This window comes from Massilia frigida (assembly GCF_011682175.1).
Classification (GTDB): domain Bacteria; phylum Pseudomonadota; class Gammaproteobacteria; order Burkholderiales; family Burkholderiaceae_D; genus Telluria_A; species Telluria_A frigida.
Map to the genome: position 1 here is coordinate 1 of NZ_WHJG01000055.1, position 40,776 is coordinate 40,776.

The 40,776-nt window shown below is 61.9% G+C and carries 35 protein-coding genes and 1 pseudogene; 27 read left to right on the plus strand and 9 right to left on the minus strand.

Annotated features, from left to right (window positions below; translation table 11 throughout):
• Window positions 1-126 precede the first annotated feature (126 nt).
• The 14 genes and pseudogenes from F2P44_RS30845 to F2P44_RS30910 form a co-directional block, all read left to right on the plus strand.
• Window positions 127-714 (plus strand): annotated as a pseudogene (locus tag F2P44_RS30845) (bacteriophage T4 gp5 trimerization domain-containing protein); the annotation flags it as partial.
• A gap of 137 nt (window positions 715-851) precedes the next feature.
• Window positions 852-1,379 carry a DUF6484 domain-containing protein gene (locus tag F2P44_RS30850; protein ID WP_167093306.1) on the plus strand — a complete coding sequence of 176 codons (528 nt, stop codon included), beginning with the start codon at window positions 852-854 and terminating at the stop codon, window positions 1,377-1,379.
• A 13-nt stretch (window positions 1,380-1,392) separates the two neighbouring features.
• Window positions 1,393-2,484, plus strand: coding sequence for a DUF2169 family type VI secretion system accessory protein (locus F2P44_RS30855; protein ID WP_167093308.1), 1,092 nt, complete (start codon window positions 1,393-1,395; stop codon window positions 2,482-2,484).
• Between the two features lie 39 nt (window positions 2,485-2,523).
• On the plus strand, window positions 2,524-3,555 hold the full coding sequence (locus F2P44_RS30860) for a hypothetical protein (protein WP_167093310.1): 1,032 nt from the start codon (window positions 2,524-2,526) through the stop codon (window positions 3,553-3,555).
• Between the two features lie 20 nt (window positions 3,556-3,575).
• The gene (locus F2P44_RS30865; RefSeq protein WP_167093312.1) at window positions 3,576-3,965 is read left to right on the plus strand and encodes a DUF4150 domain-containing protein; all 390 of its coding nucleotides are present in this window, start codon (window positions 3,576-3,578) and stop codon (window positions 3,963-3,965) included.
• Window positions 3,966-3,973: 8 nt separating this feature from the next.
• Window positions 3,974-5,353: an HNH/endonuclease VII fold toxin-2 domain-containing protein gene (locus F2P44_RS30870; protein WP_167093314.1), complete on the plus strand. Its 1,380-nt coding sequence runs from the start codon at window positions 3,974-3,976 to the stop codon at window positions 5,351-5,353.
• A gap of 10 nt (window positions 5,354-5,363) precedes the next feature.
• Window positions 5,364-6,341, plus strand: coding sequence for a hypothetical protein (locus F2P44_RS30875; RefSeq protein WP_167093316.1), 978 nt, complete (start codon window positions 5,364-5,366; stop codon window positions 6,339-6,341).
• Between the two features lie 302 nt (window positions 6,342-6,643).
• Window positions 6,644-7,561, plus strand: coding sequence for a Kelch repeat-containing protein (locus tag F2P44_RS30880; RefSeq protein WP_167093318.1), 918 nt, complete (start codon window positions 6,644-6,646; stop codon window positions 7,559-7,561).
• Window positions 7,562-7,628: 67 nt separating this feature from the next.
• Window positions 7,629-8,978, plus strand: a complete 1,350-nt coding sequence (locus F2P44_RS30885; protein WP_167093320.1) for a hypothetical protein — start codon at window positions 7,629-7,631, stop codon at window positions 8,976-8,978.
• Window positions 8,975-9,379 carry a thioredoxin family protein gene (locus F2P44_RS30890; RefSeq protein WP_167093322.1) on the plus strand — a complete coding sequence of 135 codons (405 nt, stop codon included), beginning with the start codon at window positions 8,975-8,977 and terminating at the stop codon, window positions 9,377-9,379. Before F2P44_RS30885 ends, F2P44_RS30890 begins: the two co-directional genes overlap by 4 nt.
• 68 nt (window positions 9,380-9,447) lie before the next feature.
• On the plus strand, window positions 9,448-9,795 hold the full coding sequence (locus F2P44_RS30895; protein WP_167093325.1) for a helix-turn-helix transcriptional regulator: 348 nt from the start codon (window positions 9,448-9,450) through the stop codon (window positions 9,793-9,795).
• A gap of 62 nt (window positions 9,796-9,857) precedes the next feature.
• Window positions 9,858-10,472 carry a glutathione S-transferase family protein gene (locus F2P44_RS30900; protein ID WP_167093327.1) on the plus strand — a complete coding sequence of 205 codons (615 nt, stop codon included), beginning with the start codon at window positions 9,858-9,860 and terminating at the stop codon, window positions 10,470-10,472.
• 203 nt (window positions 10,473-10,675) lie between these two features.
• A complete protein-coding gene (locus F2P44_RS30905; protein ID WP_229423852.1) occupies window positions 10,676-12,034 on the plus strand; it encodes an MFS transporter in 1,359 nt (452 codons plus the stop codon).
• Window positions 12,035-12,054: 20 nt separating this feature from the next.
• The gene (locus tag F2P44_RS30910) at window positions 12,055-14,406 is read left to right on the plus strand and encodes a GH36-type glycosyl hydrolase domain-containing protein (protein ID WP_167093329.1); all 2,352 of its coding nucleotides are present in this window, start codon (window positions 12,055-12,057) and stop codon (window positions 14,404-14,406) included.
• A 132-nt stretch (window positions 14,407-14,538) separates the two neighbouring features.
• Here F2P44_RS30910 and gntR read toward each other — a convergent pair whose 3' ends face one another.
• The 4 genes from gntR to F2P44_RS30930 all read right to left on the minus strand — a co-directional run bounded on the left by gntR (window position 14,539) and on the right by F2P44_RS30930 (window position 17,552).
• A complete protein-coding gene (gntR, locus tag F2P44_RS30915; protein WP_167093331.1) occupies window positions 14,539-15,567 on the minus strand; it encodes an HTH-type transcriptional regulator GntR in 1,029 nt (342 codons plus the stop codon).
• Between the two features lie 289 nt (window positions 15,568-15,856).
• Complete coding sequence (locus F2P44_RS30920; protein ID WP_167093333.1) at window positions 15,857-16,690, minus strand: HDOD domain-containing protein; 834 nt, start codon at window positions 16,688-16,690, stop codon at window positions 15,857-15,859.
• 116 nt (window positions 16,691-16,806) lie between these two features.
• Window positions 16,807-17,088 (minus strand): hypothetical protein, encoded by a 282-nt coding sequence (locus F2P44_RS30925; protein ID WP_167093335.1) that lies wholly within the window; start codon window positions 17,086-17,088, stop codon window positions 16,807-16,809.
• A complete protein-coding gene (locus F2P44_RS30930; RefSeq protein ID WP_167093337.1) occupies window positions 17,085-17,552 on the minus strand; it encodes a MarR family winged helix-turn-helix transcriptional regulator in 468 nt (155 codons plus the stop codon). Before F2P44_RS30930 ends, F2P44_RS30925 begins: the two co-directional genes overlap by 4 nt.
• 350 nt (window positions 17,553-17,902) lie before the next feature.
• On the opposite strand from F2P44_RS30930, the gene F2P44_RS30935 reads away from it, so the two are divergent.
• From F2P44_RS30935 to F2P44_RS30975, 9 genes are all read left to right on the plus strand, one after another.
• Window positions 17,903-18,853, plus strand: coding sequence for a GlxA family transcriptional regulator (locus F2P44_RS30935; protein ID WP_167093339.1), 951 nt, complete (start codon window positions 17,903-17,905; stop codon window positions 18,851-18,853).
• 392 nt (window positions 18,854-19,245) lie between these two features.
• The gene (astC, locus tag F2P44_RS30940; protein WP_167093341.1) at window positions 19,246-20,499 is read left to right on the plus strand and encodes an acetylornithine/succinylornithine family transaminase; all 1,254 of its coding nucleotides are present in this window, start codon (window positions 19,246-19,248) and stop codon (window positions 20,497-20,499) included.
• 72 nt (window positions 20,500-20,571) lie between these two features.
• Window positions 20,572-21,603 (plus strand): arginine N-succinyltransferase, encoded by a 1,032-nt coding sequence (locus F2P44_RS30945; protein ID WP_167093343.1) that lies wholly within the window; start codon window positions 20,572-20,574, stop codon window positions 21,601-21,603.
• Between the two features lie 11 nt (window positions 21,604-21,614).
• Window positions 21,615-22,649: an arginine N-succinyltransferase gene (astA, locus tag F2P44_RS30950; RefSeq protein ID WP_167093345.1), complete on the plus strand. Its 1,035-nt coding sequence runs from the start codon at window positions 21,615-21,617 to the stop codon at window positions 22,647-22,649.
• On the plus strand, window positions 22,642-24,123 hold the full coding sequence (gene astD / locus F2P44_RS30955; RefSeq protein ID WP_167093347.1) for a succinylglutamate-semialdehyde dehydrogenase: 1,482 nt from the start codon (window positions 22,642-22,644) through the stop codon (window positions 24,121-24,123). The genes astA and astD overlap by 8 nt, the downstream gene beginning before the upstream one ends.
• 8 nt (window positions 24,124-24,131) lie before the next feature.
• A complete protein-coding gene (gene astB / locus F2P44_RS30960) occupies window positions 24,132-25,475 on the plus strand; it encodes an N-succinylarginine dihydrolase (RefSeq protein WP_167093349.1) in 1,344 nt (447 codons plus the stop codon).
• A 127-nt stretch (window positions 25,476-25,602) separates the two neighbouring features.
• Window positions 25,603-30,300, plus strand: a complete 4,698-nt coding sequence (locus F2P44_RS30965; protein ID WP_167093351.1) for an NAD-glutamate dehydrogenase domain-containing protein — start codon at window positions 25,603-25,605, stop codon at window positions 30,298-30,300.
• Window positions 30,301-31,323 (plus strand): succinylglutamate desuccinylase, encoded by a 1,023-nt coding sequence (locus tag F2P44_RS30970; RefSeq protein ID WP_167093353.1) that lies wholly within the window; start codon window positions 30,301-30,303, stop codon window positions 31,321-31,323. It begins immediately after the preceding gene.
• A gap of 50 nt (window positions 31,324-31,373) precedes the next feature.
• A complete protein-coding gene (locus F2P44_RS30975; protein WP_167093355.1) occupies window positions 31,374-32,486 on the plus strand; it encodes an NADH:flavin oxidoreductase/NADH oxidase in 1,113 nt (370 codons plus the stop codon).
• Window positions 32,487-32,518: 32 nt separating this feature from the next.
• On the opposite strand, the gene F2P44_RS30980 is transcribed toward F2P44_RS30975, so the two are convergent.
• The 5 genes from F2P44_RS30980 to F2P44_RS31000 form a co-directional block, all read right to left on the minus strand.
• Window positions 32,519-33,316, minus strand: a complete 798-nt coding sequence (locus F2P44_RS30980) for a PEP-CTERM sorting domain-containing protein (protein ID WP_167093357.1) — start codon at window positions 33,314-33,316, stop codon at window positions 32,519-32,521.
• A 171-nt stretch (window positions 33,317-33,487) separates the two neighbouring features.
• Entirely contained in the window at window positions 33,488-34,000 is a 513-nt protein-coding gene (locus F2P44_RS30985) for a hypothetical protein (RefSeq protein WP_167093359.1), read from the minus strand.
• Window positions 34,001-34,027: 27 nt separating this feature from the next.
• On the minus strand, window positions 34,028-34,819 hold the full coding sequence (locus F2P44_RS30990; RefSeq protein WP_229423853.1) for a PEP-CTERM sorting domain-containing protein: 792 nt from the start codon (window positions 34,817-34,819) through the stop codon (window positions 34,028-34,030).
• 229 nt (window positions 34,820-35,048) lie between these two features.
• Window positions 35,049-36,245, minus strand: coding sequence for a globin domain-containing protein (locus tag F2P44_RS30995; protein ID WP_167093361.1), 1,197 nt, complete (start codon window positions 36,243-36,245; stop codon window positions 35,049-35,051).
• 87 nt (window positions 36,246-36,332) lie between these two features.
• Window positions 36,333-36,797 carry an RrF2 family transcriptional regulator gene (locus tag F2P44_RS31000; protein WP_167093363.1) on the minus strand — a complete coding sequence of 155 codons (465 nt, stop codon included), beginning with the start codon at window positions 36,795-36,797 and terminating at the stop codon, window positions 36,333-36,335.
• Window positions 36,798-36,950: 153 nt separating this feature from the next.
• Here F2P44_RS31000 and F2P44_RS31005 point away from each other — a divergent pair, with 153 nt between their 5' ends.
• From F2P44_RS31005 to F2P44_RS31020, 4 genes are all read left to right on the plus strand, one after another.
• Complete coding sequence (locus F2P44_RS31005; protein ID WP_167093365.1) at window positions 36,951-37,856, plus strand: DUF2167 domain-containing protein; 906 nt, start codon at window positions 36,951-36,953, stop codon at window positions 37,854-37,856.
• Window positions 37,857-38,006: 150 nt separating this feature from the next.
• Window positions 38,007-39,479: an APC family permease gene (locus tag F2P44_RS31010; protein WP_167093367.1), complete on the plus strand. Its 1,473-nt coding sequence runs from the start codon at window positions 38,007-38,009 to the stop codon at window positions 39,477-39,479.
• A 21-nt stretch (window positions 39,480-39,500) separates the two neighbouring features.
• On the plus strand, window positions 39,501-40,028 hold the full coding sequence (locus F2P44_RS31015; RefSeq protein ID WP_167093369.1) for a hypothetical protein: 528 nt from the start codon (window positions 39,501-39,503) through the stop codon (window positions 40,026-40,028).
• Between the two features lie 85 nt (window positions 40,029-40,113).
• Window positions 40,114-40,629: a hypothetical protein gene (locus tag F2P44_RS31020; RefSeq protein ID WP_167093371.1), complete on the plus strand. Its 516-nt coding sequence runs from the start codon at window positions 40,114-40,116 to the stop codon at window positions 40,627-40,629.
• Window positions 40,630-40,776 lie beyond the last annotated feature (147 nt).

Below are 40,776 nucleotides of genomic sequence, written 5' to 3' on the forward strand. Positions count from 1 at the left end.
TAACTTCTGCACCATCCGCTCCTGCCTCGACACCCTACGCAAACAAGGGCACAGCATGCTGGAAGTGCTGCGCCGTGCATTTGCTGGCGATCCGATCAGGCCAACTGCGTAGCGGCTGAATAGTTACAAAAAGGCGAAGAGCAGTTATGGATTCACGCCGAAAAAGATCAGCTGACTGAAGTTGAGCATGACGAGGACAAGTGGGTCGGCAATGACCGGCGCAAAACCATCGACCGCGACGAAACGACTTTGGTCAAGCGCGACCGGACCGAGACGGTGAACCGCGACGAGACGATCACGATTCATCGGAATCGCACCGAGGTGGTGGATAAGGACGAGACGATTACGATTCACAATAACCGCGCCGAGCGGGTCGACCACGACGAGAAAATCAGCATTGGGGACAACCGCACCGAGGATGTCGGCAAGAACGAGACAATCGATATCGGGGGCAATCGTACCAAGTCGGTGGCCAAGAACGAGAAAGATTCGATTGGCAAGAGCTGGTCGATCAATGTGACCAAGTTCAAGACCGAAACCATTGGCATGGCCTATATGCAGAACGTGGGCATGGGACGTATGGAAAACGTCGGGATGGCTTATAGCCTGAACGTGGGCATGGTGATGACGACGGTGGTCGGGACTAACCAATCGACCCAGGTAGGCAAAAAAATCTCGATTTCCGCGGGCGACGAGCTGACGATCACCGTCGGGAAGTCCAGTATGATCATGAAGAAAGACGGCACCATCGAATTCCACGGTCACACCTTCCTGGTCGGGACCACCGACACGCAGGAGTTCCGGGCCGATGGCGACATGACTTTGACAGCCAAACAAATCCTGGAGAATTGATGAAGCCCACCCCTCAAGCCGTATCGGCAGCGCATGCCGAGCCTGTTGAAAAACAGCTCAGCGATGCAGAACAGCTACTGCAAGAAGTGCTCATCCAGACGTTGCCGCGCAACGCGCGTGCGGAGGGCATTGCAATCGGCCACGTCGAAGCGTTTTCACCCGACGGTCATGTCTTGGTCGGCATTCCGTCGTTTGGTCTAACTGGCGTACCGGCCCGGGTGCTGGCGCAGCCTGTGGAAATTGGCCAGGCTGTCGCGCTTGGCTTTGAAGCGTGCGATCCCATGCGGCCGATTATCCTGGGTGCGCTATTGCCCGGCCAGCAGGCAAGCCTGCCGCGCGATACGACCGATGTATTGCTTGATGGCGAAAAGGTCACCATGACGGCGGCCCGTGAGATCGAATTACGTTGCGGCGAGGCTGCGCTGATTCTCAGCGCGGACGGTCGCATCGAACTTCGTGGAACCTACATAACAAGTCATGCCAGCGCCACGCAGCGCATTCTCGGCGGCTCGGTCAACATCAATTAACGCAGGCACTATTTTGGAAATCATCGTCGGATCGAAATATCTCGCTGTCGAAATAAATTGCGCACTTGATGTCAAAGGCCGCGAGCATCTGGTGGTTATCGCAAAATCGACGTGGCAAATTCCGGGAACCGGCCAGCGGCCAAAGCCCCTTCCACCGCAGCCAATTGAACAGTCGGATATCTTTGCTGGCGATCCCGAAAACAGTCCCATGCTGTACGGTTCGGACATGGCGCGTTTCAAGCCGCGCTGCGATGTCATCTTTAACGCCTCGGCCCACTCGCCGGATGGCCTGCCGGCGCGGGAAATCGATGTGGCGTGGCAGGTCGGGCCGCTGCGCAAGGGACTCAAGGCACATGGGCCGCGTCACTGGAAAAAGCGGCTGGGAATGGTGTCGCTGTCGAGCGCCGAACCAGTCACTTCCACGCCACTGCATTTTGGTTTTGCGCTGGGAGGAAGCCGTCAATACAAGAAGGCTTTTAGCCGAGCCGACGCGATGCTGACCGAATCGCACCCCGCCAATCCGGCGGGCATCGGTTGGTATGGCTCCCGCGCAACGGACGAGATTGACGGTGCGCCGGCTCCCAGTCTGGAAGCGCTTGACGATCCGGTGCGCAAGCCGCACGGCAATCAGGCGCCGATCGCCTTTTCCGCCATTGCACGGCATTGGTTGCCACGTCCACGTTACGGCGGTACCTACGATGAGCACTGGGAGGAAGAGGTTTTTCCGTTCCTGCCGGACGACTTCGATGAACAATTCCATCAGTGCGCGCCGGTCGACCAGCAGATGCCGTATCCCGTCGGCGGCGAAGCCATCGTTCTGCGCAACATGATGGCGGGCCGCCCGGATGTGCGCTTCAAGCTCCCCAAGCTGGACGCGGTCAAGGTACAGATTCTGCGCCACGACTACAGCGCCGATACGCCGGAAGCGGTGGCGGACACACTCTACTTCGAGCCCGATCAGATGCGATTTAGCGTGGTGTGGAGGACTTGCGTGCCGATCAACCGCCGCGTTCAGGAATTCAAGACAATCGCTGTCGGGCCGGTCAACACGGAATGGTGGCACCAGAAGACATCGGGTAATGGCGGCTGTGGCAATTGCGGCTAACTCGATTCATATGTGGAACGAAAATAAGAAAGAAAACAAGTGAGTGATCATCTGGGATGGGCGCCTCTGGTCGTCAAATCGTCGGGCTTATGTTGCGCGGTTGGCTTTTCGCTGGCGGCCGCATCGTGCGCCCTGCGTGCGCGTATCGATCATTTTAAAGAAAGCATGTTTGTTGATGGGAGCGGGAAGCCTCTGCTGGTAGCGCAATTGCCGCTCGATGATCAATGGGGGCCGGAACGCCTGGCCGAACTGATCCAGTATGCGATCGCAGACTGCAACGACGCACAGGATCCGATCGATGCCGACCATACCGCCTTGCTTTTGCTCGCCCCCGAACGCGGCCGTCCGCACAGTGGAACCGAGCAATACAACAGCCTTTATCGCAAGGTCGAGGAGCAGTTTGGTGCATCGTTCCAGGCAGGTTCCGCGGTCTTTCCGCAAGGCCGCGCCGCGATTGGAGATGCGTTGATTCATGCGCAGAACCTGCTGCGTGCCGGTGGAGTTAAACATGTTCTGGTGGTCGGGGCCGACTGCTTGCTCGATGTGCACACCATCCGCTATTTCCTGAATCAGGATCGTATCTTGTGTCCGGCCAATTCCGACGGTTTTATTCCCGGCGAAGCGGCGGCAGCCTTGCTGCTCAGCCTGGGCGATGGCGACTCGACCGGCTTGCACATCACCGGCGCCGGAGCAGAAACCGAAGAAGCCTTGATCGACGGCGTCATTCCGAACCGGGCTGTTGGGCTGACCAAGGCAATCAGGACGGCGCTCGGGAGTGCCGGCGTGAAACCATCGGCCCTTGCATTTCGGATGAGCGACCAGAATGGTGAACAGTTTTATGTCAAGGAAGCGGCGAATGCCTTCGCCCGCATCATGCTGAAAGATGGCGTTGGGGTGCCGGTCCTGCATATTGCGGATTCGATCGGCGAGACCGGTGCGGCGGCCGCTACGGCAACCTTGGCTTACCTTGGTTCGCTGGCGGGCATGCGGGATGAACCGGGCGATTGCGGCCTTGTACATTTTGCCTCTGACAATGGTAGGCGGTCGGCCATCGTGGTTGACTATCGCTAAAATAAAGAACAGGAAAAATCATGACTACCGGTGTTTATGCTAACGACAATGAGATTTGCTGCCAGGCGGCTGACGGAAAATCGACCCTGATGCCCAGTGACGTCTGCATGAGTCCGCCCGGACCGCCTGCCGGTCCGCTACCGATTCCGTATCCGAATACTTCTTTTGCCAGCGATCTCGACAACGGGTCGACCACGGTATTTATTAAAAATTCGCCGATTGCATTGAAGGATGTTTCCTATTTTTCCACTAGCACGGGAAATGAGCCGGCGACTCAGGCGTTTCAAAAGGGTATTGCCACGGGCGTGATCAAGGGCAAGGCAGTCTTTATCGATTGGTCGGTCAACGTCAAAGTTCAAAGCCTGAACGTTTGCCGCCACTTCGATCCGATGACTCATAATCACAAGTAAAGGCGCGCATGAATTGGGTCCGGAAGAGCAGAACAGGGAAAAGTTCGCAAGATAAAAGCGATGCAGGACAACCTGCGTCCAAACCTCAAGACGGCAAACCAGCAAAACGATATCGCGACAAAGGCAAGGCTGGCAATACTAACACCGGTCCAATGTTCTACTTCAGCAATCGGACGGTAAGGCACTACTGTCTAAAAGAAACTAGTGCCATCAAGAAGCATTGCGACGAAGATAAAGCGGAGTCGAAAAAATCATCGGAAGCGACGCCTAAGACGAATTCAAAGTTGGGCCAGTTGTCGGAGAAGATCCACAACGCGTTGGATACTGTTCAGGATACGGTTAAAAAAGAATACGGCTATGATAAGGACAAGCCCGATACCCAGTGGATGGACGAGCATTGCGACGGCCTTTGGTTGAAACCCATGGGAACGGGTGAGTTCAAACATTTTACTGAACAGTTGCAAAAGATCGAAAACGATCTAAAAAAGGAAGCCAAAGCCATACTTGAAAGCGGAGGCGCAAAAGTTATTGAATTGGCAAAAGATACAGCCTTAGCCTACGGGCAAAAAGCCGCAATGCGAACTGGCGCCGCCGCAGTGTCGCTCGTGGTTCCGGTTGTAGGGGAAGTTGTGATGGTGGGAACCACCATTTGGAACTTTGTCGACGGAGCTTGGACTGCTGGGAAGGTTGCTATCGCTGCCCTCAACATCAAAGATGAGCTGATGGCGAAGTACAAATTACTCGAACCGAAACTGGGTAAAATTCAGGATTTGCTGTCAAAAGACAAACAGTCAACCACCGCCTCTTCTGTCGTCGCGGAAATGATGACACAAAAGGCGAATCATAATCCGTGCATCCAAGCCAGAAAATGTTCCTTGGTGCCGTATGAGGCAACAGACGATTCAAAGGATCAGGCCACGACAGGCAACGGATGTTGCCCGGGACAAACCGGCCACCACATTGTCCCCAGCGCGATGTTTGAGGTCGATGGTAATCCATGCGGAAAAGAATACGATTATAGAACTGCGCCAACCATATGTCTGGAGGGCACGAACAACCATGTTGGAAGTCATGGTGTAGCGCATACTGCATTGGAACTCTCGATCGACGAATATAAGAAAAATGGGCTTCCAACGATTTCCTATAAAGAGGCGAGTGGGCTTGGAATCGACGCTGTGCGGGAGGCGAATCCGCATTGCTCGAAAAAATGTCTACAAGCCCAGCTCGATAAATACTATAAAGATACGCTTGAATGTAAGGAGGGCTCGCAATTGAAGCCAAATCCGGGCAAGCCGGAGCCCAAGGTGAAAGAAAAAAGCGAGGCGAGCAAGAAAGCAAAACCCAAGGTCAGTAAGAAAACAAAACCCAAGCAAGGGAATAAATCATAGAAAGGCTGCAATGGAAATTTCCGAAAGTGATTTTGAATACAATTTTGCGGGTTATCAGATTGTCGACTGTGTTGTGCGCAGCGATGACCTCTTTTATTTTTCCCTGATGGAGGACTATACAAAGAGCCCTGATTGGAAGGGCGGTGAGGGTCCTTCATCGGACGAGTTGTTGCACCGTATCGTGTGTTATGCCCGTAATGCTGCACCGGATGAGCGATGGACACACACGGAACTGGAAGGGTTTTCAAATATCGTGGCAGGTGTCAGTGAGGTGCCGAAACAGCAGTTCGTTGGGTCTGACATCCAAGGAAATATTTATGTGCTAGGTGGTGGCGACGATGACATTGAGGAGCCTCTGAAAAGCGGGAAGGAAAATGGTGTCGCCCGTGGCGCGATTACGCGACTACGCACAATCGAGGGCATTCTCTATATAGCTGGCACCGGCCGGTCGGTCGGCTATCGCGAAGGTCCAGATCAGTGGATATCGCTTACGCAAGGCATAAGTTATTCATACGATATTGATCGGAGCACGAGTGGCTTTCGAGACATTGATGGCTTTGGCAGGTCTGAAATTTATTGCGTAGGAGGTGAAGGCGATGTGTGGAAATTTGATGGAAAAACCTGGGCACGGGTGCATTTTCCCAGTAATATCCGCTTATATTCCGTTTGCTGTGCAGGAGATGGATTTGTATATATTAGCGGCTATGGAGGAGCTACCTTCAAAGGCCGCGACAACAAGTGGAAGAAAATTCATGATGACACCATGACGCTGCCTTTCAAGCGAATGGTTTGGTATCAAGGCAAAGTCTGGTGCACCAGTGATTACGGATTGTGGACCATCGAAAATGATAAACTCGAGGTTGCTGACGTTAGCGACGAAGTAAAGGTCGCATCTGGGTATATGTCCGTCAAGGGCGGCACCTTGTTGCTCGGCGGGTATAGCGGTGCCTCGTACTGCCAGGCAGGAAAATGGACTGTCATTTTTTAAGCACGCGTCCGTGGAAAGCTGCAATGGAAATTTCTGACAGTGATTTTGAGTATAGCTTTAAGGGCATATCGTTATACACATCTTTTTCCGCGCAACGTCATTTCAACCCGGGGCGGCGATTTCCATGAGGTTTTGCCTAAAAATTAAGCGAAATGCGGGTATTTTAAGATCAACCGCACTGATTCTCTGTCGTTTCATGTCGACGGCGCCCTACCGATGTCAGGCGCAAGTCGTTGATTTTATTATAAAAAAAGATGTGTATAACGACATGCTTTAAGGGTTATCAGATTGTCGACTGTGTCGTGCGCAGCGATGATGTCTTTTATTTTTCTTTGGCTGAGGACTATACAAAGTGTCCGAACTGGTCGGAGGACGAGGGCCATCCCGCATCCAACGCGCTAAAACACCGAATCGTCTGTTATGCCCGTGATGATCCGCCGGACGAACGATGGACAGACACAGAATTGGACGGTTTTTCCCATATTATGGCAGGTGTAAGTGATGTGCCCAAACAACAATTCGTTGGGACTGACATGCAAGGAAACGTCTATGTACTAGGTGGCGGCGACGATGAGATCGAACAACCACTGAAAAAATGGAAAGAGACGGGTGTAAAGCGCGGCGCGATTACCCGGCTGCGCACGATTGAAGGTGTTCTCTATGTAGCCGGCACCGGCCGGTCGGTCGGCTATCGTGAAGGTAAAAATAACTGGATCTCGCTTACCCAAGGCATGAGCTATTCGTCTGATACAGAATGGAATACAGCCGGATTTCTTGATATCGATGGCTTTAGCAGGTCTGAAATTTATGGCGTAGGCAGGCAAGGCGACGTGTGGAAATTTGATGGGAAAATCTGGTCGCAGGTACACTTTCCCAGTAATATCGATTTATATTCTGTTTGCTGTGCAGGAGACGGATTTGTTTATATCAGCGGCTATGGCGGAACGACGTTTAAAGGCCGCAACAACAAGTGGACAAAAATTCACGATGACACAATGACGCTGCCCTTTAATCGCATGGTCTGGTATGAAGGTAAAGTCTGGTGCACCAGCGACTACGGATTGTGGACCATCGAAAATGATAAACTCGAGGTTGCTGACGTTAGCGACGAAGTAAAGGTCGCATCTGGGTATATGTCCGTCAAGGGCGGCACCTTGTTGCTCGGCGGGTATAGCGGTGCCTCGTACTGCCAGGCAGGAAAATGGACTGTCATTTTTTAAGTGCGCGCTCATTTTCGGGAAATCGCAAAATACATATTTTTCAATTTTTAATTAGAAATCAATTCATTTGAAAATGCACGATAGAGAATTTCCGGTGATCGGTCCCATACTGGTTCGCCATGCCGACGATGCAGCTTTTTACTGGTCCCAGCTGGACAGCGCGTCACGCTCCTATCATTGGCGCTTCGATGACCAGATCCGCACGGAAAACCTGCTCGCCGCGCATCTGGATGGCCTTGCCATAGCTGGCCTGCCGGGATTTCAACATTGCGTATCCATGTTTGATCGCTGGAAAAAGAGCGGAAACTTATTCACGTGCGTCTTCCTTGCCAGTAAGTTAGGCCTCACCGATCCGCTCGACACCCTGGTTGAGCGCGTCCAGAACCAGCCTGACGGGATGGTTCGTAGCCTCGTTTCGGCTTTGCTTCACCTGCCCGAAGATCAAGCGATCGGCCTGATATCCAAATGGTCTGCCCGGCCAGCAAAGCCAGTGCAAAAAGTGGCGGCCTTGCGTGCGGTCGCCTTGCGTGGCGCCGGATCGCATTCCGCGCTCGCGTGCAAACTGAGCGCCTACTTCGAGGATGCTAACACCCACATTCGTGCCGCAGCCTGTCGGGCCGCGCTCACGCATGAGGACCACGCTGTCGCGCTTGATTTGCTGGGCATCGCCATGCTGGACGACGACCTCCAGGTTCGGGCAGAGACGAGCATTGCTTGCCTGAACACCGATCTGAAAGCGCAGGCAGTCGCTGTCCTGGCGGCATGTTTGCTTGAACAAACTGCTGAATTTGATAAATCAAGCGGATGGTTTCGCCAGCAGGCATCCCGGCGTCTTGAGCGTTGGGCCAGGTATCTCGCGCATGTCTTGCCTATTGGCGCCCCCCAGCTCCCGGATCTGCTTAATCTCCTGCCCACGCGCATTGCACTCACCATGGTGCTTGCGCATGGCGACCTGGCCTACCTGCCGTTCGCACTCGATAAAATACGGGACCCAAGTGTCAGCCGGTACGCCGGTTGGGTATGGCAGACACTGATTGGAATGGAACTGGCCAGGATGGGTTGGACAGTCAGTGACGATGACAGTGTCTCGCTCGCCCCAAGCGGGCCGGTAACGCAAGCCCGTCTCGATGCCGACAACGGCCTGCCCGAGCCGAACCACGCTGCGCTTGCCGCCTACATGGCAACGCAGCCGTTTTCCCTATTGCAGGGGGTGCGCGTCCTGCTTGGCCAGCAGCGCGATCTTGCCAGCGCGCTGGCATTACTCAAGGACGCGCCGCAGTGCATCCGCGCCCTTGCTGCCCACACGCTCAACTTATCCCAATCGTGGTTGATTTTCAATGTACGCGCCAGTACCGCTGAGCAGATAATTGCGATGGATGCCCTTGATGAGATCATTGCCCGAGGTACGGAAAAATGACATTTGCCCGTTTGGACCCATGGAACGACGCCGCTGTCATCGCGGCGCGATTGAAATCCAGATCCGCGCGGCTGGTGCTGATCATCGGGGCCGAAAGCTGGTGCGAAACCTGCCGCGCCCTGGGCCCCGTTTTCGACACGCTGGCGCAGCAGAGTAGCAAGCAAGACGATACCTGGCTCTGGCTTGACCTCGAAGATCACGCCGACTTCCTCGACAACTTCATCCCGGACAGCTTGCCGCTGCTGATGAGCTACAGTGGGGCCGAGCTCAGCCACGCTGTGATCCCTACCCGGGTCACCGAAGCCGATTTGCTGGAGTTGCTGGCTCGGCCGTCCGTCATCGAGCACAGCAATTTGCCGGACGTGCGCGGCCGTCTGATGGCAAACGACTGGGCGCTGTAACACCAGACGAGGCTTTCTTCCCGCGCGACATCACCCGCTTCGGCAAATTCCGCCCATCTCCGATCTGGATGGCGTGCCGGCGTGCTCCCCTGCATCACGCCCGACGTGGGCGCGAGCGGCAACATTGTCCGGGCCTGCGGCGGCCATCTGAAGCGATCCGCGACCAGCACAAGCTGCGCATCGGCTACCGCGGCGCCGGCGGCGTGGCGACCGAGCGCACCGTGTGGCCGTTCGCGCTGGCCTTTTTCGAGGGCGCGCGGGTGCTGGCCGCCTGGTGCGAGCTGCGCGGCGCCAACCGCCACTTTCGCATCGACCGCATCGCCAGTGCCGAGTCGAGCGGCGAGCGCTATCCGGAACACCGGCGCGCGCTCATCAAGCGCTGGCGCGCCGAGATGTGCATGAGCGACGACTCCTGACAGAAACTGACGGGATTCGCTTCTATCATGGCCGCTCCAACAACTTTTCACGGAGCTGCATCATGCACCTGTTTCATAATTCCCTGTCATCGAATGCGCGCCGCGTGCTGATGGTCGCCGAGCAGCTTGGCCTGCCGCTGGACATCGTCAATGTCGACCTGATGAGCGAAGGCGACCGCACGCGCCTGCACGAAATCAACCCGAACGGCAAGCTGCCGGTGCTGCAGGATGGCAACTTCCTGCTGTGGGAATCGTGCGCCATCATGCAATACCTGTGCGACATCACGCCGGGCCAGCAGTTGTATCCGCAGGACGCGCGGGTGCGGGCCGACGTCAACCGCTGGCTGTTCTGGGGCAGCCAGCATTTCGCCGAGACGGTCAGCATCCTGTCGTTCGAGAACCTGTGGAAGGGCATGATCGGCATGGGCGAGGCCGACCCGGCCGAGGTGGCACGTGCCGAGGGCGAACTGCGCAAGCTTGGCGCCGTGCTCGACGCTCACCTGGCGCAGCGCGACTGGCTGGTGGGCGAGGCCGTGAGCCTGGCCGACATTGCCGTCGTCGCGCCGCTGATGTACCTGGGACAAGCCCGCCTGCCGCTGGGCGACTTTCCCAACCTGATGCGCTGGTTCGACCGCATCCGCCAGCTCGACCTCTGGAAAAACACCGAAGCCGGATAACGCCTCAGCCGGCAGCGAATCGCCCTACAACCGGGGTCAGAGCTCTAATTAGAAATCTTTCTAGTCAGAGCTCTGACCCCGGTTAGGCAATTTCTCCATTGACACTCATGCCGGGCGTGGGCATACTTGACGCTCACATGTTAGCGCTAACATAGGATTCGGGTGCCGTCGCCCTGGTCCCCGGCAACCGAGGAGAGTCTGCGTTGATTGCAACACCGCTGCCGTGGCGCGAAAAAATTGGTTATGGCGTCGCCGACATGGGCTTCAATTTTTATTGGGCCAATATCGCGACCTTCCTGATGATGTTCTACACCGACGTGTACGGCATCTCGGCCGCCGCCGCCGCGTCGATGATGTTCGTCGTGAAAATCATCAACGCCTTCACCGATCCCCTGATCGGCGCCGTGGCCGACCGCACCAGCACCCGCTTCGGCAAGTTCCGCCCCTATCTGGTCTGGATGGCGCTGCCACTGGCCGGCGCCGGCGTGCTCACTTACACCACGCCCGCCCTCGGCGGCGACGGCAAGCTGGCTTGGGCATACGCCACCTATCTGCTCATGATGGTCTGCTACACCTGCATCAACATCCCCTACAACGCCTTGTCCGGCGTGATGTCGGCCGAGCCGCAGGAGCGCTCCACCATCAATGGCCTGCGCTTCATCTTTGCTTTCGCGGGCAGCATGCTGGTCACGGCCGCCACGCCGGGCATGGTGAGCTTTTTCGGCGCCGGCGAGGGCATGGACGCGACCCGGCGCGGCTGGCAGCTGACGATGCTGGCCTGGGGCGTGCTCGCCTCGCTGCTGTTCGCGCTCACCTTTCTCAACACGCGCGAACGCATCGCGCCGCCGCCCCGCCAAAAAACGCGCGTGCGCGACGACCTGCGCGACCTGGCCGGCAACCGTCCGTGGATGGTGCTGTTTTTCCTGGCGCTGATCATCATGGTGTCGATCACCCTGCGCACCACCACCGCCGCCTATTACTTCAAGTACGTGGTGGGACGGCCCGACCTGCTCAAGTCCTTCCTGCCCGCCTACATGGCCGCCGCTGCCGCCGGTGCCGCCCTCACGCCGGTCATCACGCGCCTGGTCGACAAGAAAACGCTGATGATGGTCCTGATGTCGCTGACCGCGCTGCTCTCCGCGGCCTTTTTCTTCGTCGACGCTACCCAGATCGGCGCGATGTACGCGCTCCAGATCGCGCTTGGCCTGGTGCTGGGACCGAAGTCGCCGCTGGCGTTTTCGATGTATGCCGACACGGCCGACTACAACGAGTGGCGCAATGGCCGGCGCGCCACCGCGATGACCTTCGCCGCCGCCACGTTCTCGCAAAAACTGGGCACGGCGCTGGCGCTGGGCGTGATCGGCGCGGTCTTTACGGCGCTCGGCTACGTGCCGAATGCGGCCCAGTCGAGCGGCTCGCAAGCGGGCATCGTCTGGCTGATGTCCGTCATTCCGGCCTTGTTCGCGCTGCTGGCGGTGGCGGTCATGTTTTTCTATCACCTCGACAGCCACCAACTGCGGCGCATCCAGGCCGACCTGATGGCGCGCAAGGCGCCGCTGTAATTCATTTCCGGAGACGTTTTATGTTACGCCCCACCGACGACGGTGCCCGCTACGAATTGAGCAGCCCGACCGCGATGCCGCACGCCGCCGGCTTCCTGTGGAACCGCACGATGATGATCCAGGTGACCTGCCGCGGTTACGCGGTGGCCCAGTTCATGCAGCCGGAGCCGGCCAAATACGCGCACGCGCCGAACATGGAAGCGAAGTCCTTCATGCAGCCGGAGCAGGCCTATTTTGCGCACCATCCGGGCCGCTTCTTTTACGTGAAGGATGAAGACACGGGCGAGCTGTTTTCGGCCCCCTACGAGCCGGTACGCGCGGCGGTCGACCGTTTCAGCTTCTCGGTCGGCCAGAGCGACCTGGCGTGGCACGTCGAACATCTCGGTATCGGTATCGACCTGCGCCTTTGCCTGGCGCCGGACGCAGTGGCCGAACTGTGGTCGCTGCAGGTCACCAACCTGTCCGGCCGCCCGCGCAGGATCAGCGTGACGCCGTATTTCCCGATCGGGTACATGTCGTGGATGAACCAGTCGGCCGAGTACCGCGCCGACCTGGGCGGCATCGTCGCCAGCAGCGTTACGCCGTACCAGAAAGTGGCCGACTACTTCAAGAACAAGGACTTCAAGGACAAGACCTTCTTCCTGTGCGAGCAGGCGCCCGATTCGTGGGAGGCCAACCAGGCCGCCTTTGAAGGGGAGGGCGGCCTGCATGATCCGTCAGCCTTGCAGCGCGGTGCGCTGGCCAATGGCGACGCGCGCTACGAGACGCCGGCCGCGGTGGTGCAATACCGGCTGGCGCTGGCGGCCAGCGCGGCCGGCACGTACCGTTTCCTGTTCGGCCCCGCCTTCGACGACGCCGAGATCGCGGCCCTGCGCAGCACCTGGCTGAGCGAAGAAGGCTTCGCCCGTGCCGCCGCGCAGGCGCAGGCTTACGTGGCCGGCGGACGCGGTTGCGCGCGCATCTCCACGCCCGACAAGGAGCTGGATAATTTCGTCAACCACTGGCTGCCGCGCCAGGTGTTCTACCACGGCGACGTGAACCGACTCACGACCGACCCGCAGACGCGCAACTACCTGCAGGACAATATGGGCATGAGCTTCGTGCGTCCATCCGTGATGCGGGCCGCCTTCCTGCATGCGCTCAGCCAGCAGGAAGCGTCCGGCGCCATGCCCGACGGGATCCTGCTGGCGGCCGGCGCGGAGCTCAAGTACATCAACCAGGTGCCGCATACCGACCATTGCGTGTGGCTGCCCGTATGCTTGCAGGCTTACCTCGACGAGACGGCCGATTACGCCATGCTCGATGAAACCGTGGCCGACGCGCAGGGGCGCGGCGAGAGTGCGTTTGCGCGTGTCGGGCGTGCCATGGACTGGCTGCTGGCCGAACGCGATCATCGCGGCCTGTCGTTCATCGCACAGGGCGACTGGTGCGATCCGATGAACATGGTGGGCTACAAGGGGCGCGGCGTGTCCGGCTGGCTAACGCTGGCGGCGGCGTACGCGCTCACGCTGTGGGCTGGCGTGTGCGAGCAATGCGGCGAGGCCGGAAAGGCGCGGCACTTCCGCGCCGGTGCGGCGGCGATGAATGCGGCGGCCAATTCGCATCTGTGGGACGGCGCCTGGTTCGCGCGCGGCATTACGGATGACGATGTGAAGTTCGGCGTGAGCACGGATGCGGAAGGGCGCATCTATCTCAATCCGCAGGCGTGGGCTATCCTGAGCGGGGCCGCCGATGGCGCGCAGACGGCCAGCATGCTGGCCGAAGTGGAGCGCCAGCTGTATTCGCCGTATGGCGTGACGATGTTCGCGCCGCCGTACAGCGCGATGCGCGACGATGTCGGGCGGGTGACGCAGAAGCACCCCGGGTCGGCGGAAAATGGCGCGGTGTACAACCACGCGGCGATTTTTTACATTTTCAGCTTGTACGGCATCGGCCAGTCCGAGCGCGCGCACATGCTGCTGCGGCAAATGATTCCGGGGCCGGACGATGCCGACTATCGGCAGCGCGGGCAGCTGCCGGTGTTCATCCCCAATTACTACCGGGGCGCGCACCGCGAGTATCCGCGCACGGCGGGCAGGTCGAGCCAGTTGTTCAATACGGGGACCGTGTCGTGGGTGTACCGCTGCATTGTCGAGGGCTTGTGCGGGCTGAAAGGGGATGTGGACGGGCTGACGATCAATCCGCAGATGCCGGCCGCGTGGCAGCGCATGGATGTGGAGCGCGAGTTTCGCGGGGCGCGCTTTCGCGTGCATGTCGAGCGCGCGGAGGTGGAGGCGGTGATGGTCAGGTACGAGGGTAAATTTTTGCCGGAAGCGCGCATGACCGGGATCGTGGCGGGGGCGGAGTACCGGTTGGATGTATTTGTGCCCTGAGCGCGTGGTTCGTGATTGCCCGATCACCCGCCTTGGCGCGGGTACGGCGGGGTTAATGGGTACGACGGGGTTAATGGGCACGACGGAAGGTGGCGGGTATCGCGGAAGGTGGCGGCGACGACGGGCCGACGCCTACGCGCTCTCGCGCGCCATCAGCGTAAACCCCAGGTCGATCCGCGTCACCGGCGGCGTCTCGCCTTTGATCAGCGCGCGCAGCAGGCTGGCCGCCTCGAACCCGATCTGGTAGCGCGGCGTGCCGATCGTGGTCACCGAGGGCGTCATCCATGCCGACGCCGGCAAATCGTTAAACCCGCACACCGCCAGCTGCCCCGGCACCGCGATCCCGCGCCGCTGGCACTGGTAAATCGCGCCATGCGCCAGGTCGTCATTGCAGCAGAAAACCGCGTCGCAGTCCGGCACCTGGTCCAGCATCCGCCCCAGCAGCTCGGCCCCCAGCGCGATGGTCGACGGTTCGCCCACCATCAGCTCCAGGCGCGCATCAAGCAGGCCCGCGTCGCTCATCGCCTTGCGGTAGCCGTCGGCGCGGCGCAGGGTGCGTTCGTCGAGCTGGGCGCCGATGAAACCGATGCGGGTGTAGCCCTTCCCGATCAGATGGCGCGCCATCGCATATCCCGCGTCGAACTGCGAAAACCCGACCGACACCTGCCCTGGCGCGCTTCCCAGGTCCATCATCGACACCACCGGCACGCCGCAGGTGGCCAGCATCTGCGTCACCCGCGCACTGTGGCTCAGGCTGGAGAGCAAAATCCCGTCCGGGTTCGATTGCAGATAAATACCCAGCAGCTTTTCTTCCTCGGCATCGGAATAGCGGGTGTTGCCGATCAATAGCTGGTAGTTGCTGGACCCCACCGCATCCTGGATGCCTTCCAGCACGGCGGTGAACACGGCATTCGACAGCGACGGCACCAGCACCACGATCACATTCGACTGCGCCGAGGCCAGCGCGCGCGCGGCGCGGTTCGGCACGTAGCCGAGTTCGGCAACAGCGAGTTCGACCCGCTCGCGCACGGGCGCCGATACCAGCGCCGGCTGGTTCAGTGCGCGCGAGGCGGTCATGGCCGATACCCCGGCATGCGCGGCCACCGCAGCGAGCGTGATTTTACCGCTGGCCCGGCTCTTGTTGCTGCTCGTTTTGCTCATGAAGTCACTGGTCGCGATAACATTATGAAAAGTTTTGTCGGATTTCATCCCCAACGGGCATGCTTTCTGTCAAAACAAGGGAAGTTTCCATGAGGAATTTTCTACTTGTGTGCGTTTACGCACAGAAGTGGGGCATACGGCGGACTATAGTGGAACTGTCTCTTTCAGGACATCCCTAGTTTTGGACTTCGCCCGCTCTGATACAGCGGGCATTTTTTTGCCTGGACGGAAAGCGTTGGAATAGCTACACGGGGAAAAACAGGGCGCGGCAGGACGCCACGCCGCCAAGTTATATCAGGGCCGAGGTCAGGCTGCTCACTTCGGCGGCCGATTCTTCCAGGATGCTGTTGAGCGTACCATCGCCGATGACGAAGTCGATGGTGGCGGCCGCCTGGCGCGAGGTCGCAGCGGCGCGCTCGTACAGGGGCGAGGGGACGGGAGCCAGGTCGTTGGCCAGCAACAGGGTGTCGCCCAGCGTTTCGGGCGGCAGCGCGCGCATGCCCACCCACAGCGCCTCGATGGCCGCCATCACCGGTGCCGGCACGCCCAGGCGTTGCAGGACGCAGCGGCCGATGATCTGTTCGCCATGTTCGATCCAGTCGTCCGGTTCGCCTTCGAACAGGCCAGGGAACTCATCCGCGCGCGAGAGCATGTAAAAGCCGCCCACCTCGTGCACGATGCCGGCGAACATCGCCGTCTCCGGGTCGAGATTGGCCACCCGCCGCGCGATCACCTGCGACAGCGCCGCCACGTGGGCCGAGTGCTGCCACAACTGGTTGGCCTTGGCGCGCAGGGTCGGTTCGGTGATTTTGCTGTCGAGCTGGCGCACGATGACCGCCGCGCCCAGCGCGTTGAGGGTGCGAAATCCCACCCGCTGCACGGCCGTGCGCACATTCGTCACTTCATTGCCGGAACGGTTGTAGGCGACCGAATTGGCGATCGCCACGGTGCGCGCCGCCAGCAGCGGCTCGGCCTGTACCAGGCGGGCCGCCGTATCGGCATGACAGTCGGGATCGTTCAGCGCGCGCTGCAGCTTGAGCGTGGCGTCGACGTTGGTCGGGAAACTCAGTTCCCCCCGGCTTGCTTGAGCAGCGATGCTCTTGTACGCTTCGAGTCTGTCCATGAAAAAATTATACTCCGATAACCCAGCCGTGTTTGTCGTAAAAACGTGCTTTAAAGCATTAATCTACGCGCCGCCCGGACGCCCCGGTCAGGGGGCTGGCGGACACGGCCTGCCGATCAGGGCTCGCTGAAGATTGCGTCGCAGCCATCCTGGGTTGCTTCGGTATCCTGCAACTCATCGATCAGGCCCAGGTCGAACAATTCCTCGACTGCATTCATGAAACTGTTCAGCTTGGTTGCACCGATCAGGCGATAGATGTCGCCGGCTTCGTTGCGCACGCCGATCAGCATTTTTTCCTGGCGCACTTCGTCCGGCGTGGCCACGTTGAGCAGGAGGTTGCCGATGATGTGCTTGTCAAAATGGGCGGGCTTTTTGCCTTCGAGCAGAGTCGTTTTCAATCTTCTTCCTTGTGTTGTTGTGATGTGGGGCAAACGGCATGGTTGGCGATCACTTGCTTCAGTTGGTGCAAGCTGGCATCGATGGCATCGAAATCGGTGTCCGAGAGCGACGAAAACAATTGCCTGCCGTGCTCGACCACCTTGGGAAAGACATCCTGGAACACCGCCTCGCCGCAGGCCGTCAGGCGCACGTAAAACGAGCGCTTGTCGTCGCAGCTGCGTTCGCGCGCAACCAGGCCTTTCTGTTCCAGGCGGTCGATCACGCCGGTCAGCGTGCCCTTGGTGATCAAGGTTTTCTCGCCCAGTTCCTTGTACGTCATGCCCTGTGTATTGCCGAGCGTGGCGATGATATCGAACTGGGCATGCGTCAAGCCGCACTGGCGCACCGATTCGCCCGAAAAGCGCTCGAAGCTCTGCAGGCACTCGGCCAGCAAGCGCACACTCCTTAAATAACGTTCCCCCATAGGCCGTGATTATAGCTGGCTGCGCCCGGTTTGACGGCGGCACGCGGGCTTATGCGGGCCGTGCGGCCCCGGTATCCCTCGCACTGATGCTGATTTGATACAGCGCGCAGGCGGGGGGGGGGGCTTGGCGGGCGCTGGCCGGGCGCGGTGCCGGACCGGCCTGGCGCGGCCCGGCCTGGCGCGGCCTGGCGTGGCCCGGCCTGGCGTGGCCCGGCCTTGCGCGGCGCGGCCGGCTCCGGGCAGGTTCGTTGATCTCCGGTATGATAGTCGGCCAATGAAAATCCGCGGCGCCTTGCTGGCGCTGGTCCTTTTGTCATGACGCACTTTGCAGACGCACCCATGCCCGTCCAATGCCACTAGCCAAACTCGCCCGCCTGGCGCAAGAAACACCGCTGCGCGTGCTCCTCATCAACGCAGGCGAACCTGACGCGCTGACCTGGGCCGGCCTGTTCCAGCCGCTGCGCCTGGCTGCCAAGATCCTCGGTCCCGAGCGCTTGCATGTGGACGTGCGCAGTCCCGACAAGTTTGCCGCTGACGCCCAGCGCCACTGGCATCTGGTGCTGCTGGTGGCGGACGAAGCGCAAGCCTCGCTGAAACCGGCCAACAGCCGCGTTTTGATCGAGCGCTGCCGCGCCGCGCCGTTCTGGGGCGGGGTTGGGGCGGGGGTGCTGTGGCTGGCCGACGCGGGCGTGCTCAACGGCGTACGCACGGCGCTGCCGTGGGCGCTGTACGCCGAGGTCGACACGGTGGCCGACCGTGCCGTGTTCACCCCGAACCTGTTCGAGATCGACGACAACCGGCTCACCTGCTGCGGCGGCGCGGCCAGCATCGACTTCGCGCTCAATTTGGTCGAGATCATTTTCGGGGCGGGAGTCCAGGCGCGCATCAAGGAAACGCTGTGCATCGACCGCGTGCGCGGCAAGGAAGAGCGGCAGCGGGTGGCCTTGCAGGCGCGTTTCGGCGCGCTGCAGCCCAAGCTGACCGAAGCGGTGACCTTAATGGAAGCGAACATCGAAGAACCGCTGTCGACGGACGACATTGCCAATCTGGTGGGGATATCGCGGCGCCAGCTGGAGCGGCTGTTCAAGCAATACCTGGGCAGCCTGCCATCGCGCTACTACCTGGAGCTGAGGCTGCAGCGCGCGCGCCAATTACTGCTCGACACCCATTACTCGATCGTCCAGGTCGGGCTGATGTGTGGCTTTTCGAGCGGCTCGCACTTCTCGACCGCCTTCGGCGCCCTGTTCGGCAACACCCCGCGCGAAGAACGCCAGCGCAAACTCGCCGCCCCACCCACCTAAACTCCACACCGGGGTCTGACCTCTGATTAGCAATAATTGGAAGTCCACACCGGGGTCTGACCTCTGATTAGCAATAATTGCGCATCGTCCACGGATCATGCCTCTGAATCGGCAACGTTGGGCGCACGTTTTCGTGCCGGCACGGTCGCCGGGTGCGCCGGACGCCACTTTTGTCAGCTTTTCGGCAATTAATTTCTAATCAGAGGTCAGACCCCGGTTGTGGGCGTGCTTCACCGGGGTCAGACCCCGGTTGGGGAAGTTTTGGCGGCGAGCAAAAATGAAAATGCTTGTCGCGTATTCAAAAGATGTTTGCCGCTGCTCTTCTTATAATGGTCCGACGTGCCCAGCGGTTTCCCCCTGGTACGCCCTACTAACATTGGATGAGGAATGCCATGAACGCAAAGCTTGAAACGGGTGCAACCACGCGGCCGGTGACCAGACAAACCTTCGACGACGTCCTCGTCCCAACCTACGCGCCCGCCGCGATGGTGCCCGTGCGCGCCGCCGGCCTCGACCTGTGGGACCAGAACGGCAAGCATTACCTCGATTTCACCTCCGGCATCGCCGTTTCCAGCCTCGGTCATTGCAATCCGACCCTGGTCGCCGCCCTGACCGCTCAGCTCAACAACGTCTGGCACCTCGGCAATGGCTACACCAACGAGCCGGTCCTGCGCCTGGCCCTGGCCCTGACCGAAGCGACCTTCGCCGACCGCGCGTTCTTCTGCAACTCCGGCGCGGAAGCGAACGAAGGCGCCCTGAAGCTGGCGCGTAAGTACGCCCACACCAAATTCGGCCCGCACAAGTCGCGCATCATTTCCTGCCTGTCGTCGTTCCACGGCCGCACGCTGTTTACCGTGTCGGTCGGCGGCCAGCCGAAATACACCGAAGGCTTCGAGCCGCTGCCGCAAGAGATCAACCACATTCCGTACAACGATATCGAGGCGGCCCGCGCCGCCATCGGCGACGACGTGTGCGCGGTCATCGTCGAGCCGATCCAGGGCGAAGGCGGCGTCATTCCAGGCGACCCGGCCTACCTGAAAGTGCTGCGCGAACTGTGCGACAAAACCGGCGCCCTGCTCATTTTCGACGAAGTGCAATCGGGCGTGGGCCGCACCGGCGCCCTGTACGCCTACATGGACAAGGGCGTCACGCCTGACATCCTGACCAGCGCCAAGGCACTCGGCAACGGTTACCCGATCGGCGCCATGCTGACCACGCACGAGATCGCAGCCCACTTCGGCGTCGGTTCGCACGGCACCACCTACGGCGGCAATCCGCTGGCCGCCACCGTGGCGCTGAACGTGATCGAAACGATCAACCAGCCAGCCTTCCTGGCACGCGTCAAGGAAGCGTCGGACAAGATCTTCGCCAACCTGCGCAAACTCGCCGCCGACTACCCGCAAGTGTTCGGCGAAGTGCGCGGCAGCGGCTTGCTGATTGGCTTGCCGGTCGCGGAAGCGTTCAAGGGCCGCGCGAAAGACATCACCAAGGCCTGTGAAGCGCTCGGCCTGATGCTGCTCATCGCCGGCACCGACGTGGTGCGTTTCGCGCCCGCGCTGATCGTCAGCGACGAACAGATCGCCGTGGCCGACCGCATCCTGCGCGCCGCCGTCGACGGCATGCTCAACGCGGCTCCCGCCAAGTAATCAGTTGGACACGGCCGGCGCGGCACTCGCCGCGGCCGGCCGCGGCACGCTTTGCCTATAAAGGGAAATCACATGTTTGTTGTCCGTCCGGTTGAACTGTCGGATATCGACGCCCTCGAAACGTTGGCAGCAGTGACGATGCCGGGCGTGCATACCTTGCCGAAGACGCGCGAGAAAATCGCCGCCTCGGTCGAACGTTCGATCGCTTCCTTCGCCGCCCATGTCGACATTCCGAGCGAGGAATCGTACCTCTTCGTGCTCGAACAGCAGGCCACCCGCGCCATCGTCGGCACCGCCGCCATCTTCGCGTCGGCCGGTTCCAACGGCACCTATTTTTCGTTCCGTAACGACGTCATCCAGCAGGTTTCGCGCGACCTCAATATCAGCCACAGCGTGCATGCGCTGACGCTCTGCTCGGAATTGACCGCGTACTCCCAGCTGTCCGGCTTTTACGTCACCAACCGCAGCTCCGCTGGCCTCGAAGCGGCCCTGCTGTCGCGCGCACGCCTGCTGTTCGCGGTACTCGCGCCGCACCGTTTCGGCGACCGCTTCTTCGTCCCTCTGGCCGGCGTCACCGACAAGAACGGCCAATCGCCGTTCTGGGAAGCGCTGGGCCGCAAATTCTTCAAGATGGATTTCCTCGAGGCCGAACGGGTCATCGGCGGCGCGCGCAACCGCACGCTCATCGTCGAACTGATGCCGCACTATCCGGTCTACGTGCCGCTGCTGCCGGGCGACGCCCAGGCGGCCATGGGCCAGATCCACGGTGACGGCGAACTCGCTTTCAACCTGCTGACCGAGGAAGGCTTCGAGGCCGACGATTACGTCGATATCTTCGACGGCGGTCCGATCCTGCAAGCCCACAAGAACGCGCTGCGCACCTTCGCCGGCTCGATGCTGCGCCGCGTGGCGCCGCTTGATGCGGGCATGTCGTCCGAGCTGCCGGTGATGTACGCGGTCGCCGCCAGCAACGAGCAGAACTTCCGCGCCATCACCGTCTCGTGCCCGTCCGCCGAAGGCAGCGACACCGTCTTCCTGCCGCAGGACGCGCAGGACGCGCTGATGGTGGCCCCGGGCGATAACGTCATTTGCGTCAGAATCTGAAAGAGAACCCTATGCTAGTTGTACGCGCAATTCACGCGTCCGATCTGGATGCCCTGATCGAACTGGCGCACCAGGTCGGCAGCGGCATGACCACGCTCAAACCGGACCGCAAGATGCTGGGCGACCGTGTCTCGGTGGCCGTGGCTTCCTTTGCCGAGACCATCCCGCCCGAACAGCGCGACTACATGTTCGTGATGGAAGACACCACCAGCGGACGCCTGGCCGGCGTGTGCGCGATCAAGGGCGCGGTCGGCCTGGACGAGCCGTTCTATAACTACCGCATCGGCACCCTGGTCCACTCCAGCCGCGAACTCGATGTCTTCACGCGCATGGACACGCTGTACCTGTCGAACGACCTGACCGGTGCCACCGAACTGTGTTCGCTGTTCCTGCATCCGGATTACCGCAGCGGGAACAATGGCAAGTGGCTCTCGAAAAGCCGCTTCCTGTTCATCGCCCAGTTCCCGCACCTGTTCACGGCCAAGCTGATCGCCGAAATGCGCGGCTACCAGGCCGAAGACGGCAGCTCGCCCTTCTACGAAGGCCTGGGACGCCACTTCTTCAAGATGGATTTCAACCACGTCGACCACCTGACGGCGATGGGCAAGAAGTCCTTCATCGCCGAACTGATGCCGCGCCAGCCGCTGTACGTGGCCTACCTGCCCGAATCGGCGCAGGAAGTGATCGGCAAGGTGCACCTGTCGACCGCGCCCGCGCGCCGCCTGCTGGAGCAGGAAGGCATGCACTTCGAAGGCTACGTCGACATTTTCGACGCCGGCCCGGTGCTCCAGGCGCGCGTGTCGGAACTGCGCGCCATGCGCGACAGCACGGTGGCCACGGTCGATGCCGGCGCCACGCCGACCGACACCGATCCGCTGCTCGTATCGAACACCAAACTCAATGATTTTCGCATGATCGTCGCACACGCCAATCCGGTCTCGGGCAAGCTTGCCCTGACCCCGGACGAACAGGCGCTGCTGCATTGCCAAGGCGGCGACACGGTTCGCACGCTGTCACTCAATGTAAGGAAAAATGTCCATGTCTGATTCGAGTAACGTAGTAAGTAACTTCGTCAACGGCGAATGGCTGGCCGGCAGCGGCGCAGAACTTGTCACCATCGATCCCTCCACCGGCAAGCAGACCTGGCGCAGCCTGGAGTCCACCGCCGACGACGTGGCGCGCGCCGTGCAGTCCGCGCGCACCGCTTTCGACGCCTGGGCATTGACGCCGCTGGAGGATCGCATCGCCCTGTGCGGCCGTTTCCGCGACCTGCTCAAGGCCAATGCCGAAGACCTGGCGCAAACCATCTCCGAAGAAGTCGGCAAACCATTGTGGGAAGCCCGCACCGAAGTGGCCACCATGGCCAACAAGGTCGATATCTCGGTGCAGGCTTACGGCGCGCGCACTGGTGAAGTGGCGGCCAAGGTTGCCGACGGCAATGCCGTGCTGCGTCACCGCCCGCATGGCGTGTTCGGCGTATTCGGACCGTATAACTTCCCCGGCCACCTGCCGAACGGGCATATCGTCCCGGCCCTCATCGCCGGTAACACGGTGGTGTTCAAGCCGAGCGAGTACGCGCCGCGCACGGCCATCAAGACCGTGCAGCTGTGGCAGCAGGCCGGTTTGCCGGCCGGCGTGATCAACCTGGTCAACGGCGGGCGCAACACCGGCGTCGCGCTGGGCCAGGATGCGGGCCTCGACGGCGTGCTGTTTACCGGCAGCTGCCAGACCGGCGTCGCGCTGCACAAGCAGTTCGGCGGCCAGCCGGGCAAGATGCTGGCGCTGGAAATGGGCGGGAACAATCCGCTGGTGGTGTGGGACGTCAAGGATGTCGACGCCGCCGTGCATCACGCCGTGATGTCTGCGTTTATCTCGGCCGGCCAGCGCTGCACCTGCGCGCGCCGCCTGGTGGTGCAGGACAGCCCGGCCGGCGACGCGTTCGTCAAACGCCTGGTCGAAGTCGCGGCCACCCTGACCGTGGGCGCGTCCAACGCCGAACCGCAGCCGTTCATGGGGCCTGTCGTATCGAGCGCCGTGGCGGCGCGCCTGGTGCAGGCGCAGGCCGACATGGCCGCCAAGGGCGGCACCGTGCTGCTGCAAATGAAGCAGCTCGACCCGAATGCCGGTTTTGTCACGGCCGGCATCGTCGACGTCACCAACGCCACCGGCATCCCGGACGAAGAGTGGTTCGGACCGCTGCTCCAGATCATCCGCGTCAAGGATTTCGCCAGCGCCGTGAAGGTCGCCAACGCCACCGAATTCGGCCTGGCCGCCGCGCTGCTGTCGAACGACGAAGCGCTGTGGACGCAGTTCTCGGTGCAGGCACGCGCCGGCATCGTCAACTGGAACCGCCCGACCACGGGCGCGGCCAGCAGCGCACCGTTCGGCGGCGTGGGCAAGTCGGGCAACCATCGCCCGAGCGCCTACTATGCGGCCGACTATTGCGCTTATCCGGTCGCCTCGATCGAAACGAGCGAACTCGAAATGCCGGCCAAGCTGTCGCCCGGTCTCACTTTCTAGGATCCACCATGCAGAGCGCACGCGAATTCAACTTCGACGGCCTGGTCGGGCCGAGCCATAACTACGCCGGCCTTTCGTTCGGCAACGTCGCTTCCTTCAGCAATGTGAAGAGCGCGTCGAACCCGCGCGAGGCGGCCCTGCAAGGCCTGGCCAAGATGCGCGAACTGGCCGCGCGCGGTTTCGCGCAGGCGGTCATGCCGCCGCAGGCGCGGCCCAACTTCCGCCTGCTGCGCCGCATCGGTTTTACCGGGACCGACGCCGAGGTGCTGGCGCGTGCCTACCGCGAGTCGCCCGTCATCCTGGCGTGCGCCTATTCGGCCTCGCCCATGTGGACCGCCAACGCGGCCACGGTCAGCCCGTCGGCCGATACCTTCGATGGCCGCGCGCACTTCACGGCCGCCAACCTGAATAACAAGCTGCACCGCTCGGAAGAGCACCTGCAATCGACTCGCACCCTGCGCGCGCTGTTTGCCGACGAGCGCCATTTCGCGGTGCACCAAGCGCTGCCGCCAACGTCGGCCTTTGGCGACGAAGGCGCGGCGAACCACACGCGTTTTTGCGCCACCCACGGCGGCAAGGGCGTTGAATTTTTCACCTACGGCCGGGTGGAGTTCGATCCGTCCGCGCCGGCGCCTAAAAAGTACCCGGCGCGCCAGACCCTGGAAGCGTCGCAAGCCATCGCGCGCCTGCACGGGCTGGACTCGGCGCGCACCGTGTTCGCCTCGCAGAATCCGGACGTGATCGACCAGGGCGTGTTCCACAACGACGTCATCGCGGTCGGTAACGGCAATGTGCTGTTCTATCACGAGCAAGCCTTCCATGACGAAGGCGCGGTATTGAACGCGCTGAGGAATGCGCTGGCCGGTGTCGAAACCGAACTGACGGCGATCCGCGTGGCCAGCCAGGTGGTGCCGGTGGGCGATGCGGTGGCCAGCTATCTGTTCAACAGCCAGCTGCTCACCAAGCCTGACGGCACCATGGCGCTGGTCATTCCCCAGGAATGCCAGGAAAACCGCGCGGTGGCGCGCTACCTCGAAGAACTGGTCGCCAGCGGCGGCCCGGTCGACGAACTGATTCACTTCGACCTGCGCCAGAGCATGCGCAACGGCGGCGGGCCTGCCTGCCTGCGCCTGCGCGTGGCGCTCACCGGGGCGGAAAGCGCGGCCATGCACCAGGGCGTGATCATGACCGAGGCGCTGTACGAAACGCTGGTGGCGTGGGTAGGTAAATACTACCGCGACCACCTCGAACCGAAAGACCTGGCCGACCCCCAGCTGGCGCTTGAATGCAGCGCCGCACTGGAGGAATTGAGCCGCATCCTGGGACTGCCCGGCCTGTACGACCTGACGTAGAATACCGCCAGCCGGACGGTGCCCCATATTTGGGCGGGTAAACCCGCCTGCCTGCAAATCGCGAACGCGCCGCCATAAGCTGGCGCCGGACCGATGGAAATACAAACCAAGCAACGGAGAAGCAACGATGAAACAGATGCCACAAGATTTGCGTAAACAGACGCTCGACCTGATCAATGCGAGCCAGCCTGCCGATAGCGGCCAGGTGCCGGCCCTGATCAGCGCCTGGCTCGGTTCGCTCGACGACGAAGACCTCGCGGGCACGTCGCCGGGCAATCTGGCGCCGGTCCTGCGCGACGGCTTTACGCAAGCAGCCCGGCGCACCGCCGCCGGTTGCCAGATTGCGCAGCTGCGCTACTCCGACGGCCGCGGCGCGCAAGCGACGGCCCTGCTGGTCCTCAACGACGACATGCCTTACCTGGTCGATTCGATCGTCATGGCGATGCGCAAGCAGCGCGTGGCCGTCAACGGCGTGATGAATTCCGTGCTGGCCGTGCGCCGTGACGCCAGCGGCACCGCCGTCGCCGTCGGCGAAGCCGGCGCACCGCTCGAATCCGTGGTCCTGTGCCTGCTGGCCGAAGACCTGGGCGCCGACGAGCTGGCCGCGCTGGTCGCCAAGCTGCACATGGTGGCGCGCGACGCCGCCGTGGTGCGCCGTGATTCCGTCGCGATGGGCGACCGCCTGACCGCGGTGGCCGCTGCTGCTGCCGCCAACGGCACCGAAGGCCAGGAAGCCGCTGCCTTCCTCGAATGGGCCAAGAACGAAGGCTTCGAGCCGTTCGGCTACGCCTACTACGTCGTCAAGGCCGGCGAGCGCGAACTCGAACGCGATATCCCGAGCCGCATCGGCGTGCTGCAGGACACCTCGCACCCGGTCTATGGCACCTGCCTGGCCAATATTCCGGGCGACTTCGATACCCTCTCCAAGCGCCTCGATGCGCTGTCGATCGTCAAGGCCGACGTCGAAGGCACGCTGCACCGCGACCAGCCGCTCGACTTCATCGGCGTGCGCGACACCGACGCGCAGGGCAATATCCGTGGCGAGCATTGCTTCGTCGGCCTGTTCACCCGTGCCGCCACCGCCACCCCGCTGGCGCGCCTGCCGTTCGCGCGCGGCCGCGTGGCCAAGGTCCTGAGCCTGGCCGGCGTGCGCCAGGAAGGCTTCCGCGCCGAGAAATTCCTCGAAATCCTCGAATCGCTGCCGCGCACCGAAGCGCTGGAAGCCGATCCGGAATGGCTGTCGCAGGTATGCAGCTCGGTCGTGTCGCTGTACAAGCAGCCGCGCGCCAAGGTCTTTGCGCGCCGCGACGTCTACGCGCGCCACCTCAATGTGCTGGTCTACATGCCGCGCGAGCGTTACAGCGCCAGCGTCGCCGCCAGCCTGGCCCACGCGCTGAAAGAAAGCTCGGGCGCGACCGAGGTCCGTTCGCAAACCCTGGTGGCCGACGGCCCGCTGGCCCGCGTGTACCTGATCGCCCACGCCGCGCGCAACCCGCTCGACCTCGAAACCGATATCCAGCAGCCGCTCCTGTCGGTGCTCGACGGCTGGCACGACAAGTTCGCCGCCCTGACCGATAACGTGTTCGATGTACCGACCCGCAGCACCCTGCGCAAGCTCTGCTCGACCCTGCCGGTCAACTATGTCAGCGCCACCGCGCCGGCGGTCGCCTTCCGCGACCTCAATGCCATCCTGCACAACGGCCACGCCGGCCGCGTGTCGGTGCGCGTGGAGTCCGACGACGCCGGCAGCGCCACCATCCGCCTGTACTCGGTGGACGGCGTGCCGTCGCTGTCGCGCATTCTGCCGGCGCTGCATAATGCCGGTGTTGCCATCGACCGCGAACAGACGTACGCGATTGCCGTTGCCGATGGCAGCCGCCATTTTGTTACCAGCCTGGCGGTCGACGCCGAAAGCGCGGCCAAGCTGGCCAAGCCGAACGTGGTGACCGTGGCGCAGGAATTGTTTGCCTCGCTGTTCAACAACGAAGCCGAAGATGGCCGCATGAACGGGCTGGTGATCGAAGGCGGCTTGCGCATGCGCGAAGTGCAGCTGATCCGCGCCTACATCAGCTACTGGCGCCAGACCGGCAGCAAATTCTCGGTGCGCTACATGGCCGACACCCTGCGCCGCCAGCCGGTGCTGGTCAAGGAACTGGTCGAAGGCTTCCGCCAGCGTTTCGATCCATCCGTGCCGGAAGAGCAGCGCCTGGCCGCGGCCGAGCGCATCGCCGCCATCAAGACCAGCCTTGCCACCGTCAACCATGCCGACACCGAGGAAATCGTCGCCGCCCTGGTCGACCTGATCCTGGCCACCGTGCGTACCAACTACTTCCAGAACGACCAGCAAGGTGACAAGATCATCTTCAAGTTCGACACCAGCAACCTGGCGCTGGTGCCGGAACCGCGTCCGTACCGCGAGATCTACGTGTTCTCGCGCCGCTTCGAAGGCGTGCACCTGCGCGGCGGCCCGGTCGCCCGTGGCGGTCTGCGCTGGTCGGACCGCATGGAAGACTACCGCACCGAAGTGCTGGGCCTGGTCAAGGCGCAGATGGTGAAAAACGCGGTCATCGTGCCGGCCGGTTCCAAGGGCGGTTTTGTCTGCAAGCAGATGCCGAAGGATGCCGTGCGCGAAACCATCGCCGCTGAAGGCGAAGCAGTCTACCGCCTGTTCATTTCCAGCCTGCTGGAAGTGACCGACAACCGCGTGCGCGGCGCCATCGTGCCGCCAGCGGACACGGTACGCTACGACCAGGACGATCCGTACCTGGTGGTCGCCGCCGACAAGGGCACCGCGACTTTTTCGGACATCGCCAACAGCATCGCGGTCAAGCGCGGCTTCTGGCTGGGTGACGCGTTTGCGTCGGGCGGCTCGAATGGTTACGACCACAAGAAAATGGGCATCACCGCCAAGGGCGCGTTCGAAGCGGTCAAGCGCCACTTCTACGAAATGGACCACGACATGAACACCACCCCGATCACCATGGTCGGCGTGGGCGACATGTCGGGCGACGTGTTCGGCAACGGCGTGCTGCTGTCGCGCCAACTGAAAGTGCTGGCCGCGTTCGACCACCGCCATATTTTCCTCGACCCGACTCCGGACGTCGTTACCTCGTTCGCCGAGCGCGAGCGCATGTTCGCGCTGCCACGCTCGTCGTGGGAAGACTACAACAAGGACCTGATTTCGGCGGGCGGCGGCGTGTTCCCGCGCAGCGCCCGTTCGATCGAGCTGTCGCCCCAAGTGCGCGCCGCGCTCGACATCACCGAAACCGTGCTGCCGCCTGAAGAACTGATGCACCGCATCCTGCTCGCGCCAGTGGACCTGTTCTACAACGGCGGCATCGGTACCTACATCAAGGCATCGACCGAAACCCACGCACAGGTCAAGGACCGCGCCAACGACAATATCCGCGTCGACGGCAACCAGCTGCGCTGCAAGGTGGTGTCCGAAGGCGGTAACCTGGGCGCGACCCAGAACGGCCGTATCGAATTCGCCCTGGCCGGTGGCCGCATCTTCACCGATGCGATCGACAACTCGGCCGGCGTGGATTGCTCGGACCATGAAGTGAACGTCAAGATCTGGCTCGACACGGAAGTCAATGCCGGTGAACTCTTGGCAGCGGACCGCAACCGCATCCTGAACGAGATGACCCTGGACATCGAAGACCTGGTCCTGCGCGACAACACCCTGCAAACCCACCTGCTGGTGCGCGAAGTGCAGGCCCAAGTGGACCCCGCGGTGGTCGACGGTTACGCCGCGCTGATCACCAGCCTGGAAGCGGAAGGTGCGCTTTCGCGCGAACTGGAACAGCTGCCGACCGACGCCGAACTGCAGCGCCGCAAGACGCTGGGCGCTGGCCTGACCGCACCGGAACTTGCGGTGGTGATTGCCAACGTCAAGAACCGCTTCAAGCGCCTGCTGGCCGCGCTGCCGCTGACGGAACTGAGCTGGGCCGAGTCGGTGCTCAAGCCTTACTTCCCGGCGCAGCTGGTCGCCACCCGTAATGCGCTGGCGCACCCGCTGGCCAATGCGATCTTGGCGACCGTGCTGGCCAATGAATCGGTCAACCGCTGCGGTCCGCTGATGATCCGCGACCTCGCTAGCGCCCACCAGGTCGACGAGACCGACGTGGTCAAGGCCTGGGGCCAGTCGTGGTCCGCGCTGCACCTGGCGCCGATCTTCGCCGCCCTGGATGCGGATGCCTTGAGCGTGCCGCGCGCCGTCTCGGTCAAGGTCGATGCGCGCACCCGCGTGCTGTTCAAGGCGATCGTCGAAGGCGTGCTGTCGGCACCAAGCGCCACGGGCGGCATGGAAGAATTGTCACGCCTGTTCGCCCAGCCGGAAATGCTCAAGCAGCTGATGCCGGCAACTGCCGATGCCGATGCTTTCGTGTCCCTGCCTGCATCGTTCACGCATGCCTGGAAAGCGGTCGACGCGATCGAAGCGGTGGCCACCTTCCTGTTCGCGGCGGTGTCGGTCAACCGTCCGGCGGGCATGAGCCTCGCGCAATTCCTGCAAGTGGGGATGGCGCTGCGCGGCCAGGCCGGTATCGATACGCTGGAACGCGGCCTGAAGCTGTCACCGCACAGCAAATCGCAGGAGCAGTTGCGCAACTACGCGATGCAGGCACTGCGCCGCACCCAGCAACGCCTGTTGCAGCAAGTGCTGGCCCGTTCCAGCGATGGCAGCGACACCCTGGAAGCGGTTGAAGTGGTGACCAACACCATGGGCTTGTCGGGCTACGCACCGGCGGCCGACCTGGAACAGGCGATGCTGGATGTGTGGGCCTTGTCCGAGGCGACCAATGCGGCGCCGGTGGCGGCGTAAATGACCGCTTACGTTCCACCAACGGCAACGGAAGGGGGCGCGCAAGCGCTTCCTGCCTCCGTGCGGGCGCTGGCCGGCGCCGATTTCGGCGTGCTGGCCAAGCGCTTCCTTGATGCCGGTTTCAGCGTGCTGCAGCCGGCGCCCGGCATCGTGACGATCAAGTCCGGCAAGGCACCCGCCTGCGCCAGCGTGATCGTGTCGGTCGGCGTGCATGGCGATGAAACCGGTCCGATCGAAGTGCTGGCGTATGTGCTCGATGCGCTGTCGCAGGGACCGGACGCGCTGGCGGTGGACTTGATGGTCTGCGTCGGCAATATCGACGCCATCGCCGCCGGCAAGCGCTTCATCGATGCGGACCTGAACCGGATGTTCCGTCCTGTTCGCGGCTCGCTCGCCAGCGCGGCGGAAGCGGCCCGCGCAGACACCATGATCGCCGCCACGGTGGCGTTCTTCGACGGTGCCGGGCCGGATCGCTGGCACCTTGACCTGCATACGGCGATCCGGCCGTCGGTGTACCCGACGTTCGCGATCGTGCCGGACCTGATCGCGGAAGAGGGCAAGTGTGCGCTGATCGCCTGGCTGGGCCAGGCCGCCATCGGCGCCATTGTCATGAATCCGCAGTCGGCCGGAACGTACAGCTACTACTCGGCCGAATTTCACGGCGCGGCGGCAAGCACCGTGGAACTGGGCCGGGTCGGTACCCTGGGGCAGAACGATCTGAGCCTGTTCGCCGACGTCGGCACCGCGCTCGACGACCTGCTGCGCGGCGCCAAGCCGGCCGGGCCGAAAGTCGAACCGCACGTGTTCGATGTGGCGCAAGAGATCATCAAGCATAGCGACGCTTTCACGATGGCGTTCGACCGCGGCACGCAGAACTTCACCGCGCTCGGGCAGGGGCAGGTGATCGCCACCGATGGCGACATCGTGTACGCCGTCAAACATCCGGAGGAGCTGGTAGTATTCCCGAACCCGGATGTGCGCGTCGGTCTGCGCGCCGGATTAATGGTGGTGCGGACGCGTTAGCCGGCCTGGCTTGCCCCGTATCGTTTTTCGGATGATTCACAGGGCAGTCCATGAGTACCTTGTTCACACCTTTCAGTATGGGTCCGCTCACGCTGGCCAACCGCATCGCGATCGCGCCGATGTGCCAGTATTCCGCCGACGAAGGCATGGCCAGCGACTGGCACATGATCCATCTGGGCCACCTGGCATTGTCCGGGGCGGCCCTGCTGTTCCTGGAGGCGACCGCCGTGTCGCCCGAAGGACGCATTTCTCCCAAAGATCTTGGCATCTGGTCGGACGACCATGCCGCCGCGCTGGCGCCCATCGTGGCCGCCATGCGCCGCTACGCGCCGATCCGCCTGGCGATCCAGCTCGCGCATGCGGGGCGCAAGGCATCCTCCATGGTGCCATGGGAAGGCGGCGCGAATATCGCCATCGGCGATGGTGGCTGGCAGACGGTGGCGCCGTCGCCGCTGCCGCACGCGGACGGCGAGACGGTGCCGCTCTCACTCGACGACGACGGCCTGGCGCGCGTGCGCGACGCGTTTGTCGCGGCGGCGCAGCGCAGTCATGCACTGGGCCTGGACGCGATCGAACTGCATGGGGCGCACGGCTATCTGCTGCATCAGTTTTTGTCGCCGCTGTCGAACCAGCGTGATGACCAGTACGGCGGGGCGCTGGAAAACCGGATGCGCTTTCCGCTGGAAGTGTTCGCGGCGGTGCGCGCGGCGGTGCCGGCGACGATGGCGGTGGGCGTGCGCATCTCGGCCACCGACTGGGTCGACGGCGGCTGGGACCTGGAACAGAGCGTGCGTTTTTCGCAGGAGCTCAGCGCGGCCGGCGCCGACTTCATTCACGTGTCGAGCGGAGGCATTTCGCCGCTGCAGAAAATTCCGGTGGGGCCGTCGTATCAGATCGGTTTTGCGGCGCGCATCCGCGAGGAGACCGGCGTGCCGACCATCGGCGTGGGCATGATCACCGAGGCCCAGCAGGCCGAAGACATCGTCGCGCGCGGCGACGCCGACGTGGTGGCGCTGGCGCGCGCGATGCTGTTCGATCCGCGCTGGCCATGGCATGCGGCGGCGCAGCTGGGCGCGCAGGTGGACGCGCCGCCGCAGTACTGGCGCTCGCAGCCGCGCGAGCACAAGGACTTGTTCGGCCCGACCACGCTGGGCCAGCGCTAGGCTGGCTGGCGGGACCCGTCAGCGCTCGCCCGTCAGGCCTGCGCGCGGCGGCGCTGGCGGCGTGCCATGGCGCCGACCATCAGCGCGCCCAGGCCGAACATGGCGTAGGCAGCCGGTTCCGGCACCGGGGACGGCGCTTGGTAGGCTGCGGTGGTGAGCACGGTCATGAGCAAGTGCGTCGACATGTCTTGATCGCTATTATTGTAGACGGTTAATGAAAACGGTTGGGTACGAACGCCGCTATCGCCGGACGTCCCGAAGCCTTGCATCATGCCGAACCCCGCAATGGCGGGTTCGCGGCCGGAGAAGGACAGAAACGTGGACGCTTGGCCTGTAAAGGTTCCGGCGCCATACTGTCTGGCGTCACTGATCGACAGCGTGCTGTATCCCGTAAAAACAAGCTGCGTGTGCGCAGTGATCCGCACGTCCATCGTTTGCAGAACGTAGCCGTAAGCGCTCGTGCCGGCGTCCAGCACTTCAATCCGTGAGCCTAGTTCGCCCGCCTGCGCCGCGCTGCTGGCCGCGGTCGATGTGGCGTGGGTTACGGTGGCGGTTATCGGCTCGAATTCGCCGTGTTTCGCGTACAATTCTTTCCCCACGGATATGGCAGGGGTAATGATGTCGGAGCGCGCCCTGGAGAAGATCGGCATCAGCGTATAAGCTGCGCTGTAGTCGTCATTGGGCGTCAGGTCGATCACGGTGAATGCAGGTTTGCTGATCGAGGCCTCGACGCTGATGCCGGGCGCAGCTTGCGCGGCGTGGCCAGCCAGCGCCAGGGAAAAACCGAGCAGGGCGCCGGTTATACTGGCCAGGCGGTATGTCTTTGTCATCAATTTCTTTCTTGTAGGGATAAGGGCTGTCACGCGGCAAGGTTTTGCGCGAAGCGGCTTATCATAAATTCTACATTGCAAAATTGATAGCTATTTTTTGCAAGCCTGCTGCCCGCGCAGCGTCAGCCTGGGCAGGGCGGTACGTATCCTTGCGCATGCGGTGAAGGCGTGTCACCGGTGTGCTTCGGATGGCTGAGGGGGGCGGCGTGGCGGCGTGCGGATCTCTGCAAACCGTCTACCGTTGAACTGGTAGTAGTGGGTTCCGCCGCCTTGTTCGTTACGGGCCCCGTGCACGATGAGCAGCCGGCTGTCGAGTTTGTATTCCAGATGGTCTTCGACGTCCGCATCCCAGCAGCACACGGTGAAGGGCAGCCAGGTGACCGCCCCCGTCTTGGCATCGATGGCGGCCGACATCGTGCACGATGCGCCGCAGCCCCAGGTGGCCAGCACATAGCGGCCGGCAAAGTCCGGCTTTTGCGTGGCGGCGCTACGCAGGCGGGTCGCGTAGTTGCGGCTGTGCGGGTCCGCCAGCACCGGTCTGGCGCCAGCGCCTTGATAGATGGCGGCCACCGGATAATCCTCGAAGCGCGGCGCCGCGCCGGCAAGCGCGGGCAGGGCGGCGACAAGCGCACCGAGGGCCGCATGCGCGCGCCGGCCCCATCGAGGTGAGGTGTGGGTCGACATGCCGTGCACCTGCCCGTTGAGGATGGATTACGCCGCGCGTTGCCGGCGGCGCTGGCGGCGCGCCATCGCTCCCACCATCAGGGTGCCCAGGCCGAACATGGCATAGGTGGCCGGCTCCGGCACGGGGGCCGCCGCGATGAAGGTGGCGCGCGTCAGTATATTCAAGGTCACGGAGGTATATTTCTCCGTGTCGGTATTGTTGTAGAACGACAGGTAGAAGCCTTCGCCGCGCACGCCACTGTCGGTGTGGCCCATCGCGTCTTGCATCATGCCGTTTGCCCAGACCTGGTCGCCGAAGGTCACCGTGGCGACAGCGTTGCCAAAAAAGGCAGCGCCGCCGTACTGTGCGGCATCGCTCATCGATACCTCGCCGTAGCCCGTGTAGATCAGTTGCGTGCGCGGGGCGACCGTCAGGCTCATGATTTGCCGGACATCCCCATTCGCGTAACCGCGCGTGCCGACGCTGTCATCCAGGCGGACGTCGGTACGGGTCTCGCCGAATTTGTCCGCGCTGCTCACAGCGGTAGAGCCGGCGTAACTGGTCGTTACCGCGATGGGTTCCAGGCGGCTTTGCGCATCGTTTCTCTGCGTCCATGGCGCTGCGGGAGCATCGATGCCCGACATCACACTGGAGCTGGCGCTGGAGATGGTGTAGCCGGCCGCCGCGCCATCGCCGGGCGTGAGGTCGATAACGTGCAGTGTGGACTGGCTGACCGAGGCGCCGACGTGAATGCCGGGCGCGGCCAGGGCGCTGTGGTTCGCCAGCGCCAGGGAAAGGCCGAGAAGGGCGGCGTTTGCCAGGCGATATTGTCGTTTCATTCATTTCTTTCGTAAGGGGGTGTGTGCAAGCAGGCAACTTTGCTGCGGATGGTGTTATCATAATTCCCATATTGCACAAGGAACAGTAGATTTTTGTAACTGCCTCGCGCTCGTGCCGGCTTGCCACGCAGGGTCGGGCAAGACCGGGCCGGCCGCGCAGCGCTGGCTGCGCGCTATCTCATATCGCAAAAAAGACAGTGATTCTTGCCGGCCGCCCCCGTGTGCCGGCCTACAACAGATGGTCGAGCATGTCGGGCCCGAACACTTCACGGTGCAGGCGGGTCACCGGCACCCCGGCGCCGACCAGCGCCAGCCATTGCGCCTGCATGAAGGGCAGCGGACCGCACATATAGACATTGGCTTCGCTACGCGGCCAGGCCGGCAGCCGCGCCACATCCATCCATCCCGCCAGCACGCCGCTGTCGTGAGCGCTTACTTCCTCGTAGAAGGTGACCAGCTGCAAGTGCGGCATGAGCTTTTGCGCAGCGGCCACGTCGAGCCGGTGAGCGTGATGCGCGGCATTGCGGGCGGCATGCGCAAAAATCACGCGGCGCTGCGGATTGACCTGGGCAATGCGTTTGAGCGCGGCGATCATCGGCGTGATGCCGATCCCGGCCGACAGCAGCACCACCGGCTCGTCCGATTCGGTATCCGGGGCAAAATCGCCGAACGGCGGCGACACCTGCAACACGCTGCCGACGCGCACTTGGTCGTGAATCCAGTTCGACACTTCCCCTGCTGGCGTGCCGGCCCCGGCCGGCGAGCGCTTGACCGAGACCCGCAGGCTGTCCGGCTGGGTCGTGTCCGACAGGCTGTACTGGCGAATCTGGCGATGTCCGTCGGCAAAGTCGACCTCCACGCTCAGGTACTGCCCGGGCTTGCCGGCTGGCGACGGCGCGCCATCGTTCGGCGTCATGCGGATCGACACCACGTCCGCGCTTTCCTGCGTCACCTCGGTCACGCGCATGGCGCGGCGCTGGCCCGGGGCAATGCCGGCCTTGGCGTACATGGCGCGCTCGGCCTCGATGAACAAGGTGGCCAGCGCATGATAAGCCTCGTCCCAGGCCGCCAGCAGCGGCGGCGTGGCGGCCTCGCCCAGGGTGCTGGCGATGGCGCCGAGCAGGTGGCGCCCCACGACCGGATAATGTTCGGCGCGAATGCCGATCGACACATGCTTGTGGACGATGCGCTCGATCACCGGCGCCAGTGCGCCCGGGTCGCCGATGTTGGCGGCGTAGGCGAACACGGCCGAAGCGAGCGACTGCTGCTGGGCGCCGGTGGCCTGGTTGCCCATATTGAACAGGTTGGTCAACTCGGGATGCGCGGCGAACATGGTGCGGTAAAACGTGGTGGTGATCGCCACGCCATGCTGGCGCAGCACGGGAACGCTGGCGTCGATGTAGGGACGGGATGCGGCAGAAATCATGGTAACCTTTCAATATGTTGCATATGAGATGCAACTTTAATGTCGTAAAAAAGACGCGTATCGACGCGTCCGTGCCAAGCAGCGGTGTCAGGCAGCGATGTCCTTGCCCTGGTCGAGGAACATCCTGTGCATGAGCACGATTTTCTCACCCGTGTTGCCGTGGGTGATATGGGCCAGGGTGACCTTGTCCATGGCGCCATAAAACGCATCCATGCCGGTCTTGAGGGCGGCGCGCAGCTGGCAGTCACCGCTCAGGCGGCAACCGCTGCCTTCGCAGTCGACCAGTTCGCTATCGCCTTCCAGCGCCCGCAATACCGTGCCGATCGACAGGGTGGCGCTATCGGCGGCCAGGCGCAGGCCGCCGTTGCGTCCGCGAATGGCGCTGACCCAGCCGGCGCGGGCCAAATGGCCCACCACCTTGACCAGATGGTTGACCGGCAACTCGAACTGGGCGGCGACTTCGGCCACCGTCACCGGCACGCGCCGCTCCCCCGCACGCGCCAGGTAAATCAGGACGCGCAAGCCGATATCGGTAAAACGGGTGAGGCGCATGGGAACTCCCGGGATGAACACATGCATTCTAGCAAAGGTGCATTGGAAATGCATGTTTAAAATTCGACAAAATATTGTGCCAGCGAAATAATTATTCTATACGCAATGATTCAGCCGTAAAATGTCCGACCTATATGTACAGATGAGAATGCCATGTTCAAACACCTTTCCCTAGCCCTGTTCCTGCTGGCGCTCGGCTGCATGACCGGCGCCCACGCCCAGGCGCCGGGTGACGACAAGGCCGTCAGCGTCGAGCAATTCGTCGCCTCGCTCAAGCCGCAAAGCGGCAAGATCGACCTGCCCGGCGGACTGGCCACCCTGAACCTGCCCGACAGCTTCCGTTACCTCACGCCGGCCGACGCCGAGCGCGTGCTGGTGCAGGCCTGGGGCAATCCACCCGGCCACAAAAGCCTGGGCATGATCGTGCCGGCCAGCGGCGTGATGGGCAAGGATGGCTGGGGCGTGATCATCACCTATGAAGGCGACGGCCACGTCGCGGACAATGAAGCCGATACCATCAAGTACGACGAGCTGCTCAAGGACATGCAGGAAGCGGTTCTGGAGGAAAACAAGGAGCGCAAGACCCAGGGCTACGCGGCGATGCAGCTGGTCGGCTGGGCCGAGAAGCCCAGCTACGAAAAAACCACGCACAAGATGTTCTGGGCCAAGGAATTGTCGATCGCGGGCGAGGCGGAACATAGCCTGAACTACAACATCCGCGTGCTCGGCCGCCAGGGCGTGCTGGTGCTCAACGCGGTTGCCAGCATGGACCAGATCGCCAGCATCCGCCAGGAAATGAGCAAAGTTACGGCCTTCAGCGACTTCACGCCGGGCAACCGCTACGCCGACTACAACCCGGCCACTGACAAGATGGCCGAATATGGCCTGGCGGCCCTGGTCGCCGGTGGCGTGGCCTCCAAGCTCGGCCTGTTCGGCAAACTGCTGGTTTTTCTGCTCGCCTTCAAGAAGCTGATCATCATCGCCGTCGGCGGCGCTGGCGTGGCGATTGTCAACTTTTTCCGAGGCAAGCGCGGCGACAAAGTCGATCTCGGCAAGTGATATGGCGGCCTGTTCGCGCCCCGGCGTGGAAGGGCCGTTGTCAGTCTGACCCAGCCCGTTTTTCGCGTGCAAAAGATGTGTATAAGTAAATGGCAATAGCCCCTATAATCGCTGCTGCCATTCATCTAGCGCGACAAAAGGGACGAATCCGTGAATCAAACTCTGGGCCAGAAGCTGTTCCGCATCAAACCTGCCGGTAGCACGACCAACCCCCCACCCGGGCACGCAGGAACGGGCCTGGCGCGCACCATGGGATTGTTCCCGCTGACCATGATCGGCGTGGGCGCCACCATCGGCACCGGCATTTTCTTCACCATGGTCGAGGCGGTGCCCAAGGCCGGCCCCTCGGTCGTGCTGTCGTTCCTGCTGGCTGCGCTCACCGCCGGTCTGACCGCATTGTGCTACGCCGAACTGTCGTTCCGCATTCCGGCGTCCGGCTCGTCCTACTCGTTTGCGTATGCCACCGTAGGCGAATTCGCCGCCTTCATCATGGCTGCCTGCCTGCTGCTCGAATACGGGCTGGCGGCGAGCGCCACCGCCATCGGCTGGTCGGCCTACCTGAACAACTTCCTCACCAACGCCTTCGGCTGGCAGATACCGGAGCTGCTGCGAACGCCGATGTTCGTCTCCGGGGAGCACGGCATGGAAATCCGGGCGGGGCACATTAACCTGCCGCCGATTTTGCTGGTGATTATGTGCTGCGTGCTGCTGATTCGCGGCACCAAGGAATCGGCCACCACCAATGCCATCATGGTGCTGGTCAAGCTGGCGATCCTGGTGTTCTTCGTGGTGATCGCGTTTTCCGGCTTCGACATCAATAACTTCAAGCCGTTCTTCAACACCGACAATAGCAAGGGCTTTGCCGGCATGGCCGGGGTGACGGCTGCCGCCGGCACGGTGTTCTTCTCGTTCATCGGCCTCGATACAGTGGCCACGGCAGGCGAAGAAGTGCGCAACCCGACCCGCAACGTGCCGATCGGCATTCTGGCGGCACTCGGCATCGTCACCGTGTTCTATATGCTGGTGGCGGTCGCCGCTTTGGGCGCCCAGCCGGCCAAGATGTTCGAAGGCCAGGAAGCGGGCCTGGCGGTGATTCTGCAGAACGTGACGGGCAAGACCTGGCCGGCGCTGATCCTGTCGGCCGGCGCCGTCATTTCCGTGTTCAGCGTGACGCTGGTAACGATTTATGGGCAGACCCGGATCTTGTACGCGATCAGCAAGGATGGCTTGATTCCGCCAACGTTCCAGAAAGTCAGCCCGCGCACCCAGTCGCCGGTCAGCAATACCCTGATCGTGTGCCTGGTGGTGGGGCTGGTGGCGGGATTTGTCGATTCGACTTATTTGTGGGACATGGTCAGCATGGGCACCTTGACGGCGTTCATCGTGGTGTCGGTGGCGGTGCCGGTGATGCGCAAGAAGATGGGCGAATCGCTGGTCAAGGGCTTCCGCGTGCCGTTCGGCCCGTACGTGGTGCCGGGCCTGAGTATCTGTGCCTGCCTGTACATCATGAAAGACTTGTCCAAGACCACGTTCACCGTCTTCGCGATCTGGATGAGCGTGGCGGTGCTGGCGTATTTCGCGTACAGCATCCGCCATTCGCGGCTGAACGATAGCGCGGCCTGACGGCTGGGGCTGAAGAGGCTTATGTTTCGTCCATTTCAAGCGATTGAAGATGCCGAGTGTGTTCCCGATCCTCACGTCCGTGACCGCCTTCTTGAGGCGGCGATCACGTTTCTTTCGGCGCAGGGTGATGTGCAATCTTTCGAAGTGCAATACGCCATGGGCTACGCATGGTATCAACGTTGCGCCGATACGAAAATACGGAGTGACGGCGTGATTCATCATTTGCGTAATGCCTTGCAAATAAATCCTGATCACAAATACGCCCTTCTCTACCTTGGACATCATTACTACGACCAACGGCAATTCGTGGAAGCACTGGATATATTTTCAAAATTTCAAGACAGGGATTTTTTGACACTCGGTCAAGCTTGGCGCGATTCCAAAGTAGCGGAATTGGTTCTGTGCTGCAGGTTGCAACTTCGCGATCAGAAAAATCTCAAGGAAGCCATACATCGTTTTTGCGAAGCCATGACATTCTGTGACGAGCAGATGAATCCCGCTCCAAAAGAGCTGACGGAGACGCTGATGGGTATGAGTTCGACGGACTAAGGGGGCGGTGCCGAGAAGCTCCACCACCGGCGCGTGTTATTGAAGTGTATGAGTATGTAAGGACGGTGTTTTTTATGGAGTACAAATGCGCTTGCAGGTAGCTTTTTCACTTTTAGTACTTTTTGTGGCGGCCTGTACCCGTTCAGAAGATATTCACGCGCCACTCCCAGTCAAAGAACAAGCCGGCCACGAGCCGATGTCCCACGGCCGATCTTCTGCACCTTCGCGCATTACGGGTGAAGGAATCGATCGAAAGAACCCTGCCGAAACCAGATTTCAAACCACCGATTGGCACAAAATAAGTCTCCCAGGAAAAACATTGGAGCTGATTGATCCTGTGAAAATCGAGGTTTTGCAGTTCAGTGCCGACGGCTATGTTAGCGCGACAATCGGTACCAAGGAAGCCCTCGCAGGTCCGATTTTTTTATGGAAGATCAAGAACGGTATTTTGCTTATTTCTGAGGACAATGATTCTTCCGTTGCCACTGAACTGAGCAAGCCCCGAATTCACGGGGATCCTTTGAGTGTTTTAGATCAGACTCTAAGCGTTACTGAGAAGAATGGCGGAGAAATTCAATACAAATTATCACAGACCCGGTAGCCTAAGCTGCCACATAAAAGGGCCCTATGACGTTTCCGGTGAAACTTGACATCGGCTATGCTGTGAGGTTCTACCGTCCCGGAGTGCGGTCAAGGGCGGCGCGCGCTGCGCGCGTGCCGGCGTAGCGCACCCTTGACGGCATGCAGG

Bases quoted from the DNA above. Each gene is read 5' to 3' on its own strand.
- F2P44_RS30850 (WP_167093306.1), top strand. From the start codon at position 852: ATGAAGCCCACCCCTCAAGCCGTATCGGCAGCGCATGCCGAGCCTGTT.
- F2P44_RS30865 (WP_167093312.1), top strand. From the start codon at position 3,576: ATGACTACCGGTGTTTATGCTAACGACAATGAGATTTGCTGCCAGGCG.
- F2P44_RS30870 (WP_167093314.1), top strand. From the start codon at position 3,974: ATGAATTGGGTCCGGAAGAGCAGAACAGGGAAAAGTTCGCAAGATAAA.
- F2P44_RS30875 (WP_167093316.1), top strand. From the start codon at position 5,364: ATGGAAATTTCCGAAAGTGATTTTGAATACAATTTTGCGGGTTATCAG.
- F2P44_RS30890 (WP_167093322.1), top strand. From the start codon at position 8,975: ATGACATTTGCCCGTTTGGACCCATGGAACGACGCCGCTGTCATCGCG.
- F2P44_RS30895 (WP_167093325.1), top strand. From the start codon at position 9,448: ATGGCGTGCCGGCGTGCTCCCCTGCATCACGCCCGACGTGGGCGCGAG.
- F2P44_RS30900 (WP_167093327.1), top strand. From the start codon at position 9,858: ATGCACCTGTTTCATAATTCCCTGTCATCGAATGCGCGCCGCGTGCTG.
- F2P44_RS30910 (WP_167093329.1), top strand. From the start codon at position 12,055: ATGTTACGCCCCACCGACGACGGTGCCCGCTACGAATTGAGCAGCCCG.
- gntR (WP_167093331.1), bottom strand. From the start codon at position 15,567: ATGAGCAAAACGAGCAGCAACAAGAGCCGGGCCAGCGGTAAAATCACG.
- F2P44_RS30920 (WP_167093333.1), bottom strand. From the start codon at position 16,690: ATGGACAGACTCGAAGCGTACAAGAGCATCGCTGCTCAAGCAAGCCGG.
- F2P44_RS30930 (WP_167093337.1), bottom strand. From the start codon at position 17,552: ATGGGGGAACGTTATTTAAGGAGTGTGCGCTTGCTGGCCGAGTGCCTG.
- F2P44_RS30935 (WP_167093339.1), top strand. From the start codon at position 17,903: ATGCCACTAGCCAAACTCGCCCGCCTGGCGCAAGAAACACCGCTGCGC.
- astC (WP_167093341.1), top strand. From the start codon at position 19,246: ATGAACGCAAAGCTTGAAACGGGTGCAACCACGCGGCCGGTGACCAGA.
- F2P44_RS30945 (WP_167093343.1), top strand. From the start codon at position 20,572: ATGTTTGTTGTCCGTCCGGTTGAACTGTCGGATATCGACGCCCTCGAA.
- astA (WP_167093345.1), top strand. From the start codon at position 21,615: ATGCTAGTTGTACGCGCAATTCACGCGTCCGATCTGGATGCCCTGATC.
- astD (WP_167093347.1), top strand. From the start codon at position 22,642: ATGTCTGATTCGAGTAACGTAGTAAGTAACTTCGTCAACGGCGAATGG.
- astB (WP_167093349.1), top strand. From the start codon at position 24,132: ATGCAGAGCGCACGCGAATTCAACTTCGACGGCCTGGTCGGGCCGAGC.
- F2P44_RS30965 (WP_167093351.1), top strand. From the start codon at position 25,603: ATGAAACAGATGCCACAAGATTTGCGTAAACAGACGCTCGACCTGATC.
- F2P44_RS30970 (WP_167093353.1), top strand. From the start codon at position 30,301: ATGACCGCTTACGTTCCACCAACGGCAACGGAAGGGGGCGCGCAAGCG.
- F2P44_RS30975 (WP_167093355.1), top strand. From the start codon at position 31,374: ATGAGTACCTTGTTCACACCTTTCAGTATGGGTCCGCTCACGCTGGCC.
- F2P44_RS30980 (WP_167093357.1), bottom strand. From the start codon at position 33,316: ATGACAAAGACATACCGCCTGGCCAGTATAACCGGCGCCCTGCTCGGT.
- F2P44_RS30985 (WP_167093359.1), bottom strand. From the start codon at position 34,000: ATGTCGACCCACACCTCACCTCGATGGGGCCGGCGCGCGCATGCGGCC.
- F2P44_RS30990 (WP_229423853.1), bottom strand. From the start codon at position 34,819: ATGAAACGACAATATCGCCTGGCAAACGCCGCCCTTCTCGGCCTTTCC.
- F2P44_RS30995 (WP_167093361.1), bottom strand. From the start codon at position 36,245: ATGATTTCTGCCGCATCCCGTCCCTACATCGACGCCAGCGTTCCCGTG.
- F2P44_RS31000 (WP_167093363.1), bottom strand. From the start codon at position 36,797: ATGCGCCTCACCCGTTTTACCGATATCGGCTTGCGCGTCCTGATTTAC.
- F2P44_RS31005 (WP_167093365.1), top strand. From the start codon at position 36,951: ATGTTCAAACACCTTTCCCTAGCCCTGTTCCTGCTGGCGCTCGGCTGC.
- F2P44_RS31015 (WP_167093369.1), top strand. From the start codon at position 39,501: ATGTTTCGTCCATTTCAAGCGATTGAAGATGCCGAGTGTGTTCCCGAT.
- F2P44_RS31020 (WP_167093371.1), top strand. From the start codon at position 40,114: ATGCGCTTGCAGGTAGCTTTTTCACTTTTAGTACTTTTTGTGGCGGCC.